The 49523-nt window shown below is 71.7% G+C and carries 47 protein-coding genes and 1 tRNA gene; 21 read left to right on the forward strand and 27 right to left on the reverse strand.

The genetic code is table 11. The annotated features are described in order from the left end of the window. Positions 1-87 (forward strand): DUF397 domain-containing protein (locus tag ACYF6T_RS37545; RefSeq protein WP_461702336.1); only part of this gene is annotated, 87 nt, incomplete at its 5' end. On the opposite strand, the gene ACYF6T_RS37550 is transcribed toward ACYF6T_RS37545, so the two are convergent. Beyond that, positions 71-1240 carry a steroid 3-ketoacyl-CoA thiolase gene (locus tag ACYF6T_RS37550; protein ID WP_461702268.1) on the reverse strand — a complete coding sequence of 390 codons (1170 nt, stop codon included), beginning with the start codon at positions 1238-1240 and terminating at the stop codon, positions 71-73. The two genes, ACYF6T_RS37545 and ACYF6T_RS37550, sit on opposite strands and share 17 nt — an antisense overlap. Before the next feature lie 239 nt (positions 1241-1479). Here ACYF6T_RS37550 and ACYF6T_RS37555 point away from each other — a divergent pair, with 239 nt between their 5' ends. Further along, positions 1480-2715: a cytochrome P450 gene (locus ACYF6T_RS37555; protein WP_461702269.1), complete on the forward strand. Its 1236-nt coding sequence runs from the start codon at positions 1480-1482 to the stop codon at positions 2713-2715. A gap of 67 nt (positions 2716-2782) precedes the next feature. Here ACYF6T_RS37555 and ACYF6T_RS37560 read toward each other — a convergent pair whose 3' ends face one another. After that, positions 2783-4843, reverse strand: a complete 2061-nt coding sequence (locus ACYF6T_RS37560) for a bifunctional glycosyltransferase 87/phosphatase PAP2 family protein (RefSeq protein WP_461702270.1) — start codon at positions 4841-4843, stop codon at positions 2783-2785. Between the two features lie 198 nt (positions 4844-5041). Between ACYF6T_RS37560 and ACYF6T_RS37565 the strand changes: the two genes are divergently transcribed. Next, positions 5042-6190 carry a DUF2330 domain-containing protein gene (locus ACYF6T_RS37565; RefSeq protein WP_461702272.1) on the forward strand — a complete coding sequence of 383 codons (1149 nt, stop codon included), beginning with the start codon at positions 5042-5044 and terminating at the stop codon, positions 6188-6190. A gap of 78 nt (positions 6191-6268) precedes the next feature. Continuing rightward, positions 6269-6940, forward strand: a complete 672-nt coding sequence (locus ACYF6T_RS37570) for an O-methyltransferase (protein ID WP_461702274.1) — start codon at positions 6269-6271, stop codon at positions 6938-6940. A 13-nt stretch (positions 6941-6953) separates the two neighbouring features. Here the strand turns inward: ACYF6T_RS37570 and ACYF6T_RS37575 are convergent, their stop codons facing one another. Continuing rightward, a complete protein-coding gene (locus ACYF6T_RS37575; RefSeq protein WP_461702276.1) occupies positions 6954-7346 on the reverse strand; it encodes a hypothetical protein in 393 nt (130 codons plus the stop codon). A gap of 81 nt (positions 7347-7427) precedes the next feature. Here ACYF6T_RS37575 and ACYF6T_RS37580 point away from each other — a divergent pair, with 81 nt between their 5' ends. After that, positions 7428-7838 (forward strand): DnaJ family domain-containing protein, encoded by a 411-nt coding sequence (locus ACYF6T_RS37580; RefSeq protein ID WP_461702277.1) that lies wholly within the window; start codon positions 7428-7430, stop codon positions 7836-7838. Here ACYF6T_RS37580 and ACYF6T_RS37585 read toward each other — a convergent pair. The 6 genes from ACYF6T_RS37585 to ACYF6T_RS37610 form a co-directional block, all read right to left on the reverse strand. Continuing rightward, positions 7798-10149, reverse strand: coding sequence for a tetratricopeptide repeat protein (locus ACYF6T_RS37585; RefSeq protein WP_461702279.1), 2352 nt, complete (start codon positions 10147-10149; stop codon positions 7798-7800). The two genes, ACYF6T_RS37580 and ACYF6T_RS37585, sit on opposite strands and share 41 nt — an antisense overlap. 5 nt (positions 10150-10154) lie before the next feature. Beyond that, the gene (locus tag ACYF6T_RS37590; protein ID WP_461702281.1) at positions 10155-10787 is read right to left on the reverse strand and encodes a hypothetical protein; all 633 of its coding nucleotides are present in this window, start codon (positions 10785-10787) and stop codon (positions 10155-10157) included. Continuing rightward, positions 10784-11113: a hypothetical protein gene (locus ACYF6T_RS37595; protein WP_461702282.1), complete on the reverse strand. Its 330-nt coding sequence runs from the start codon at positions 11111-11113 to the stop codon at positions 10784-10786. Before ACYF6T_RS37595 ends, ACYF6T_RS37590 begins: the two co-directional genes overlap by 4 nt. A gap of 15 nt (positions 11114-11128) precedes the next feature. Further along, complete coding sequence (locus ACYF6T_RS37600; protein ID WP_461702284.1) at positions 11129-12247, reverse strand: CHAT domain-containing protein; 1119 nt, start codon at positions 12245-12247, stop codon at positions 11129-11131. 295 nt (positions 12248-12542) lie between these two features. Then, positions 12543-13034, reverse strand: coding sequence for a hypothetical protein (locus tag ACYF6T_RS37605; RefSeq protein WP_461702285.1), 492 nt, complete (start codon positions 13032-13034; stop codon positions 12543-12545). Between the two features lie 5 nt (positions 13035-13039). Next, positions 13040-13732 carry a hypothetical protein gene (locus tag ACYF6T_RS37610; protein ID WP_461702286.1) on the reverse strand — a complete coding sequence of 231 codons (693 nt, stop codon included), beginning with the start codon at positions 13730-13732 and terminating at the stop codon, positions 13040-13042. A gap of 156 nt (positions 13733-13888) precedes the next feature. On the opposite strand from ACYF6T_RS37610, the gene ACYF6T_RS37615 reads away from it, so the two are divergent. After that, complete coding sequence (locus tag ACYF6T_RS37615) at positions 13889-14521, forward strand: dihydrofolate reductase family protein (protein ID WP_461702287.1); 633 nt, start codon at positions 13889-13891, stop codon at positions 14519-14521. 5 nt (positions 14522-14526) lie between these two features. Continuing rightward, positions 14527-15057, forward strand: a complete 531-nt coding sequence (locus ACYF6T_RS37620) for a GNAT family N-acetyltransferase (RefSeq protein ID WP_461702289.1) — start codon at positions 14527-14529, stop codon at positions 15055-15057. A 25-nt stretch (positions 15058-15082) separates the two neighbouring features. Here ACYF6T_RS37620 and ACYF6T_RS37625 read toward each other — a convergent pair whose 3' ends face one another. Further along, positions 15083-17143 carry a DHA2 family efflux MFS transporter permease subunit gene (locus tag ACYF6T_RS37625; RefSeq protein WP_461702290.1) on the reverse strand — a complete coding sequence of 687 codons (2061 nt, stop codon included), beginning with the start codon at positions 17141-17143 and terminating at the stop codon, positions 15083-15085. A 183-nt stretch (positions 17144-17326) separates the two neighbouring features. On the opposite strand from ACYF6T_RS37625, the gene ACYF6T_RS37630 reads away from it, so the two are divergent. Next, entirely contained in the window at positions 17327-18352 is a 1026-nt protein-coding gene (locus ACYF6T_RS37630; protein WP_461702292.1) for a peptidoglycan-binding domain-containing protein, read from the forward strand. A 215-nt stretch (positions 18353-18567) separates the two neighbouring features. Here the strand turns inward: ACYF6T_RS37630 and ACYF6T_RS37635 are convergent, their stop codons facing one another. Together ACYF6T_RS37635 and ACYF6T_RS37640 are read right to left on the reverse strand one after the other, a co-directional pair. Next, positions 18568-19233, reverse strand: a complete 666-nt coding sequence (locus ACYF6T_RS37635; RefSeq protein ID WP_461702294.1) for an HAD family hydrolase — start codon at positions 19231-19233, stop codon at positions 18568-18570. Between the two features lie 181 nt (positions 19234-19414). Continuing rightward, on the reverse strand, positions 19415-19996 hold the full coding sequence (locus ACYF6T_RS37640; RefSeq protein WP_461702295.1) for a TMEM165/GDT1 family protein: 582 nt from the start codon (positions 19994-19996) through the stop codon (positions 19415-19417). 398 nt (positions 19997-20394) lie between these two features. Between ACYF6T_RS37640 and ACYF6T_RS37645 the strand changes: the two genes are divergently transcribed. From ACYF6T_RS37645 to ACYF6T_RS37655, 3 genes are all read left to right on the forward strand, one after another. Further along, complete coding sequence (locus tag ACYF6T_RS37645) at positions 20395-21039, forward strand: HNH endonuclease family protein (protein WP_461702296.1); 645 nt, start codon at positions 20395-20397, stop codon at positions 21037-21039. 103 nt (positions 21040-21142) lie between these two features. Next, positions 21143-22780, forward strand: coding sequence for an alkaline phosphatase D family protein (locus ACYF6T_RS37650; protein WP_461702297.1), 1638 nt, complete (start codon positions 21143-21145; stop codon positions 22778-22780). 221 nt (positions 22781-23001) lie between these two features. After that, positions 23002-23619 (forward strand): DedA family protein, encoded by a 618-nt coding sequence (locus ACYF6T_RS37655; protein ID WP_461702298.1) that lies wholly within the window; start codon positions 23002-23004, stop codon positions 23617-23619. 27 nt (positions 23620-23646) lie between these two features. Here ACYF6T_RS37655 and ACYF6T_RS37660 read toward each other — a convergent pair whose 3' ends face one another. Then, the gene (locus ACYF6T_RS37660; protein WP_461702300.1) at positions 23647-23871 is read right to left on the reverse strand and encodes a DUF2277 domain-containing protein; all 225 of its coding nucleotides are present in this window, start codon (positions 23869-23871) and stop codon (positions 23647-23649) included. A 94-nt stretch (positions 23872-23965) separates the two neighbouring features. Between ACYF6T_RS37660 and ACYF6T_RS37665 the strand changes: the two genes are divergently transcribed. Further along, entirely contained in the window at positions 23966-24880 is a 915-nt protein-coding gene (locus ACYF6T_RS37665) for a ketopantoate reductase family protein (RefSeq protein WP_461702337.1), read from the forward strand. Here ACYF6T_RS37665 and ACYF6T_RS37670 read toward each other — a convergent pair. Further along, positions 24870-25496, reverse strand: a complete 627-nt coding sequence (locus tag ACYF6T_RS37670) for a GNAT family N-acetyltransferase (protein ID WP_461702301.1) — start codon at positions 25494-25496, stop codon at positions 24870-24872. The two genes, ACYF6T_RS37665 and ACYF6T_RS37670, sit on opposite strands and share 11 nt — an antisense overlap. A gap of 192 nt (positions 25497-25688) precedes the next feature. Here ACYF6T_RS37670 and ACYF6T_RS37675 point away from each other — a divergent pair, with 192 nt between their 5' ends. From ACYF6T_RS37675 to ACYF6T_RS37685, 3 genes are read left to right on the forward strand one after another with little or no spacing between them, the layout of a single operon-like run. Beyond that, on the forward strand, positions 25689-26321 hold the full coding sequence (locus ACYF6T_RS37675) for a TetR/AcrR family transcriptional regulator (RefSeq protein WP_461702303.1): 633 nt from the start codon (positions 25689-25691) through the stop codon (positions 26319-26321). Then, on the forward strand, positions 26318-27322 hold the full coding sequence (locus ACYF6T_RS37680) for a DMT family transporter (RefSeq protein WP_461702305.1): 1005 nt from the start codon (positions 26318-26320) through the stop codon (positions 27320-27322). Before ACYF6T_RS37675 ends, ACYF6T_RS37680 begins: the two co-directional genes overlap by 4 nt. Continuing rightward, on the forward strand, positions 27306-27632 hold the full coding sequence (locus tag ACYF6T_RS37685; protein ID WP_461702307.1) for a hypothetical protein: 327 nt from the start codon (positions 27306-27308) through the stop codon (positions 27630-27632). The genes ACYF6T_RS37680 and ACYF6T_RS37685 overlap by 17 nt, the downstream gene beginning before the upstream one ends. A gap of 58 nt (positions 27633-27690) precedes the next feature. Here the strand turns inward: ACYF6T_RS37685 and ACYF6T_RS37690 are convergent. Further along, positions 27691-27762 (reverse strand) — tRNA-Val (locus ACYF6T_RS37690). Positions 27763-28157: 395 nt separating this feature from the next. Here ACYF6T_RS37690 and ACYF6T_RS37695 point away from each other — a divergent pair. Next, positions 28158-28928 (forward strand): DUF4097 family beta strand repeat-containing protein, encoded by a 771-nt coding sequence (locus tag ACYF6T_RS37695; protein WP_461702308.1) that lies wholly within the window; start codon positions 28158-28160, stop codon positions 28926-28928. 82 nt (positions 28929-29010) lie between these two features. After that, complete coding sequence (locus tag ACYF6T_RS37700) at positions 29011-30387, forward strand: hypothetical protein (protein WP_461702310.1); 1377 nt, start codon at positions 29011-29013, stop codon at positions 30385-30387. 6 nt (positions 30388-30393) lie between these two features. Here the strand turns inward: ACYF6T_RS37700 and ACYF6T_RS37705 are convergent, their stop codons facing one another. Genes ACYF6T_RS37705 through ACYF6T_RS37715 form a run of 3 tightly spaced genes read right to left on the reverse strand, consistent with a single transcriptional unit; the run spans position 30394 to position 34929 of the window. After that, a complete protein-coding gene (locus ACYF6T_RS37705) occupies positions 30394-31521 on the reverse strand; it encodes an amidase domain-containing protein (protein ID WP_461702312.1) in 1128 nt (375 codons plus the stop codon). Positions 31522-31550: 29 nt separating this feature from the next. After that, positions 31551-32843, reverse strand: a complete 1293-nt coding sequence (locus tag ACYF6T_RS37710) for a polysaccharide deacetylase family protein (RefSeq protein ID WP_461702314.1) — start codon at positions 32841-32843, stop codon at positions 31551-31553. Positions 32844-32892: 49 nt separating this feature from the next. Beyond that, a complete protein-coding gene (locus ACYF6T_RS37715) occupies positions 32893-34929 on the reverse strand; it encodes a transglycosylase domain-containing protein (RefSeq protein WP_461702315.1) in 2037 nt (678 codons plus the stop codon). A gap of 141 nt (positions 34930-35070) precedes the next feature. Here ACYF6T_RS37715 and ACYF6T_RS37720 point away from each other — a divergent pair, with 141 nt between their 5' ends. Then, positions 35071-35289, forward strand: a complete 219-nt coding sequence (locus ACYF6T_RS37720) for an FmdB family zinc ribbon protein (RefSeq protein WP_461702317.1) — start codon at positions 35071-35073, stop codon at positions 35287-35289. Positions 35290-35367: 78 nt separating this feature from the next. On the opposite strand, the gene ACYF6T_RS37725 is transcribed toward ACYF6T_RS37720, so the two are convergent. The 3 genes from ACYF6T_RS37725 to ACYF6T_RS37735 are packed head-to-tail and all read right to left on the reverse strand — an operon-like array spanning position 35368 to position 39970. After that, positions 35368-36174 carry an HAD family hydrolase gene (locus ACYF6T_RS37725; protein WP_461702319.1) on the reverse strand — a complete coding sequence of 269 codons (807 nt, stop codon included), beginning with the start codon at positions 36172-36174 and terminating at the stop codon, positions 35368-35370. Next, on the reverse strand, positions 36174-38780 hold the full coding sequence (locus ACYF6T_RS37730) for a phosphoribosyltransferase (protein WP_461702321.1): 2607 nt from the start codon (positions 38778-38780) through the stop codon (positions 36174-36176). The genes ACYF6T_RS37725 and ACYF6T_RS37730 overlap by 1 nt, the downstream gene beginning before the upstream one ends. A gap of 23 nt (positions 38781-38803) precedes the next feature. Beyond that, positions 38804-39970 carry an HpcH/HpaI aldolase/citrate lyase family protein gene (locus tag ACYF6T_RS37735; protein ID WP_461702323.1) on the reverse strand — a complete coding sequence of 389 codons (1167 nt, stop codon included), beginning with the start codon at positions 39968-39970 and terminating at the stop codon, positions 38804-38806. 187 nt (positions 39971-40157) lie between these two features. On the opposite strand from ACYF6T_RS37735, the gene ACYF6T_RS37740 reads away from it, so the two are divergent. Then, positions 40158-40937 carry a TerD family protein gene (locus ACYF6T_RS37740; protein WP_461702325.1) on the forward strand — a complete coding sequence of 260 codons (780 nt, stop codon included), beginning with the start codon at positions 40158-40160 and terminating at the stop codon, positions 40935-40937. A 93-nt stretch (positions 40938-41030) separates the two neighbouring features. On the opposite strand, the gene ACYF6T_RS37745 is transcribed toward ACYF6T_RS37740, so the two are convergent. The 6 genes from ACYF6T_RS37745 to ACYF6T_RS37770 all read right to left on the reverse strand — a co-directional run bounded on the left by ACYF6T_RS37745 (position 41031) and on the right by ACYF6T_RS37770 (position 45542). Beyond that, the gene (locus ACYF6T_RS37745) at positions 41031-41768 is read right to left on the reverse strand and encodes a TerD family protein (RefSeq protein ID WP_461702327.1); all 738 of its coding nucleotides are present in this window, start codon (positions 41766-41768) and stop codon (positions 41031-41033) included. Between the two features lie 107 nt (positions 41769-41875). Next, positions 41876-43024 (reverse strand): DUF475 domain-containing protein, encoded by a 1149-nt coding sequence (locus ACYF6T_RS37750; RefSeq protein ID WP_461702328.1) that lies wholly within the window; start codon positions 43022-43024, stop codon positions 41876-41878. A 135-nt stretch (positions 43025-43159) separates the two neighbouring features. After that, positions 43160-43735, reverse strand: coding sequence for a TerD family protein (locus ACYF6T_RS37755; RefSeq protein ID WP_461702329.1), 576 nt, complete (start codon positions 43733-43735; stop codon positions 43160-43162). Positions 43736-43847: 112 nt separating this feature from the next. Further along, a complete protein-coding gene (locus ACYF6T_RS37760) occupies positions 43848-44423 on the reverse strand; it encodes a calcium homeostasis/redox stress adaptation protein (protein WP_461702330.1) in 576 nt (191 codons plus the stop codon). Positions 44424-44537: 114 nt separating this feature from the next. Further along, positions 44538-44996: a peroxiredoxin gene (locus ACYF6T_RS37765; protein ID WP_461702332.1), complete on the reverse strand. Its 459-nt coding sequence runs from the start codon at positions 44994-44996 to the stop codon at positions 44538-44540. 108 nt (positions 44997-45104) lie between these two features. Continuing rightward, entirely contained in the window at positions 45105-45542 is a 438-nt protein-coding gene (locus tag ACYF6T_RS37770; RefSeq protein WP_461702333.1) for a DUF3052 domain-containing protein, read from the reverse strand. 343 nt (positions 45543-45885) lie between these two features. On the opposite strand from ACYF6T_RS37770, the gene aceE reads away from it, so the two are divergent. Together aceE and ACYF6T_RS37780 are read left to right on the forward strand one after the other, a co-directional pair. Then, on the forward strand, positions 45886-48633 hold the full coding sequence (gene aceE, locus ACYF6T_RS37775; RefSeq protein WP_461702334.1) for a pyruvate dehydrogenase (acetyl-transferring), homodimeric type: 2748 nt from the start codon (positions 45886-45888) through the stop codon (positions 48631-48633). Between the two features lie 107 nt (positions 48634-48740). After that, positions 48741-49478 (forward strand): potassium channel family protein, encoded by a 738-nt coding sequence (locus tag ACYF6T_RS37780; RefSeq protein WP_461702335.1) that lies wholly within the window; start codon positions 48741-48743, stop codon positions 49476-49478. Positions 49479-49523: the final 45 nt, after the last annotated feature.

The raw sequence follows: 49523 nt of genomic DNA on the forward strand, positions 1-49523 counted from the left end.
TCCAAGAACCCGGCGGGACCGGTCCTCACCCTCGATCCCGCCGCGTTCACCGCGTTCCTGGACTGGACGTCTACAGGCGCTGAATGATCGTCCCGGTGGCCAGTCCGCCCCCGGCGCACATGGTCACCAGCGCGAACTCCTTGTCGGTGCGCTCCAGTTCGTGCAGGGCCGTCGTGATGAGACGTGCCCCCGTCGCGCCGACGGGGTGGCCGAGGGCGATCGCGCCGCCGTTGACGTTCACCTTCTCCAGGTCCTGCTCGAAGACCTGCGCCCAGCTCAACACCACCGATGCGAACGCCTCGTTGATCTCGACGAGGTCGATGTCCTTGAGGGACATCCCGGCTTTGCCCAGCACCGCGCGGGTCGCGTCGATGGGCCCGTCGAGGTGGAAGTGCGGGTCGGCGCCGACGAGGGCCTGGGCGACGATGCGCGCCCGGGGCCGTAGCCTCAGCGCCCGCGCCATCCGCTTGGACGCCCACATGACGGCCGCCGCGCCGTCGCTGATCTGCGAGGAGTTGCCAGCGGTGTGCACGGCCGTCGGCATGATCGGCTTGAGGGAGGCGAGCGCCTCCATGGACGTGTCGCGCAGCCCCTCGTCCTTGTCGACGAGCCGCCACATGCCCTGGCCGGCCCGCTGCTCCTCCTCCGTGGTCGGCACCTGGACCGCGAACGTCTCCCGTTTGAAGCGCTCCTCGGACCACGCGACGGCGGCCCGCTCCTGCGAGATCAGGCCGAGGGAGTCGACGTTCTCGCGCGTCAGCCCCCGGTGGCGCGCGATGCGTTCGGCCGCCTCGAACTGGTTGGGCAGGTCGACGTTCCACTCCTCCGGGAACGGCTTGCCGGGCCCGTGCTTCGACCCCGACCCCAGCGGCACCCGCGACATGGCCTCCACACCGCAGCTGATCCCCACGTCGATCACGCCCGCCGCGACCATGTTGGCGACCATGTGCGAGGCCTGCTGCGAGGAGCCGCACTGGCAGTCGACCGTGGTCGCCGCCGTCTCGTAGGGCAGGCCCATGGTCAGCCAGGCCGTGCGCGCGGGGTTCATGGACTGCTCGCCGGCGTGGGTGACGGTGCCGCCGACGATCTGTTCGACCGCGTCGGCGGGGATGCCGGTGCGGCCGAGGAGTTCACGGTAGGTCTCGCCCAGGAGATAGGCGGGGTGCAGGTTGGCGAGCGCGCCGCCGCGCTTGCCGATGGGGGTGCGTACGGCTTCGACGATCACGGGTTCCGCGGCCATGGGGGTGGATCCTCTCCTCCGGTACCCGCGCGGCGCGGGCGTCCCGGCCCACCCGCCACGCAGAACTAGTACGTGTTCTAGTTCTGCCAGCAGTCTGCTGACAGGCGCCGCACAACCGCAAGGGCCGTGCACGCAATTCGACCCGCCGCACCCCTTGCCTCTTGTAGAACCCGTTACTACCTTCACGGAAAACCTGATGGTCCGTCAGAATCAAGGCAGAACTCAAGCTGGAGTCCTCCATGCCCTGTCCAGCTCTTCCCGACGGGTTCGACTTCACCGACCCCGACCTGCTGCACCACCGCGTGCCCCTGCCGGAGTTCGCCGAGCTGCGCCGGGTCGAACCGGTGCGCTGGATCCCGCAGTCGGGCAATGTCGCGGGCTTCGCGGACGAGGGCTACTGGGCCGTCACCCGGCACGCCGACGTCAAGTACGTCTCCACGCACCCGGAGCTCTTCTCCTCCACCGTCAACACCGCGATCATCCGTTTCAACGAGCACATCGAGCGCGACGCGATCGACGCGCAGCGGCTGATCCTGCTGAACATGGACCCGCCCGAGCACACCCGGGTGCGCCAGATCGTGCAGCGCGTCTTCACGCCCCGCGCCATCCGGGCGCTGGAGGACCGGCTGCGCGAGCGCGCGACGGCCATCGCCCGCACGGCCGCCGCCCAGTCCGGCCCCTTCGACTTCGTCACCGAGGTCGCCTGCGAACTGCCCCTCCAGGCCATCGCGGAGCTCATCGGCATCCCGCAGGACGACCGGGCCAAGATCTTCGACTGGTCCAACAAGATGATCGCGTACGACGACCCGGAGTACGCGATCACCGAGGAGGTCGGCGCCGAGTCGGCCACCGAACTCATCGCCTACGCCATGAACATGGCCGCCGACCGCAAGCAGTGCCCGGCGAAGGACATCGTGACCACGCTGGTCGCGGCGGAGGACGAGGGCAACCTGAACTCCGACGAGTTCGGCTTCTTCGTGCTGATGCTGGCCGTCGCCGGCAACGAGACCACCCGCAACGCCATCACCCACGGCATGCACGCGTTCCTCACCCACCCCGACCAGTGGGAGCTGTACAAGCGGGAGCGCCCGGCGACGGCGGCCGAGGAGATCGTCCGCTGGGCGACGCCCGTCAACGCCTTCCAGCGCACCGCCACCCAGGACCTCGAACTCGGCGGCAAGCACATCGGGAAGGGCGACCGGGTCGGCATCTTCTACGCCTCAGCCAACCACGACCCGGAGGTCTTCACCGACCCCGACACCTTCGACATCCTGCGCGACCCCAACCCCCACCTCGGCTTCGGCGGGGGCGGCCCGCACTACTGCCTCGGCAAGTCCCTGGCGGTCCTGGAGATCGACCTGATCTTCAACGCCATCGCCGACGCCCTGCCGAACCTCACCCTGGCCGGCGACCCCAGCCGCCTGCGCTCCGCCTGGATCAACGGCGTCAAACACCTCCAGGTCCGGCCGGCCTGACGCACTCGGACCGGCGGCAATCCCGGCGCCGCCGGTCCGTTCGTCGAGGGAGGCAGGAGCATCCCCCCTACGCCCCGCTTCTGCCTCCCCCGAGGGCCAGTTCCTCCTCGGCCGGGCGCTCGCCGGCCGCGACCGTCTTCGTGAGCCTCGCCCGCGGGCCCTGGAGCAGGTACGACAGGCCGAAGCCCGCGCCCACCACGGCCGCGCCGCCGACCGCGTCCAGCACCCAGTGGTTGCCGGTCGCCACGATCGCCGAGACGGTGAAGAAGGGGTGCAGCAGGCCCAGCGCCTTCATCCACCACTTCGGCGCGATGACCGCGATCACCACACCGCACCACAGCGACCAGCCGAAGTGCAGCGACGGCATCGCCGCGTACTGGTTGGTCAGGGCCGTCAGGGTGCCGTAGTCCGGCTTGGAGAAGTCCTGCACGCCGTGCACGGTGTCGATGATCCCGAGGCCGGGCAGCAGCCGCGGCGGGGCCAGCGGGTAGAGCCAGAAGCCGACCAGGGCGAGCAGGGTGGCGAAGCCGAGGGAGGTGCGGGCCCAGCGGTAGTCCACGGGCCGGCGCCAGTACAGGACGGCGAGGACGGTCAGCGGGACGACGAAGTGGAACGACTCGTAGTAGAAGTCGTAGAAGTTCCGCAGCCAGTCGACCTTCACCACCGCGTGGTTGGCCCAGTGCTCGATGTCGATGTGCAGGAAGCGCTCGATGTCGAGGACCTGCCGGCCGTGGTGCTCGGCCCGCACCCGGCCGCCCGCGTTGGTGCCGCCGGTCGCCGCGAGCCGCACGCGCGCGTAGGCGGCGTAGGTGACGCGGATGAGCAGGAGCTCCAGCAGCAGGTTCGGGCGGGTGAGGACCCGGCGCAGGAAGGGCACCAGCGGCACGTGCCGCAGGCGCGCCGGGACGGGGGCGGCGTACTCGGTCGGGATCGGCGACCGGTAGTACGGCGAGGTGCGGGACAAGAACGGCACGGCGGTCGCCGCGGCGAGGGCGGCGAGCAGGACGACGTTGTCGCGCAGGGGCTCCATCGCCGCCATGTTCGGCAGCAGCATCTTCGCGGGCAGCGTCATCACCAGCACGACGGCGACCGGCCACACGTACCGGTCGGAGGCCCGCTTGCCCACCCGCCCGACGACCGCGAGCAGCACCCACAGCAGCTGGTGCTGCCAGGTCGTCGGGGAGACGAGGACGGCCGCGCAGCCGGTGATCGCGACGGCGAGCAGGAGCTGTCCGTCGCGCGCGTAGCGCACGGCCCGGCGCACGCCGACGACGGCCACCGCCGCGCCCAGCGCGAAGAACACGGCGATCTCCAGCGGGCCGGTCAGGCCCAGCCGGAGCAGCGCGCCGTGCAGGGACTGGTTGGCGAGGTCGTCGGCCTTGCCGCCCAGACCGGTGCCCGCCATGTGGTGCACCCAGTAGGTGTACGAGTCGTGCGGCATCGCCGCCCAGGCCAGCGCCGTCGTCGCGGCGAAGGTGACCGCCGTGGCGGCGGCGGCGCGTCTGCGGCCGGTGAACCACAGCAGGGGCGTGAAGAGCAGCACGGTCGGCTGGAGCGCGGCGGCGAGGCCGATCAGCAGGCCGCCGGCGCGCTCTCCGCGCACGGCGAAGCAGCCGACCAGCACGAGCAGCACCGGGATGATGCTGGTCTGGCCGAGCCAGAGCGTGTTGCGCACCGGCAGCGACAGCATCAGCAGGCTGATCGCGACGGGCGCGGCCAGCAGGGAGCTGCGGCGGCTGACCGGCTGCGGCAGGGCGCGGGCGGCGACCAGGCCGAGGGCGACGACCAGCAGCAGGGTGCCGAAGGTCCAGCCCCAGCCGAGGGCCTGTTCGGCCGCCCGGGTGAGCGGTTTGAGGACCAGGCCGCCGAACGGCGTGCCGGTGAAGCGCGTGGAGTCGTACAGAGAACCCTTCACATGCAGGACGCCGTCCGGGCCGACCCAGGTCTCCAGATCCGTCAGCCGCTCGCCTCTGGGCGTACTGAGGACGACGGCCACCTGTCGTACGGCCAGGACGGCCGCGACCAGCCACAGTCCCAGCCGGGCCACGCGCAGACGCCCCCTGACCCCGCCGACAGCCGTCGCCCCGAAGGCTTTCGCCGGTCGCCCGCTGTGCTCCACGTTCGCCACGCCTCGTCGGCCTCCCGCCCCGTCCGTCCTATGAGCCCCCTGAGAGAGACGCAGGCTACCCCGGCTTCACCTGACGTCCCTCCTCCTTTTGTCCGGATGACGATAGTGCGCCAAAGGTTCACTCGCCCCGGCGAGAGCGACAAGGATCACGTACCGTCTGAAGCCCTGTCGACGCCACGGCGGAGGGGGCCACCGGAAATGGTCCGTTTCCTGCGCAAACGCGCTCGGGAACGCACGGGGACCGACGCCCGCGCACGCCTGCTGACGGTCGTCCTGGCCCTGCTGGCCGTCCAGCTGGGCCGGCTGGCCGCTCCCGCGTACGCCTGCGGCTGCGGGGCCCTGGTCCCGGGGGCGCACCAGCAGGTGGCGGTCGGCCGTGAGGAGTCCGTGGTGCGCTGGGACGGGCGCCAGGAGCAGATCGTGATGAGCCTGACGGTCACCGGCGACGCCGACCGGGCCGCCTGGATCATGCCGGTGCCGCACCGGGCGACGGTCCGCCTCGGCGACTCCCGGCTCTTCACGCAGCTCACCGCCGCCACCGCGCCCGTGTACCGCGCCCGCCACCACTTCTGGCCGCAGAACGGCGACTGGCCCCTGGTCACCGGCGGCCGCGACCGCGTCGGCCCGCCGCCCGGCGCCGCCGCGCCCCCGCCCCGGGTCGGCGTGGTCGACCGCCGGCGGCTCGGCCCCTTCGACGTGGCCCGCCTGACGGCCACCGACCCGGCGGCCCTGGACGGCTGGCTCGGCGCCCACGGCTTCGCCCTCCCCTCCCGGCTGCGCGGCGCCCTCCAGCCGTACGTGGACCGCCGCTGGGAGTACGTCGCCGTACGCCTGGCCCCCGCCACCGCCGGCGCCCCGCTCGACGGCACCCTCGACCCGCTGCACCTCACCTTCGCCGCCGGCCGGCCCGTCTACCCGATGCGCCTGTCCCGCCTCGCGACGACACCGCAGTCCCTCGCCCTGTACGTCCTCGCCGCGCACCGCATGGAGACGGGCACGGCGATCGGCGGGGAGCGCCCCCGGGTGACGTTCGCGGGCCGGGTGACGGCGAGGTCCGGCCCGCTGGCGGACCTCGCCAGGGGAACCCCGTACCTGACGGCGATCGGGCAGGAGTTCCCGGACCCGTCCCGCATCTCCGGCGACCACGTCCTGCGCCCGGCGCCCTCCGACACCCCCGTCCGGCAGGTGATCTACGAGGACCGCCTCACCCGCGTGGCGGGCCTCCCGGCCTGGCTCCTGACGATCGCGGGCGCCCTGGCACTGGCGACGACGACGGCCCTGGTGATCGCCCTGCGCGGCACCCGCCGCCCATCCCACCCACCCCACCCTCCGCGCCCGGCTGCCTGAAAGACTGCCGTAAGACCCACCGAACTCCCCGAATCCCCCGCACCCCCCACCCCCGGACCCGGCTGGAGGCACACAGGCATGAGCGATCCGCAGCTCTGGGACGACGTGGACGCCTACTTCACCACCCACCTCGCGCCGGAGGACGACGCCCTCACCGCGGCCGTACGCGACAGCGAGGCGGCCGGGCTGCCGAACGCCGCGGTCACCGCGCCCCAGGGCAAGTTCCTGCGCCTCCTGGCCGAGATCCAGGGCGCGCGCACCGTCCTGGAGATCGGCACCCTGGGCGGCTACAGCACGATCTGGCTGGCCCGCGCCCTGCCCGCCGACGGCCGCCTGATCTCCCTGGAGTACAGCGCCCGGCACGCCGAGGTCGCCACCCGCAACCTCGCCCGCGCCGGCCTCGACCGGATCGCCGAGGTGCGGGTGGGTCCGGCCCTGGAGTCGCTGCCCAGACTGGCCGACGAGAACCCGCCGCCCTTCGACCTCGTCTTCATCGACGCCGACAAGGCCAACAACCCGCGCTACATCGAGTGGGCGCTGCGCCTGACCCGCGCGGGCAGCCTGATCGTCGTGGACAACGTCGTACGGCGCGGCCGGGTCGCCGACGCGGACAGCACCGCGCCGGACGTGCTCGGCAGCCGCGCCGCGATCGAGCTGATCGGCAGCCACCCGAGGCTGACGGGTACGGCGCTCCAGACGGTGGGCACGAAGGGCCACGACGGCTTCGCGCTGGCGCGCGTGCTGCCGTAGGCCGGGAAGGCGCCTAGACCTCCTGGTAGAAGCCGACGTTGACGCTGCGCGGGGCGGTGCGGTCCTGGATGATGATCTCGCCGCTGCTGCCCCGGGGCAGGGCGAAGGAGCCGCCGTAGGGGAGCGTCTGCGCGTACTCGCCGACGACGAGCCGGACTTCGGAGGAGGGGTCCGGCTGGGAACCGCGCAGCCACGTCACCTGCCAGGCGCCCTCGGGCCCGCACAGGAACTCCAGGTGCACCCGGGAGACGAACAGCCAGTCGTCGGGCGTCACCAGCCGGCACACCGACGCGTCCCGGCCCACCCGCAGCACGGCGCCGGGCTCGCTCGGCGCGTCGGCCATCAGCATGCCTGCCGTGGCCCCCTCTTCCGCCCCGGAGACGGTGGCCATGGTCAGTTCGAGCACGTGGCGCTCCTCTTGAAGTGTGCGTACACAGCCGCCGCATGATAAATCGCCCGGCGAAGCCGCGTCCGGCACAATGGGCTCATGACCGAGCGAAAGCCACCGGGCGTGCCGTGGGAATCCTGGGTCGACAAACAGATCCGCGACGCGGAGGGCCGCGGCGAGTTCGCCGAACTCCCCGGCGCCGGCAAGCCGTTGCCGCCCGGCACCGACACCACGTACGACGAACTGTGGTGGATCAGGCAGAAGATGGCCCGCGAGGGCCTCTCGGTCCTGCCCCCCACCCTCGCCCTGCGCAAGGAGGCCGAGGACGCCCTCACCGCCGCCTACGCGGCCCCCTCGGAACGCATCGCCCGCAAGATCGTCACGGACGTCAACGTCAAGATCCGCGACATGATGTACAAGCCACCGCCCGGCCCCCCGCTCGGAATGAAGCCGTACGACGTCGAGGAGGTCATCCGCGGGTGGCGGGAGCGCCGGGAAGCCCAGGCGTGACCGCCTCGGACCACACGACCCCCAGGGCCGCAGAGGTCCGTTCGATCTCCGCGGCCAGCTCCGGCCGGGAGTCGGCCAGCAGCGCGAGCTCACCGGCGCTGCGCAGCTGATGGTTCCACTGCACGCAACGGCCCGCCTCCAGCAGTTCCAGCGCCCGGTCCGGATCGTCGGCCTCGAGTGCGGCGGCCACGGCCTCCGAGGTGACCGGGGCCCGGCTGGTGAGTCGCGCCTCCTGGTCCGCGCGCTCCAGGTGCAGGCCGGCCACGGACGTGAGCAGGTCGACGGCGAGACCGTAGGCGGCCACGGCGTCGTCCCACCGGCCCAGTTCCGCGCTCTCGCGTGCCCATTCGGTCGCCGCGGTGAGGCGGACGTCGGGTGCGGCGGCTTCGTTCCACGCGGCCGTGCTCCAGTCGCGCAGGGCGCGTTCCACGTCCTCGGGCCGACCGGAGTGGTGCAGAGCCGTGCCCAGGTTGACCCGTAGCCTGGCATCCAGCGGCTGGCCCTGCGCCGTGAACGTCAGTGCCTCGGTGAGCAGTTCCACGGTGCGGCGCAGCCTAGCCGCGTCGAGGCCGTCCTCGACGGAAACGAGCAGCGCCATCGCGGTGTTGGACAGGATTCCCAGACGGCTGGGGTGATCGGCGGGGGTTTCGGCCAGCGCCAGCTCCCCGACCCGGAGCATGGCCTCCAGGTCGTCCTCGTGGCCCGTGCGCCGGTAGCGCTGCAGATGGGCCGAGATGAGGTTCGTGCGGTACATCCCCTTCTTCGGATGCCCGTCGGGGAGCAGCTCCACCGCCTCACGGCAGAGCTCGATCTGCAGGTCGTCGTCCTCGGCGGCCTCGGTCAGCTCGTGGCGGACCGCGATCAGGGCGGACTTGTTGAGGAGCTGCAGGGCCCGGTCCTCGTCGGACTCGTCCGGGAGGGCGAGTGCCCGGTCGATGACCTCCAGTCCTTCGACCAGATCCGGTGTGCTCCCGGTCGTCTGCGCCCGCATGGTCAGCGCGGAGGCGAGTATCGCCAGTCGGCGCCCCAGGCTGCGATGGCCGGGCGGGGTCAGGTCGACCGACCGGCGGGCCGCCGTGACCGCGTCGTCACGGTCGGCGGCGCCGCCGAAGTACTCGAAGCGCTGCTTGAGCGCCCAGGCCAGCCCGATGAGCGCAGTAGCGTTGCCGGGGTCGGCCGCTTCCGCCCGCGTGTAGTGGCCGATGGACGCGTCCAGCAGCTCGGCCCGGCCGGAGCGCCGGAAGAGCCGTTCCTCCACCCCGGCCAGAGCGATCAGGTCCTGCGCCGTCCCGCCCTCGGCGGCCAGGAGGGACCGCAGGCGCCGCGCGTGCCGCAGGTCGTCGGAATCGTCGGTGAGTCCGGCCCGCTTCTCCCAGCAGGAGGCGAGGGTGTCGGCGGCCGTACGAAACGCGTGCCCCAGCGGTTCCCGGTCGGGTACGACCCGGCGCAGCGTCTCGATCGCCCGGTCGAGATCGCCGCGCCGCCCGCTCATGTCGTGGCGCTGCTTCCAGGCGAGCCCGAGCTCCGCGAGGATCTGCCGGACAAGTTCCTCAGGGGCCGTGTCGATGCCGGCCGCGCGGGTGTACAGCTCGATCGCCCGGTCCACGTCCTCGATGCCGGAGCCCTTCGCGTGGCGGATCATCAGCAGGCGGCCGAGTTGCTGCAACTGTGCGGCGAGGTCGGCGTCGGTCGTCGGCAGCCGGTCGACCGCCCGCAGTCCCCGGTCCGCGGCCGGGACGAGGTGCTCCGACTCTCCGGCGAGCCGCCACTCGACGAGCACGGCGGCGCAGAGGTTCAGCGCGACGACGGCCCACAGCGGATCGTCCTCGGGCATCAGCCCGAGCGCCCGCGTCATGTACCGCAGTCCGTGGCCCAGGGCGGCCGTGCAGCCGTAGCGGTCGGCCATGGTCACCAGATCGCCGGCGGCGTCCTGGAACAGCACGGGGTCGGGCGGGTCGGCCACGAGCGCCTCGTGGATGCGCCGGACCAGTCCGTCGAGGGGCGCCGGCGCCCCCTGGCCGTAGGGCAGCAGGAAACTCGCCGCCAGCGCACGGTCGAGCTCCCCGGAGGCGCCCTCGCGGCGCGGGTCGTCGTGCCAGCGGTTCAGGTGCACCCAGGCCATGAGCCTGGCCACGCGCAGGGACAGCGGGCCGCCCCGCTCCTCCTCGGCCTCGCCGAGCCACTCCGTGAGCTCCACCAGCCGCCGCGTCGTCTCCGGCGCGAGCAGCAGGGAGATGTCGTCGTTCTGGACGAACTCCCGGAAAGTCTTGTGGAGTTCGGCGTACGTCCGGGCCGGGTCGCACACAGTCATCTCCGTCACTCCTTGGGGCAGTCGCTCACCGGCGCCATCGACAGCACGGTGGCGAGCGGTACGACGACCTCGCCGTCGCCCGTCCTGACCACGGCCTCGCCCCCGGAGACCCGCCGCACGGTGCCGCACACCTTGGCGCCGGGGGTGTCGAAGCGCATCAGGCCGTTCTCCTTCGCGGGGCCGTACCAGGTGGCGCCGACCGCGGCCACGAGCAGGCCCGTGCACACCAGCGTCAGGGCGATGCCCCGGCGCAGCTGCCGTGCGGCGTCGGCGGCCTCCCGCTGCTCCAGGAGGGCACGGGGCAGGGCGGACGGCAGGTCGAGGGCTCGGGGCCTGCCGTGCGCCGCGAGGAGGAGCTGCATGGCGCCGAGGGCACCGCAGCCGAGTGCGGCGAGCAGCAGCAGGCCCACGGCGGCGGCCCAGCGGTCGGCGAGCTGACCGATGTCCGAGCGTCCTTTGATCAGGCCGAAGCCCACCAGGGCCACGAGCAGGGCGGCGAGTCCGTTGCGCCAGGCGAGGGCGGCCTCGCGCACGCGCGGCACGGCCTCCTGGACCAGTTGCCGGTGCTCCCGCAGACGCCGCAGGTCCGAGGCGCCGGCCGACCGGGTGGCGGGCAGGGGACGGCGCGGGCCGGTCATGCCAGTTCCGCCGGCACCCCGAGCAGCCAGAAGGCTCCGCAGCCCTCGGTCACTCCGTCGGGACGGGGGTCGTGGTCCTCGTCGCAGTTGCACGCCATCGGCACCTCGAACGGGTCCGTGCGGACCGGAGCCCGCCACGACATCAGGCGGACCGTGGTGAGGACGACGGGGATCTCCAGGGGAGCGGCGCAGCGCGGGCACGGGCCGCAGGCCAGCAGCAGGCCCTTGCCGTACGGGCGCAGCTCGAAGTGGTCGGCGACGTGCTGGACGTAGCGGGGCTCGGACTCCTCGGCGTAGGGGAGCATGGCGGGCGGGGGTACGGACATGGGCGGCTTCCTGGCTCAGGGACCTGTGTGGGTGAAGGACATCCAGTGGCTCGGCTCGTGCGGCGCGGCGTCCCGCAGCCGGCGGACGGCTGCGTGCAGCGCGGCGGCGGCGCGGTCGGGGCGGAACACGCCGTCCCGCCACAGGTCGCGGTACACGTCCTCGGCCACCTCGGCGGCGACGGCGTCCCGGACGGACCACAGCGTCCCGATCACATGCCGGTAGCCCGTGTAGTGCAGTGCGGCGGACAACGTCATCGACTCGTCCGGCAGCAGCAGCCCGCCCAGGGCCGTCTTGCACGCCGAGAGGAAGGCGAGATCGCGGTGCCGGTGCTCGGCGGCGATCTCGCCCGTCGTCAGCAGGCCGTCGCTGAGCAGGGCCCCTCCGGAGGCGGGACGCACGGGGTCGGAGGTGGCGTGGCAGCTGAAGTGCACGCTGCGGTGGACGGCCAGCTCGCGCCGCACCGACGTCCGGTCCGCGGCGGGCCCCTTCAGGGTGGTGCAGTCCCCTCCGAAGAGCTCCGCCAGCAACTTCTCCTCGCGCTCGACGTGGGGCAGATCCCGCTGGCCCGGGGTTTCGGGCAGCGCCACGTGCAGCATGCCGCCCGCCACGGTCGGCCGCTCCCACGAGCGGGACTCGATCAGCACGCGCAGGGAGGGCGTGTACGACATCACCGCCCGGTCCAGCGCGTTCTGCCCCTCCTCGCCGTGCCGGCCCGCGGCATGCAGCGGGAGCAGGGTCAGAAGGCCGGTGGGGCACCACCACAGCCGGGGCCAGGGCCGGCCCGTTCCGGGCGGCTCCCGGAAGCCGCAGGTGTCGAGCACGGGCCGGCCGATCGCCTCCCACAACCACTCCAGGGTCGAGGTCAGCGCGCTTTCCATCGTCGCCTCGGCCTCGACGAGGGCAACCGCGGCCCGCTGATACGCCGCGCAGGTCCTGGCGTCGAAGGTCTCCCGCGCCGCGGCGTCCGCTTCTTCAAGGGCCGAGAGCCGGCTCTGGTGCCGCTCGATCGCCTCCACGTAGGTGTAGGCCGCCTCATGGACGTCCCCGGCCGTGAAGTCCAGTGGAACGGGCGAGACCCCGTCGGGCCGTACGATCAGCGCGTCCGCCCGACGCCGCGTCACATTGACGGCCACAACAGGCCCTTGGGCAGCGGCAAGCCGCAAGTCCCGTGCCACGAGCGGGCGTTGGAAGCCACCGAATCCTGGCACCTGCCGGACTTCCTCCAGCAGTCCGGCCAGCCGGCGTGCCAGCACCATCCTGCCGTCGGCCGGCACCGGCCCCCCGCGATCGTTCACCGAGCCCCCCGTCGCCCGTCGCTCCTCCCGAGGGTAGCGGAGCGCTGGTCACGGGGCCGCTGGACACATGCCGAAGCGGCCCCGGACGAGGCGGGTCGACACCCGCCTCACCGAGGCCGCCGAAGCAGACGGGTCAGCCGTGCAGTAGCCGTTCGGCCAGTTCGCGGTAGTCGCGCAACGCCAACCGCAGTTGCTCGGTGTCGGTGCTCGTGGCGGACTTCTCGGCGCCACCGTCCCGGTCCTGCCAGGACATGCGCAGGGTGCGGCGGCGCTGGGTGATGGCCTCGGTGAAGCGGCCGGCGAGTTCCTCCAGGACGTGGTCGGCCTCCTGGACCGACTCGCGGGGCGCGTCGACGAAGCCGGAGACGGCGTGCTGCAGACGCAGCGTGAACTTGTCGCACTCCTCGGAGGGCAGCAGCCGCCCGTCACCGTGCGCCCCGGCGCTCGCCGCCCCGGCCTGCTCGGACCGGGAGGGGGCGACGGTACGCGGCCCGGAGGTGGTGTCGGTGCCCGTACCGGTGCCGTGGGCGCTGCCCGCGCCGGTCCGGCTGCCGACCGCGCCACCGACGTCCGTGGCGCTGGTGCCGAGAGAGCTGTCGTCGTGCCGTGTCACGTCGTCGGACATGTGCCTCAACCCTCCTTGGGGTGACGCCGGTTGAGCGCCCAGGGCAGATGGCCACGGTTCGATGCCCGGCCGTGGCCGTCCGCCGGAACACGCTCCCGGCCGGTGTCCTGCTCATGGACCCGATTCCGGTCCTGGCGGTCGCTTCCCACCAGTTCCTCGAACAGGGCGCGCGCCTCGACCATGGCCGAGCGCATCTCCTCGGTGCCGGCCCGCTCGCCGTCCTGGCCCGCGTTGGCGGGGACGCGCGCGACGCGGTGCACCTGCCGGTAGCCGTGCACATGACCCGCGTGGTGGACGGAGAGGGCGGCGAGCTGCTCCTCGTACTGGCCGCCGTCGGGGAAGCCGCGGACGGCGGCCACCTCGGACAGCAGCCGGTCGGCCTCGGCGACGGCCTCGCGGGGCGAGTCGACGAAGCGCTCCTGGGCGGCGGCCCAGCGGGCCTCGAACTCCTGGCGCTGCGCCGGCTCCAGCGGCCGCTCCCGCAGCGATCCGTGCCGCTCCACGCGCTCGGTGAGCTCGCGCTCGGCGGCCTTGGCGTCCCCGTCGTGCCGGGCCACGGCACGGTCGTACTCGGGTCCGAAGCGGCGCTTCAGATCCCGGCCGCCGTGCGGGCCCCGGGAACGTCGCATCAGGACGGCCGCAACCACGACCACGGCCGCCACGACAACGATCAACGCAATGATCACACCTGTGGACATGGGTGCCTTCCGGTGTTTCGGTCCAAAGGGCCGGTTCTTTGTTCGGGTTGCCCGGAAGTCCCCCCTCAAACGACGACGCCAGGCGTGTCGATCGGCGCCGCCCCCGATCGACGCAAGAGTGAGGACACTCCACGACCGACTCCCCCGGAGATCACCATGAGCGAGGTCATCGCACGGCTGGCCATGTCACTGGACGGCTACGTCGCGGGCCCCCAGTCGGGCCGCGAGCACCCTCTCGGCATCGGCGGCGAACGGCTGCACACCTGGGTGTACGGCCTGCGCACGTTCCGCCGGATGCAGGGCATGACGGGCGGGACGGGCGGCCCGGACGACGACCTGATCGCCGAGCACGTCGCGCGTCCCGGCGCCGTCGTCATGGGTCACGGCATGTACATCACCGGCGAGGTCCCGTGGGGCGACAGCCCGCCCTTCCACGCGCCGGTGTTCATCGTCACCCACTGCCCCCGCGAGCCGGTCGTCAAGCAGGGCGGCACGACGTACCACTTCGTCACCGAGGGCCCGGCCAAGGCCCTCGAACTGGCCCGCGAGGCGGCGGCCGGGAAGGACGTCTCCCTGGCCGGCGGGGCGGACCTGGTCCAGCAGTTCATCCGCGACGGCTGGCTGGACGAACTCCTCCTGCACGTCGTCCCGGTCATGATCGGCGGCGGCCGACGCCTCTTCGACAACCTCGGCGACCAGCACATCGAGTGGTCCAAGACCCTCGTCCTGGACTCCCCCGAGGTCACCCATATCCGCTTGCGCGCCCCGCACACCACGTCCCCACAATGACCGGCATGTCCTGGACCATCACCCCGGAACGCCCCGACTCACCCACGGCCACCGCCCTCTGGCGGGCGTACTACACGGAGGTCAGCGACCGCTGGTACCTCCTCCACGAGGGCCACCCCACCGACCCGGCCGAACTGGAACGCGGCATAGCGGCCACCCCGGGCACCGAACTGACCCCACCCACAGGCCAGTTGCTGGTCGCCCACCACAACGGCACCCCGGCCGGCACGGCAGGCGTCCGCCTCCTCAGCCCCACCACGGGGGAACTGACCCGGGTCTTCGTCCACAAGGAGTTCCGCGGCAAAGGAGGGGCACCCCGCCTCGTCGAGGCCGCCGAGAAGGCGGCAGCGGCCCTGGGCGCCACGCAACTCGTCCTCGACACCCGAGCCGACCTCACAGAGGCCCGGGCCCTCTACACCCGCCTCGGCTACACCGAGACGCCCCCTCACAACGCCAACAAGTATGCCGACCACTGGTTCCACAAAGCCCTACGTCAAGAGCCCACCCGAAATCAGGCACAACTCAGCCAACCTTGAGAACTCTCACCTCACCCGTCCCATCTCACCCGCTCTCCCCCACCCACCCCCTCTCCCCCACCCGCCCACACAACTCCCCGCTCAACTCCCGCACCAACGCCTCCAGATCCCGGGGCCGCCCCGCCCCCCACCAGTCCCCCAGCAACTCCCCCAGCGACTCCTCCCGCGCCCGGGCCAGCCGCTCGGCGACGACCCGTCCCTCCGCGCTCAGCGTCAGCTCCAGCCCTTCCCGTACGGCCAGCCCCCGCTCCTCCACCTGCCGGGAGGCGGCGAGTACCGCCTCCAGCGGCACGGACGTGCGCTCGGCGAGCGTTCCCGGTTCCAGCGAGCCGTGCCTGCGCATCCGCAGCAGCATCCAGCTCGCCCCGGGCAGCAGGTCGTAGCCGGCCCGCGCGGTGATCTCCCGGTACACCTCGCGCCGCCCCTCGCGCGTGCCCAGCACGGACAGCGCACGGCACACCTCGTCGTACGACGACCGTTCGACGGGATTGCTGGCGAGGGTCTCGGTGACGTCGGGGGCGGTGACGGAGCCGCGCAGCCGGTCCTCCTTGAGGAACCAGGCCAGGACGAACCCGAGCAGGGCGACGGGGGCGGCGTACAGGAAGACGTCGGTGATGGACGAGGCGTACGCGTGCAGCGCGACCGTCCGCAGGGCGTCCGGCAGCGCCCCGATCCCCCGCGGATCGGACGTCAGCCCCTCCACGCTCACCCCGTCCGGCAGCCGTACCCCGCGCGCCGCCAGCGCCCGGAACGCGTCCGTGAGCTTGTCGCCGAGCCGGCCGGCGAAGACGGTGCCGAAGACGGCGACGCCGAACGAGGCTCCGATGGACCGGAAGAAGGTGGCGCCCGAGGTGGCGACGCCGAGGTCCTCGTAGGCGACGGCGTTCTGCACGATGAGCACCAGCACCTGCATGACGAGCCCGAGCCCCAGCCCGAACACGAGGAAGCAGGAACTCATCTCGGCGGTCGAACTGTTCTCGTCCAACTGGTGGAGCAGGAGCAGCCCGAACGCGGTGACGCCCGTCCCGGCGACGGGGAACACCTTCCACCGGCCGGTGCGGCTGACGATCTGGCCGGAGAGGGTGGACGACAGCAGCAGCCCGAAGACCATGGGCAGCATGTGCACGCCGGACATGGTCGGGGTGACGCCGTGGACGACCTGGAGGAAGGTCGGCAGGTAGGTCATCGCGCCGAACATGGCGAAGCCGATGATGAAGCTGATGACGGCGGACAGGGTGAAGGTGCGGATGCGGAACAGCCGCATGGGCAGGACGGGTTCGGCCGCCCGCCGCTCCACGGCCACGAACACGACCGCCAGTACGACGCCCGCCACGGCCAGCGTGACGATCTGCGGTGAGCCCCAGCCCCAGGTGGTGCCGCCGAGGGAGGCGACGAGCACGAGGCAGGTGGCGACGGCGGCGATGAGGACGGTGCCGAGGTAGTCGATGACGTGGCGCGCGGTCCGGCGCGGGATGCGCAGGACGGCCGCGATCACGGCGAGGGCGACGACACCGACGGGGAGGTTGACGTAGAACACCCACCGCCAGCTCAGATGCTGGGTGAACAACCCGCCCAGCAGCGGCCCGAGCACGCTGGTCGCGCCGAAGACGGCGCCGAACAGGCCCTGGTAGCGCCCGCGTTCGCGGGGCGGGACCAGGTCCCCGACGATCGCCATGGACAGCACCATCAGCCCGCCGCCGCCCAGCCCCTGCAGCGCCCGGAAGGCGATGAGCTGGCCCATGCTCTGCGCCATGCCGCAGAGCGCGGAGCCGACGAGGAAGATCACGATGGCCGTCTGGAACAGCCGTTTGCGCCCGTACTGGTCACCGAGTTTGCCCCACAGCGGGGTGGCGGCGGTGGAGGCCAGCAGGTAGGCGGTCACGACCCACGACAGATGCTCCAGGCCGCCGAGGTCGCTGACGATCGTCGGCAGGGCGGTCGACACGATCGTCTGGTCGAGCGCGGCGAGCAGCATGCCCAGCAGCAGCGCGCCGATCGAGACGAGGACGTTGCCGGAGACGTGCGTGTCCGGTGTGCCCGGCGTGTCCCGCACGTCCCCCGGGCCGGCGTGCGTGCTCGCGGCCATGGAGACCTCCTGAAGGTGGCACCTGAGGGTGTGGTGACACTCCCATCGTGGCCGGTGTGCCCGGTTATGGCCTGTCGAGTCCGTTTGGAAGCCGTTGTTCCGGGGGCTTCCGGGAGAGGGCGTGGAGGAGATCTGCATAATCTCTGGAGTTCGCGAGGGGACGCGAAGGGAGGGGACGATCACGTGACGGAGCCGAACGGCCGCCTGTGCCCGGAGTGCGGTGCGCCGAGAGCCGCCGACAACACACCGTCGTGCGCGTGCGCGCAGCGGGCGTCCGACGCCCTGCGCGATGCCCGTACGGCGGAGGCGGCAGCGGCGGAGGACTTCGATCCGCTGCGGATACGTCCGTATGTGGAACTGGAGTCGGAGACAACGGGACCGACGCCCACCTCAGCGCCCACGCCCCCGCCCCCGCCGGCACCCGAGCCCATGCCCGCGCCCGACGCGACGATGCCTCTGCGCGCCGTCCCCAGCCTGCCGACCCCCCTGGCCCCTCCGACCAGGAACCCGGCCGCGCAGGACCTGAGCCTGTTCGACGCCGGCCCCGACACCGACGGCGACCCCGACGCCGCAGCCCCCCGCCACGACGTCACCCCTCCCCGCCCGTCGCGCACCCGCCGCCCCCGCGCCGTCCTGCTCGCCGCGGGTGGAGCCGTCGTCGCGGTCGTCTCGGCGGCGGGACTGGCCAGCGGACTGTTCTCCTACGACACCCCGACCCGTAACACGGCGCTTCCGGACGACGTACGGGCGAGCGTCCCGGACGCGACGACCAGCGCGGCGTCCCGGCGTACCGCCGACAAGACGGCGTCCGCCGCGCCGACGACCGTGCCGGCGCCCGCGACGTCGAGCGCCTCCCCGTCGGCGACGCCCTCGACGCCGAGCGCGTCGGCGACGCCGAGTGACTCGAAGTCCCCGGCCGTCACCCCGTCGACGGTCACGGCGACCGGCACGATCCGTGAGACCGACGCCGGCACCCAGTCGGCCGCGCCGGTGCTGCGCCGCGGGGACAGCGGCCCCGAGGTCGTCGAGCTCGAACTGCGGCTCACCCAGCTCGGCCTCTACACGAAGAAGGCGCAGGGCCACTACAACGAGGGCGTCGAGGACGCGGTGACCCGCTACCAGCAGGCCCGGGGCATCACCCAGGACGAGCCGGGCGTGTACGGCGCGACCACGCGGGCCCGCCTGGAGTCGGAGACACGGGAACCCTGAGCCTCCAGGGCGCCCGAACAAGGCGCGCAGCCAAGGCTCCGCCGCCGGTCACCCCACGTACAAACCGTCACCCGGCGTACGAGCCGTCACCCAAACGCAAGCCGTCACCCGGCGTACGAGCCGTCACCCAAACGCAAGCCGTCACCCCACGCCCAAGCCGTCACCCAAACGCAAGCCGTCACCCCACGCCCAAGCCGTCACCCAAACGCAAGCCGTCACCCCACGTACAACCGGACCCCGCCCCCGACCTTCTCCACCCGCACCTGGCGCAGATCCCGCACCACCACGTCCGGCTCGTGGAAGTCGGCCCGCGGCCCCACTCCCACGACCCGCATCCCGGCGGCACGCCCGGCCTGGATGCCGGCCGCGGAGTCCTCGAAGACGATGCAGTCCTCCGGCTCGACGCCCAGTTCCGCCGCGCCCTTGAGGAAGCCCTCGGGATCGGGCTTGCTGGCGCCGACGCACTCGGCGGTGACGCGCACGTCGGGCAGGTCGAGCCCGGCCGCGGCCATCCGCGCCGTGGACAGGGCGACGTCCGCCGAGGTCACCAGGGCGTGCGGCACCCCGCGCAGGGAGGCGAGGAACTCGGGGGCGCCGGGGATGGCGACGACGCCGTCGGTGTCGGCGGTCTCCTCGGCGAGCATGCGGGCGTTGTCCGCATGGTTCTGCTCCATGGGGCGGTCGGGCAGCAGGAGCGCCATGGAGGCGTAGCCCTGCCGGCCGTGCACCACCTTCATGACCTCGTCCCCGTCCAGCCCGTGCCGGTCGGCCCAGCGGCGCCAGACGCGTTCGACGACGGCGTCCGAGTTGACGAGGGTGCCGTCCATGTCGAGCAGGAGGGCGCGGGCGGTGAGGACGGTGGGCACGGTGGTGACCGTCATCGGCAGCTCCAGGGCGCGAAGGGCAGACGGGGCGACGGGGGCGCGGGCAGCTCCCGGCGGGGACAAGGCGGCCCCGCCCGCCGGTCAGGGAAAACGGGCGGGAGCCACTTTGTTTCTCTACGGTACAAAAGACGGGCCGTATCCGCCACCGGTCCCGGCGACAGTTCACTCACCGTTCAGCTCAGCCGCTCACGGCCTCCCACAGGCTCCACACCCCGAGCCCCAGCATCAGCAGCGCCGCGACCTTGGTGATGAGGGCCAGCGGAACCCGCTTCATCAGCGCCTTTCCGCCGACGATGCCGAGCCCGGCCACCGCCCACAGCGCCAGCACGGCACCGAGGCCCACGGAGAGCGGGTCGTCGTAGCGGGCCGCGAGGTTCGCGGTCATGATCTGCGTGAGGTCGCCGAACTCGGCGACGAGGATGAGCATGAACCCGGCGCCCGCGACCTTCCAGAAGGACTGGTTCTCCGGCTTGCGGATCTCCTCCTCGTCCTCGTCCCGCTTCAACAGCAGCACCGCCGCGCCGGCCAGGAACAGCACGCCGGTGAGGGCGTGCACGATGCGCTGCGGGAGCAGGGTCAGGACGCTGCCGGCCGCCACGGCGAGCGCGACATGCAGCGCGAAGGCGGCGGCGACGCCCGCGAAGACGTACGAGGCGCGGTAGCGCGTGCCGAGGACGAGGCCGGCGAGGGCGGTCTTGTCCGGGAGCTCGGCGAGGAAGACGACGCCGAAGACGAGCGCCGTGACGGTGATGCTGATCAAGGGTCCTCAATCGGTCGGGCTGCCCCACCGAGAGCTCGCTGCTTGCGATGACGACACCTCGGCACGGCAGCACACTGGGCGCCCGCGCCGGTGGGCACGGGCGTGCACTGCTTGCCGAAGGTCTCGCTGGCGGGGTCCACGAGGGACCCGCCTCCGGGCGCCGGCTCAGACGAGCTGAGCAGTATGTCGACGGTCCGGCGAAGAGCTACTCCCCTTCTGCGCCGTCCATGGTACGTGACGCCCACACCGGTCCGGCACGGACGAAAGTCCCGCCCCCGGTCTGGACTTGACATGGTCACGTCACTAACTTCTTACCGTCCGCACACCTCCCCGCAACGAGGCGTCGCGAGCATTCCCTCGCTCACCCTCCAACGCCCCCACACCCCAAGGGAGTTCGCATGCCGAAGTTCTACGCGCGTCGACGGCTCAGCATACTCGCGGCGCTCACCGGACTCATAGGTTCGGTCGCGCTCTTCAACGGCCCCACCGCCTCCGCCGCCCTCCCCACCCCGGTCAGCGCCGCCACCGCCCGCACCTACCTCGCCTCCCTCACGGTCGCGACCGAGGACCGCACCGGCTACGACCGCGACCTGTTCCCGACCTGGATCACGATCTCCGGCACCTGCAACACCCGCGAGTACGTCATCAAGCGCGACGGCACGAGCGTCACCGTGAACTCCGCCTGCACCGCCACCAGCGGCAGCTGGTACTCGCAGTACGACGGCGTCACCACGACCGACCCCAGCACCTTCGACATCGACCACGTCGTGCCGCTCGCCGAGGCGTGGGACTCCGGCGCCGACGCGTGGACCACCGCCCAGCGCCAGGCCTTCGCCAACGACGTCACCCGGCCCCAGCTGATCGCCGTCTCCGCCAGCTCCAACCGCTCCAAGGGCGACGACGACCCGGCCGAGTGGGTGCCCACGCGGTCGGCCTACGTCTGCACCTACGTGCGCGCCTGGGTGCAGGTGAAGTACTACTACGACCTCTCGGTCGACTCGGCGGAGAAGTCGGCACTGCAGAGCTACCTCGCGAACTGCTGACCGGCTCACTGCCGACCTGCCGACTGCTGATCGTTACGTCAGGGACCTCCCCGCTCACCTCCGTCGTTCCGTACCGTACGGGGCGACGGAGGAGGCGATCACCGTGGCCGAGCTGCGCCTGGGACCCCTGTTGAGGTATGCCGACGGTTCGTCCGCGACCGTGTGGGTCGAGTCGAGCCGCCCCTCCGTCGCCGAGGTGCGGTGCGCGGACGGCGCGCACGGCGCGGCGCGCACCTTCCAAGTCGCCGGTCACCACTACGCGTTGGTGCCGGTCGACGGCCTCACGCCGGGGACGGCGACCCCGTACGAGGTCCTGCTGGACGGCGTCCGCGTGTGGCCGCTGCCCGACTCCCGTTTCCCGCCCTCCGTCATCCGCGTCCCGGCGCCCGGCGACGCGGTCCGCGTCACCTTCGGCTCCTGCCGCTGGGCCGCGCCGCCCACCGACGAGCAGGACCCGGTCGGCCCCGACGCCCTGGACACCCTGGCGGCCCGCGTCGCCACCGCCCCGGACGGCGAACGCCCGGACGTCCTGCTGCTGTTGGGCGACCAGGTGTACGCCGACGAGACCTCCGACGCCACCCGCCGCTGGCTGGCCGCGCGGCGCGACCTGCGGGACCCGCCGGGCAGCCAGGTCGCGGACTACGAGGAGTACACGCGCCTGTACTACGAGTCCTGGCTCGACCCGGAGGTGCGCTGGCTGCTGTCCACCGTGCCCAGCTGCATGATCTTCGACGATCACGACGTCATCGACGACTGGAACACCTCCGCCGCCTGGCTGGAGGACGTGCGGGCCACGCCGTGGTGGCGGGAGCGGCTGCTGAGCGGACTGATGTCGTACTGGGTCCACCAGCACCTCGGCAACCTCTCACCGGCCGAGCTGGCCGCCGACCCGCTGTACGCGGCGGTCCGCCGGCTCCCCGACGGCACCGACGAGCTGCGCGCCTTCGCCGTCAAGGCCGACACCGATCCGGCCTCGGTGCGCTGGAGTTACCGCCGCGACTTCGGCCGCGTGCGGCTGCTGATGGTGGACACGCGGGCGGCGCGGGTGCTGGACGAGGAGAACCGGGCGATGCTCGATGCCGGCGAGAGCGAGTGGCTGCGCGAACAGGCCCTGCGGGAGCGGGAGTCGTACGACCATCTCCTCGTCGGCACCTCCCTGCCCTGGCTGCTGCCGCACCTGGTGCACGACGCCGAGACCTGGAACGCGGCCCTGTGCCGGGGTGAACGCGGGGCGCGCTGGGCGCGGTTCGGTGAGGATCTGCGGCGGCGCGCCGACCTGGAGCACTGGGCCGCGTTCCCGGCCTCCTTCGCGGGGCTGGCCCGGCTGATCGCCGAGGTGGGCACGGGGCCTTCGGCGCCGGCGAGCGTCCTGGTGCTGTCGGGGGACGTGCACCACGCGTACGTGGCCGAGCCGAGCTGGACCGAGGGGGAGCCGGACGCGCGGGTGCTGCAACTGACCTGCTCGCCGGTCCACAACTCCATCCCCCTGTCGATCCGCCTCGGCTTCCGCTTCGGCTGGAGCGCCGTCGCCCGCGCCCTGGGCCGCCGGTTCGCGTGGCACACGCGCAGCCCGCGCCCGCCGGTCAAGTGGCGCAAGACGGGGGGACCTTGGTTCGGCAACCAGCTCATGACGCTCACCCTGAAGGGCCGTTCGGCCCGGCTCCGGCTGGAACAGGCCCGGGCGGACGGGACGCTGAGGACCGTGCAGGAGTCGGCGCTGACGCCGGCGGACGCCGTCTGACCTCGGACGCCGGGGCCGGGGCCGGGACCGGGGCCGGGGCGGGGTGCCGGGTCGGGGGTGCCGGGTCAACCGGGTGAAGTTGCCGTGCGGGCCGCATGCGCCCCCCGTGAATCTCCTGTCACACCTCGGGCGTACGCTGTATGGCTGTTCATGGCCGCCCTGCCGCTCCCCCGCGCGTCGCGGCACGGTCCGGCCCACGGGGGAGTTTCGGGGAGTACGCGGTGCTGGAGAGTGTGGGGGCGCTGACAGGCAGCCCCTGGATCTACGCCATGGTGGCGCTGTCGGTCCTGCTGGACGTGTTCCTGCCGGTCCTGCCCAGCGGCGTGCTGGTGATCACGGCCGCCACGGCCGCGGCCGCGGGCTCGGCGACCGGCGAGGTGCCGCACGCCGTCCCCGACATCCTGGAGCTGACGCTGTGCGCGGCCACCGCCTCCGTCCTCGGTGACCTGGTGGCCTACCGGCTGGCCTGGCGGGGCGGCGAGCGCCTGGAGAGCGCGATCGCCCGCTCCCGCCGGCTGACCAGCGCGCAGGAACGTCTCGGCGCGGCGCTGGCCCGCGGCGGCGGCGCCCTGGTCATCCTCGCCCGCTTCGCCCCGGCCGGCCGCTCGGTCGTCTCCCTCGGCGCGGGCGCCGCGCACCGCCGCGCCCGCGACTTCCTGCCCTGGTCCGCCCTGGCGGGCCTGACCTGGGCCGCGTACAGCGTCGCCCTCGGCTACTTCGGCGGCCAGTGGCTGGGCACGACCTGGCTGGCGACCGCGGTGTCGCTGCTGGCGCTGTTCGGGGCGGGCGCGGGGGCGGCGTACGTGATGCGGCGGCCGGGCAAGGCACCGGCGTCCTGAGCGCCGGCCCGGCGTCGTCCCCCGCCCTCAGGCGCTCGTCTTCTGTCCCCTGATCTCCAGACCGTCGAGCAGTTCCGCCGTGGCCTCGGCGATGGCGGCGACGGCCCGGTCGAACACCTCCCGGTTGTGGGCGGCGGGTGCCCGGAAGCCGGACACCTTCCGCACGTACTGCAGGGCGGCGGCCCTGATCTCGTCCTCGGTCGCCTCTTCGGGCAACGCGGGCGGGCGCAGTGTCTTGATGCTCCGGCACATGAGACCAGTCTCACGCATCTCCCCGGCGCCTGGCATGATCCGGTTGCAGGCGGCCACCAGTGCGGGGCCGACCGACGAAGGGATGCCGTACATCATGGCGAACGACGAACTCACCGTGGCCGTCCTGGGTCCGGGCGGCATAGGCGGACTGCTCGCCGGGCTGCTCTCCCGGTCCGGCCACCGCGTGATCTGCCTGGCCGGCGAGGACACGGCCGCAACCCTGCGCAAGGACGGGGTACGCGTGCGCAGCGGTCTCTACGGCGACTTCACCGCCCGCGTCGAGGCCGACACCGTCCTGCGCGAGCGGGTCGACGCCTGCCTGGTCGCCGTCAAGCACACGACGCTCGACGCGGCACTCGACCGCGTGCCGCCGCGGGCGCTGGGCGACGCCCTCCTCGTGCCGTTCCTCAACGGCGTCGAACACCCCGCCCTCCTGCGCGCCCGCTACCGTCCCGACCTCGTCGCCCCGGCCGTCATCCGCGTCGAGTCCACCCGCGTCGCGCCGGGCGTGATCGAGCACGGCAGCCCCTTCGCCGAGGTCGACCTGGCCGGCGACCCCGTGGACCGCGCCCGCCTGGACGCCCTGGCGGGTGCCCTGGACGCCGCCGGTCCGACGACCCGCGTCCTGGCCGACGAGACGGCGGCGCTGTGGGCCAAGATGGCGTTCCTGGCGCCGTTCGCCCTGCTCACCACGCGGTACGGGCTGCCGCTGGGCGACGTGCGCACCCGGCACCGCGCGGAGCTGACGGCCCTGGTGGCGGAGACGGCCGCGGTCAGCCGCGCGTGCGGCGCACCGGCGGACCCGGCCCAGGCGCTGGCACGCTACGACGCCTTCCCGCCGCAGACCAAGTCGTCCATGCAGCGCGACGCGGAGGCCGGCCGGCCGCTCGAACTGGACACGATCGGGGGCGCGTTGCTGCGCGCGGCCGAGCGGCACGGGGTGGCGGTGCCGGTGACGGCCCAGGTGGTCGGGCAGGTGAGGACGGCCTCGGGGGGCTCTACGCCGTGAGCTCGTCCGCCGGCGCCTCCAGATCCACCCTCCAGTCGTTCGACGTGATCCAGTGGCCCTTGGGGTACTCGAAGTCGGCCGTGCCGAGGAGGGTGAACCCGGCCCGGCGGCAGACCGCGCTGGACGCCGCGTGGTCGACGCTCGGGAAGGCGTGCAGGTACCGGTGACCGCCGTAGGCCCGCGCCGCCCGTATGACCGCGCGGGCCGCCTCCGCCGCCAGCCCGCGCCCCTGGTACTCGGGCAGCACCCCCCAGCCGGTCTCCCAGACCGTCTCCCCCCGCCACTCCCGCTCCCAGAACCCGATGGAGCCGACGGTCTCCCCGCTCACCCCGGTCTCCGCAACCACCCCGCTGTCCCCGCTCGCCCCGGCGTCCGCGCCCTCCCCGCCTCCCGCGAGCGCGACCCGGTACATGCACCCCGGCTCCAGCGCCAGGTAGCGCCGGTGCCGGGACGCGAGCTTCTCCTCGCTCTCGGGTCCGCCCAGATGCGCGGTCATCTCAGGGCTGTTGGTCCTCCGCAGCAGCCACGAGTCCCCCTCCGCCCAGGGCACCAGCAGCACCCGCTCGCCCTTCGCCGCGCCTGTCCCGGCGCTCTTCTCCCCGTCCGTGCTCCTCATGCTCCTCAGAGTAGGGGGAGGGTCTGACAACGCCCCCGGCGCTCGCGGCGAGCGGGGCGAGGACGTAGCCGAGGGACAGGCGACGGGGCCTCATAAGACGCGTCCGCGACTCCACCGCCGCTTCGTTTGCGACCCGTCCGCGGCTCGTTCGGCTAATCTAGGTAGACCGACCTACCTAATCTGGATGCCCGAATGAGCGACACCGCCGAGAACGCGACCGAGACGACCGAGACGGCCGAGACGACGCCCAAGGGGCGGCGGCGCCCCGCCCGCGAGCGCCTGCTCGCCGCCGCGGCCCGCCGTTTCTACGCCGACGGCGTCGCCGCGACCGGCATCGACACGATCACCGCCGACGCCGGCGTGGCGAAGATGAGCCTCTACAACAACTTCTCCTCCAAGGCCGACCTGGTCCGCGCCTACCTGTACGCCCGGCACGAGGAGTGGCTCGGTCTGTACCGTGCACGGCTGGAGCGGGCCACGGGTCCGCGCGAGGGCGTTCTGGCGGTCTTCGACGCGTACGCCGACCACGCGGCCTTCGCCTACGAGCACGGGTTCCGCGGCTGCGGCCTGCTCAACGCCGCCGCCGAACTGCCGGCCGGCGACGAGGGCCGGGCCGTCGTCCGCGCACACAAGGAAGAGGTCGAGCGCCTGCTCGCCGGACAACTGGAGCGGTTGCTGCCCACCCGCCCCGCCGAAGTCCCCGCGCTCGCCGAGCACTTGTCCTTCCTGCTGGAGGGCGCGATGGCCCGAGCCGGCCTGGAAGGCGACGGCGAACGCCTCCTCCACGCCCGTTCCCTCGCGGCGGCCCTGCTGGACCGCCTGTGACGGGCGCGGGGCGGGGCCGGCGGGCCGGGACGGGGGCGCTGTGCGTGCTGGCGGCCTCGGTGCTGTGGGGGACGACGGGCACGGCCGCCACCTTCGCGCCGGCGGTGGGCCCGCTCGCCATCGGCGCCGTGGCCATGGGCGTCGGCGGACTCCTCCAAGCCCTCGCCGCGACCCGGCAGATCACCCGCAACACCGCCCGGCTGCGCGACCGGCGCGGCACGGTGCTCCTCGGCGCCGCCTCCGTGGCGGTCTACCCCCTGGCGTTCTACACGTCCATGCACCTGGCCGGCGTCGCCACGGGCACCGTCGTCTCGCTCGGCACCGCTCCCCTGGCCTCGACGCTCATCGAACGCGTCCTGGACGGCCACCGGCTCACCCGCCGCTGGATGCTCGCCGCCTCCCTCGGCCTGCTCGGCACGGTCCTGCTGTGCCTGGCCCAGGCCGCGCACGCCTCGGACGACACGGAGCGGGCGTCGACCGCCACCACACTCCTGGGCGTCGGCCTGGGCCTGGTCGCCGCCACGACCTACGCCCTCTACTCCTGGGCCGCGCACCGGCTCATCACCCGCGGCATCCCCTCGCGCGCGGCGATGGGCGCGGTGTTCGGGCTCGGCGGGCTGCTGCTCGTCCCGGTCCTGCTGACGACCGGCGCCCCGCTGGCCGGCTCCTGGTCGAACGCGGCCGTCGGCGCGTACATGGCGCTGGTCCCCATGTTCGCCGGGTACGTCCTGTTCGGCTGGGGTCTCGCCCACGTGCCCGCCAGCACCGCCACCACGCTCTCGCTGCTGGAACCGGCGGTGGCGGCCGTCCTCGCCGTCGCGGTGGTCGGCGAGCGCCTGTCCGCCGTCGGCTGGACCGGCGTCGCACTCATCCTGGTCTGCCTCACCGTCCTCACGGCTCCCGCGTCCGGGCGGCGCCGACCCGTTCGCGTGAACCCCTCGAAGACACTCGCATCCCAAAATCGAACAGGCGTATCATTGCGTCGTGGCAACGACCTATGACTTTCCGAGTGACCTCCTCGCCGGTCAGGAGGAGCTGCATCAGGTCCGGGCCGAGCTGTCGGCCCTGCTCAAACGGCTTCCCTGGTCGGTCGAGCCGCTGGACGGGTTCAGCGACGAGGGCGGTTGGCGCAAGGTGGAACGCCCCGCCTCACCCGGCTGGACACCCGACGAACAGGCCGAGGTCGAGAAGCTCCGCCGACGCGAACACGAACTCGCCGTCTTCGTCACCACCCACCGCTTCTGGACGGACGTCACAGGCGCCGACCGCGTGGACGCCCGCATGAAGCTCAAGCACGCACACGAGGACTGACAACGACGAGGACCCCGGCCACCAATGGCCGGGGTCCTCGTCTCAGGTTCTCTTCCGGTGGGCGCGGACGGTTTCGAACCGCCGACATCCTGCTTGTAAGGCAGGCGCTCTACCACTGAGCTACGCACCCGGGACAGGTCGACAGACTACATTGCCCGGGGCGCTCTCCTGCAAACCCGTATCAGGGGCCGGGCAGGAGGCAGCCGCATTCCTGTGGACCGAGCGGAGGTGCGTCCCGTCTGCAGGATGCATGCTCGGCCGCGTGCCCCGAGTGGTCTTGGGCACGCTGGTCGCCCGCTTTCGCTCCGCTTCCGGCGCACACGGATCGCGTCCGTGGTCCGGGCAAGCGGGGGCGGGGTCCCTCACGCCCGTGAGCGTCCGGTCCGGCCTGGTCGGTCCGATGCCCCTCAGGCGAACTCGGGGGTTATCCCCACCCTTGATCCGGGAGTCCCCCGGATGCCCCTGGAGCGTCGGTGTTCCTACCGTCGACTGTGGGTTCGTGGTCCGGTTCAGGGGGAGATCTTCATGGTCAGTCGCAGTAACGTCGCCCGGGTGGTGCTCGGGGTCGTCGCCGTCGCGCTCGTCGGCGGTACCAGTGCCTGTGGGGCGTCCGCGGGGGACGACAAGGATCCCGATCACCGGGCGTTCGCGTTGCAGGGGCGGACGCTCACCGTCGACTCCGACGACTCCGCGCTGGAGATCGTCGCCGCTGACGGGAACCAGGCCGGGCGGGTGGAGGTGACCCGGTGGTTCCAGGGGACCGTCGCCATCGGGGCCGATCCGAAGGTGAGCTGGTCGATGAAGAACGACCGGCTGAAGCTGCGGATGCGCTGCTCCGGTGTGGTCGCCGACTGCGCGGCCAGGCACCGCATCGAGGTGCCGCGCGGGATCACCGTGAAGGTCGAGGACGGCGACGGGAGTGTGCGGGCGCGGGGGTTCGAGGACGCGCTGAGCATTCGTACGGCCGACGGGTCCGTGCGCGTCACCGACTCCTCCGGCCCGCTGGACGTCCGTACCGGCGACGGAAGCGTGCGTGCCGAGGTGTCCTCGCGGCGGGTGCGCGCCGAGACCGCGGACGGGTCGGTACGGCTGGAACTCGGCGCCGTACCGGATCTCGTGGACTCCCGCAGCCGCGACGGCTCCGTCACCCTCACCCTGCCCCGGGCCGCCTACCGGGTGAGCACCCGCACCGGCGACGGATCGGTCTCCGTGTCCGTGCCCGCGGACCGCGCCAGCGCGCACGTGGTCTCCGCCCGCACCGCCGACGGCGGGATCACTCTGCGCACGGCGAACTGACCGGCCCGTGTGTTCGTCCTCTACGGGTGGGAGAATGAAATCCGGTACCCGCCTGGACGGATGAACAGCACGGGAGAGGGATGTGACGGCGACACGATCGCAGCCGTACTCGCCGTCGGTGCCGCGCGCACCCCGCCAGGCGTTCGCGGACGCTCTCACTCTGGTCGCGCTGCCCGTGCTGGCCGCGCTGGCGCTGCCCGCCGCGTTCGCGGGCGGCGGCACCCGGCGCTGGTTCGGCGGGCGGGCCGAGAGCCAGCGGGCCCAGGCGCAGGCCGCGAAGGACGATGCGGCGGCCGCGTTCTACGAGCTGGACACCGCCCAGCGGGATCTGCGGATCTCGATCGAGACGATCATGGCGGTGGACGACTCGCCCGCCGCCCGGCGTGTCGCCGCCGACTTCGAGGCGCTGGGCCGGCGCGTGGACGAGGCCAGCCGCGCCTACATCGAGGCCGTCGACGCCCATGACCTCGACCGCGACGACCTGGAGGCGTCGGTCGCGGCCCACGCGCGCACGGAGCTGACCCGGGCCAAGGACGAGCTGGCGAACGTCAAGCGGGAACTGGACCGTTTCGGCGAGGGTCTCGGGCCGCTGCTGGGCAAGGCGGAGACGCAGCTGGCGCGGGTGGCGCCGGCCGTGGAGCGGGCCCGGCAGGGGCTGCTGGCCGCGTCGAACGCCCTGGACGCGGTGCGGGGTTCGGGGCTGAAGGCGGACGATCTCGCGGCGCGTCTCGCCGCCCTCTCCCCCGACCTGACCAGGTTGAACCAGGGCGCCGGGCAGCACGGGGTGCCGGAGACGCTGGAGCGGGCCGAGCGGGTGGCGCGGGAGGCCGCGGCGATCAGGGCGGAGGCCGAGCGGCTGCCGGAGCGGGCCGCGGAGATCGACCACCGGCTGGTGTCACTGCGGACGCGCGCGCAGGCGCTGACGACCCGGGCCGGGCAGGTCGAGCCGGTGCTGAGCGAGCTGCGCCGGCGTTTCACGGCCGCCTGCTGGCAGGACCTGCAACAGGTGCCGGAGCACGCCGTCGAGAACGTACGGCAGGCCGAGCTGAAGCTGAAGGAGGCGCAGGCGGCCCGCGACGCGCAGCGCTGGCCGGACGCGACGGCGCTGCTGTCGACGGTGCGGGCGCTGCTGAACACGACCGACGAGTCGGTGTCGGCGGCCCGGGACCGGCTGGAGCGGCTGAACGCCGTGCAGAAGGACCCGCAGCAGGAGATCGACCGGACGCGGTTCGCGATCCGGGACGCGCAGCGTCTGGCGATGGCGGGCCGGACGACGCCCGATCCGCGTCATGCGCGTCCGCTGGACGACTCGGTGGCACGACTGGACCGGGCGATCGCCGGCCTGGAGGGCCGCCACCCCGACTACTGGCACTTCCTCACGGAGACGGAGGCGGTGCGGCAGACGGTGGCGCGAGTGGTCGCGCAGATCCGGGAGGAGCGGGGCGCGACCACGCCCTGAGGGCCGCTAGCTGCGGTAGGCGTAGTACGCCGCGTTCGGGTACGACGCGATCAGGCTGGACAGCGACCGCCGGTAGGTGTCGGTGTCGTGGTACGTCAGATAGGGCACCCCGCTGGAACTGCGGTAGGTGGTCATCATGGAGTGGTCCTTCGAGCCGTCCTTGTCGAAGTCCATCTGCAGCACGTCGCCGATGTCCATCTGGTAGGCGTTGGCCAGCGCGGTCGTCCGCTTGGCCGTCTGGGTGAACCAGGACCACTCGTTGACGCCGATCCAGGTGTCGGAGTCGGAGGACGAACCGGACCACCACGTCCCGTAGTCCTCGCCGGAGGTGGTGACCTGCTTCCAGCCGCCGGCGTAGAGGGACTGGCTGAGGAAGTTGGTGCAGTCGCCGCCGGCGCTGTTGTAGCGGCGGTAGGCGGTGTTGTAGGTCTTCCAGTACTTCTCGGCGTAGGCGGCCATGGCCGTGTAGTCGTACGTCGTCCCGCTGCCGAGGTTCTTGGGGGCGGCCGGGGCGGGGTAGGTGGTGGCCGACTTCGGGGCGTCGATGACGGCGCCGGGCCGTACGGCGGTGGCGGGCGCCGGTTCGTTGACGGGGCGCGGGCCCTTGTCGGTGAGGCGTTCGCGGGTGAGCTGCCAGGTGCCGTCCGGGCCGGCGGTGAAGGTGAGTTCGTGGTGGGCGGTGAAGCCCGTGGTGGGGGGTTCGTCGCCGCGTATCCTCGCGTACGTCAGCGTGGTGTGCTCGGTGACGCGGACGGTGGCCGTGCGGCCGCGCAGCCGGGTGCTGTCGACGGTGACCTGGGTGTCGGCGTCGGTGTAGGCCTCGCCGAGCGCGGCGAGCCGGTCGCGGGTGCCGTGCAGGGCGCTCACGGTGGAGGTCTCGTACTTGGCCTGGGCGGCGGCCAGTTGGATGCCGCCGGTGGCCTTGAGCGCCGTACGGGCGACCGCGGATCCGTCGACGAGGGCGGCCGTGCGGTCGGTGAGCACGGCGTCGGCGATCCGCCCGAAGGCGGCGGTCGGGGCGGGCGCGGTGGCCGCGTGGGCAGCGGGCAGCGGGAGCAGGGCGGCGGCGGACAGGGACAGCGCGGCGACGGCCGTGCAACGGGCTCTGCGCGTGCCGGTGTTGCTGGGTCTCACGGGGTGTTCTCCTTGCGGTGGGGGGTGGTTCACTTCACGACCGTCGACCAGTCGGCAGGCGACTGCGCGGGGTCCAGGCTGCGCAGCCGCTCCAGGGTCTCCGGCTTCTGCACGTCCAGCCAGTCGGCCAGTTCCTTGAAGGACACGCACTTGACGTCCTTCTTGGTGCAGACGTTCTCGATGACCTGGTCGACGGCCTTCATGTAGATGCCGCCGTTCCAGTCCTCGAAGTGGTTGCCGATGAACAGCGGGGCGCGGCTGCCGTAGTAGACCCGGTTGAAGCCGTTCATGTAGGAGGCCACGGTCTGCTGTTCCCATTGCGGGTAGTCGGCGGGGTTGCCGTCGGTCTCGCCGTCGGACTGGTTGTAGAGGAAGTTGAAGTCCATCGACAGGCCCTGGTAGTCGGCGTCGGCGTACGGCAGCAGTTGCAGGGGGAAGTCCCAGACGCCGTTCTTCTTGGCGGGCCAGATCTGGAAGCCGCCGGGCGAGGAGGCGTCGTAGCGCCAGCCGTAGTCCTTGGCGACCTTGAGCAGGTTCTTCTGGCCTTCCAGGCAGGGGGCGCGGCCGCCGACGACCTCCTTCTTGAAGTCGAAGGGCAGGGCGGGGATGTCGGTGAAGCCGGTGTTGGTCTTCCAGTTCTCCACGAGGGAGTAGAACTGGTCGATCTCCTGCTTCCAGTCGTCGGCGCTCCAGTACTTGCCGCTGGTCTTGGTGTCGCAGAAGTGGCCGTTGAAGTGGGTGCCGATCTCGTCGCCGTCTTCGTAGGCCAGTCGCAGCTGCTCCAGGGTGGTGCGGATGTGCTCGTCGGTGGGGTAGTCGATGGCGGCGGAGCCGGGCGGGTTCCGCGGCGGGTGGTAGAGGGTCTTCTTGCTCTTGGGCAGGAGGTAGATGCCGGTGAGGAAGAAGGTCATGTGGGCGTCGTACTTCTTCGCCAGCTCGCGGTAGTGGGAGAAGAGGTGGTCGCTGCCCTCCAGTGCGCCGTCCCAGGAGAAGACGACGAACTGGGGTGGCTTCTCGCCGGGTTTGAGCGGCTCGGCCTTCAACTGCTCGGGCTGGGGGCCGGTGTAGGAGGTGGAGCCGTCGCCGAGGACCTTGGTCCTGCCGTCCCAGGCGGGTTCCCTGCTCGCCTTGGGGGTGGCGCCGGAGCGGCCGGTGGCGGAGGCGGCGGGCGCGGTGTGGTCGGGGCGGGTCAGGACGAGGAAGCCCGCGACGACGGAGGCCACCACCAGTAAGGCGGTCAGGGTCCGGACCTCCGGGCGGGCGGGGCGGCGGTCGGCGCCTGTCTTGCGGCGCCGGCCGGTGGGCGACTTCGTTCGGAGCATGCGGGTGCTCATTCTGCGAGGGGGGTGGGGGGTGTGCGGGGCCCCGGGGTCAGTCGAGGCCCGTGGCGTGCGCCCAGACGGCGTACGGGACGTCGTCGGCGGAGGTGCCGGCGATGCCCTTGAGCGGTAACGGCTCCAGGGACTTGGCCAGGTCCATGCGGTAGACGACGACGGCCGTCGACACGGACGCGGCGGTGCCGACGTACCAGGCGGCGGTGTCGTCGGCCGTGGTGCCGGACTTGCCGGCCGCGGACGGGGCGGAGAGGCCGGGGTGGGCGGTGTCGAGGGCGTCGGTGAGTGCCTGGGAGACCTCCTCGGCGACCCGGGCGCCGACCGCCCGGTGCGCGCTGGGGGTGGCCAGCGCGACCTTGCTGCCGTTGCGGGTGATCCGGCGCACCGAGTACGGCTCGGTGTGTCTGCCGCCGGCGGCGAAGGTGGCGTAGCCGCCGGCCATGCGGATGGCGCTGGGGGTGGAGCTGCCCAGGGAGAGGGCGGGCACCTGGGCGCCCATGCTGGAGGCGAGCAGTCCGCATGCCTCGGCCGTCTCGCGCACCTTGTCCAGGCCGGTGTCCATGCCGAGTTGCATGAACGGCGTGTTCACGGACAGGGCGAGGGCTCTGCCGAGGCTGATGGGGCCGTAGGACCTCCCGCCCTCGTTGTGGGTGACGATCTGCTTGCCGCTGCGGTCGAAGTACAGGCCCTCGGGGGTGGTGACGGCGAGGCCGTCGTCGCCGTCGTAGACGGTCTGGGGGGTGACCTGGGTGGTGGGTCCGCCGCGGGTCTTGGTGACGCCGTGTTCCAGGGCGGCCGCGTAGACGAACGGCAGGAAGGCCGAACCGGCCTGCACGGTGGCCGCGTTGGACTCGTTGTAGCCCTGCGTACGGTGGTCGGGGCCGCCGTAGACGGCGAGGATCCGTCCGTCGGTGGCGACGGAGGCGGCGCCGTAGTGCACGGTGCGCGCGGCCTTCGCGTCGTCCTTCTTCGCCTGCTTGCGGGCTTTCGTGACGGCGTCGGTGAGCGCGGTCTCCTTCTCGCGGTCGAAGGTCGTGTAGACCTGGTAGCCGCCGAGGTCGAACTGCTTGTCGGAGATGTGCGCGGCCTTCTTGGCGTACTGCTGGGCGAGTTCGACCAGGTAGTCGCTCTGCTTGCCGGTGTCGTAGACCCGGGCGGTCTTGAGCGGTTCGGGGAACTTCGTGTACGTGGCGCGCTCGGCCGGCGACAACTTGCCGATCTTGACCATGCGGTCGAGGATCCAGGACCAGCGTTCCACCGCGCGCTGGTGGTTGGCCTTGGAGAGGGTGGGGTCGTACAGTCCGGCGCCCTTCAGCAGGGAGGCGAGGAAGGCGGCCTGACTGACGTTCAGGTGGGTGACGTCCTTGCCGTAGTAGGCCTGGGCGGCGCGCTGGATGCCGTAGGTGCCGCGGCCGAACCAGCTGGTGTTGAGGTATCCCTCGAGGATCTTGTCCTTGCTCATCCGGTTGTCGAGCTTGAGGGCGATCATCGCCTCGGTGAACTTGCGGCTGACGGTCTGGTTCTGCGTCAGGTAGACGTTCTTGACGTACTGCTGGGTGATGGTCGAGCCGCCCTCGGTGTCCCCTTCGCCGACCGTGCGCCACAGCGCGCGGGTCAGGCCCTTGAAGGAGATGCCGGGGTCGGAGTAGAAGCTCTCGTTCTCGGCCGCGAGCACGGCCCACCGCACGTCCTGGGGTATGTCCTTCAGCGGCATCTCCTGCCGCTGCACCCAGCCGGTGCGGGCCATGGGGGTGCCGTCGGACCAGTAGAAGACGTTGTCCTGCTGGGTGGCGTACGCGTTGAGGTTGCGCGGTATGTCGGTGGCGGCGTAGGCGACGACCAGGAAGAGGGCGGACAGGCCGACGGCGCCCAGGAGACCGCCGAGCCACTGGCGCCAGGAGGGCAGCCAGCGGCGCCAGCCGGTGCGGCCGGGGCGGGGGTAGGCGGGACGTAAGCGACGCAGCACCGTACGGGCGTGCGGGAACCACTTCCCCCAGGGAGACCGCTTCGGCGCCGCCCGTCGGCGGCGTGGCCGGCGGTGGTCAGTCGCACGGCCGGTTCGCTTGCCGGTCACCGTCGAAAGTTATCAATGATCTTCGCATCATCTCCACACAGGAACCCCACAAGGACGATCACATTCCGCTCAGTTCAGAACATGGCGGGCGTGGGATTTCGGTCACACTTGACGCGAGCGGGCGGCGGTTAACCTGGTGTCATGCCTCGCTACGAGTACCGCTGCCGGACGTGCGGTGACACGTTCGAACTGAGCCGGCCGATGGTCCAGTCCTCCGATCCCGCGACGTGCCCCGCCGGACACGACGACACGGTGAAGCTGCTGTCGACGGTGGCGGTGGGCACTTCCGCGTCGGCGCCCGCACCCGCGCCCAGGGCGGGCGGCGGGGGCGGGTGCTGCGGCGGAGGATGCTGCGGTTAGCGCCTGCTGCGAAAGCACCGTCGTCCGCCCGAAGGGCGTGCCGGGCGTCGCGGGGCAGGCGGGACGTTCGCAGCACACCTAGCCGCGCGTCGCCTTCAGGAACTCGCGCAGGATCCGCTCGCCCGCCAGCACGCCGCGTTCCGGCAGCGCGGTGATCTCCGGGGCCGTCCAGCCCGCGTCCGCCAGCTCGCCGTGGCCCGGGCGCCAGCCCCGGTCCGCCGCGAGCAGGAGGTCGGCGTCGAGCAGGGAGTCGCCCGCGGCCAGCGTCAGTTCGGCGCCCGTGCGCCGGGCGACCTCCCGCATCGCCGCGCTCTTGGTGAGGGGCTTCGGGACGGCGTAGATCTTGCGGCCCTGGAGGGAGACCGTCCAGCCGCGGTTCTCCGCCCACACCGCGAGGTCCTTGACCCACTCCTCCGGCAGCAGCTCGCGTTCCACGACCAGGTAGGCGAACAGGTCCTCGGCGACCCGGTGCTTGCGCACCCACGCCGGGTCGGCCGTGGCCAGCAGGTGCTCGCGGACCTCGTCCAGCGGGGCGCACTCGTCCGCCAGCCGGGCCGTGACCCGCGCGTGCCAGTCCAGGTCGGAGACGCCGTCCACCATGAGGTGGCCGCCGTTGGCGCAGATCGCGTACGTCGGGACCGGGCCCGGCAGGTTGATGCGCAGGTACTGCTTGCGCGTGCGGGTCGTCGTCGGCACGAACACCGCCGCGTCGCCGAGTTCGCCCAGCAGCCCGGCCGCGGTCTCCGTCATGAACGACAGCGGCCTGCCCTCGTGCACCTCCACGCACAGCAGCCGGGGGGCCCGCGCGTCCGGCATGGTCAGCGCGAGGGCCGCCGGGGAGTAGATCAGCGTACGGTCGAGGTCGCTCGCCACCAGCACCGGCATCAGGCGTTCACCGCCCGGCCGTCGGCGCCGGTCGCCCCGCGCGTGTACTTCGGATGGATCAACCCGACGCAGGTGTACGGCAGTTCGGCGACCTCCTCGACCGGAACCCCTCTCTGCTCGGCCAGCAGCCGTACGTGGTCCAGGTCGGCGCCCGCCCCGGCCCGGGCCAGGATCTTCCAGGGCACCCGGCGCAGCAGCACGCGCGTGGTCTCGCCGACGCCCGGCTTGACGAGGTTGACGTCGTGGATGCCGTACTCCTCGCTGATCCGCTCGACGGCGGCCCAGCCCTCCCAGGTCGGCGTGCGGTCCTCGGACAGCAGCTCCTTGGCCCGGGCGTCCACCGCGTCCGCGACCTCCGGGAAGCGGGCGGCGACGGCGTCGAGGAAGTCCAGTGAGACGTCCGCGCCCGCGAGTTCGCGGTAGAACTTGGCGCCGTGGAAGTCGTGGGGCCCGACGAGGTCCGCGCGCAGGACCGTACGGGAGATCAGGCCGGAGACGGTGGAGTTGAGGCAGGCGGAGGGGATGAGGAAGTCCTCACGGGTGCCGTAGGTGCGCACGCAGGAGCCCGGGTCGGCGAGGACCGCGATCTCCGGGTCGAAGCCGGTGATCCCGTCGGACGCCTCGAACTCGGCCAGGGCGTCGGCCAGTTCGCGGGTGATGGCGCCCTTGCCGGTCCAGCCGTCGACGAACACGACGTCGGCGGGGTCGTGGTGGGCGGCCAGCCAGCGCAGGGCGTTGGCGTCGATGCCGCGGCCGCGGACGATGGAGACGGCGTAGTGCGGCAGGTCGAGGCCGTGCCGGAAGCGGGCCCAGCGGCGCATCAGGACGCCGACCGGGGTGCCGGCGCGGGCGAGGGAGACGAGGACGGGCCGGGGCGACCGCTCGGCGAGCACGACCTCGGTGACCGCGCCGACGGCCTGGGCGAGGCGGGCGGCGGTCGTCTCCAGGGCCGCGTGGAACAGCTCCTGGTACTGCTCGCTCGGCTGGTACTCCACCGGCAGCGACTCCGCGTAGTGCGCGCCGCCGCTCTGGATGGCCTCCTCGCGCTCCTCGGTCGGCGCCTCCAGCGTGACGTCCGAGAGGTCCTGAAGCAGCCAGCCGACCTCGTCGGGCGGGTACGAGGAGAAGGCGGGGCCGCGGAGGGGCTCGGGGAGCATGGGGGGCCTTTCGGGAACGTACGACGGCACGACCGCGAGCAGGACGTGCCGGGTGTGGGCGGCGAGCTGGGCCAACAGGCCGTCGGGGGCGTGCAGTTCGGGGGTGTCGGCGGCGGAGTCGACGACGGCGACGACGGCGTCGAAGCCGGCGCCGGCGATGTTGTAGGCGTAGCGCTCGCCGGGGCCGTCGGCGGGGTCGTCGTGCGCGGGGAAGGTGATGCGGCTGCGTATCGCGTAACCGGGGTCGTCCACGGCGAGGACGGGTGAGCGGGTGGTGGTCGAGTAGCGGACCTCGGCCTCGGTGATCTGCTCCAGCTCGCGGGCGAGGCGGAGGGGGGCGTACATCAGCTCCTCGAAGCCGAGGACGTGCACGCGGCGGGCGCCGGCCGGGAGTGCCTCGGCGAGGCGGGCGGCCATGGCGGGCAGGGCGGTTTCCAGGCGGGTGCGGTGGCCCGGCGTGAAGCCGTGGCGACCACCGTCGGGGAGGCCGGGGGGCCAGTGCAGGTCGACGCGGCTGCACGTCTGCCGGGTGCGGTCGTCTGCCGGGTGCAGGTCGGTGGGGGTTGATCGCGCCCACGCGGCGGTCGCCGCAGAGTCGATACAGCCCCGCGCCCCCAGGGGGGCACGGCTGACGTCGGCCTCAGGGGCAACGCCCTGAAGGGGCGCGGGGAACCGCGCGACAGGCCCCCGCGAGCCCGCAGACGACGATGTATCCCCCGCGGCACCCTCCGCCTCGTACCGCGCCACCAGTTCCCGCCCCTTCTCCAGCACCCCCTCCGGCAGCCGTACCGTCCCCGAGGCAGCCGCCACCAGGTCGACCCTGGCGCCTATCTCCCTCGCGAAGTCCTCCAGGCGGCCCGCGTCCCGCGGCGAGCGCATGTCGACCAGGGCCACCACCACGTACCGGCGCCGCGGGTACCTCGCGTGCAGGTCGCGCACGGTGTTGAGCACCGTGTTGCCCGTGGAGAACTCGTCGTCCACCAGGACCAGGGGGCCGTCCCCCGCCAGGAGCCCCGGGTCCGCCGGCAGCAGCAGATGGGACGTCGCGTGGGAGTGGGACTCCTCGAAGCCGCCCGCCGGGGCGACGCCGGGGACCGGGCGGCGGGTGGAGTGCAGGTAGGGGGCGCAGCCGATGCCGTCCGCGACGGAGTGGCCCAGCCCGGTCGCCGTCTCCGCGTACCCGAGGACCACCGCCCTGCCCGCCTCCTCGGCGCCCAGCAGCTCCCGCACCCGGCGGCCGAGGGCGACCCCGTGGCCGTAGACCACGGACGGCGACTGCGGTACGTGCTTGCCGAGCACGTTGGACACGAGCAGGTGGGCCCGCTTGGGGTTGCGCCGCAGGGCCAGCCCCAGCAGCTCGGTCAGGCTGTCGTCGCCCACGAGTTCGACGCCGAGCCGCTCGGCGACCCAGCTGCCGGACCAGACCCGGTTGTTCACTGCGTTGTTCATGCGTCCCTAGTGGTGAAGTGGGCTCAGCCCGGTATTCCGGCGGCGAGCAGGTCCACGAAGCTGACGTCCTCGTTCGCGACGCCGAAGACCTCGGCCCGCAGCATGGTGCGCTCGGCCCAGGCGCGGTGCGGCTTCACCTCGTTCATCTTGTTCGTGTACGCCGACCTCAGCACACCCCCGCCGCCCCGCTCGGGCCGCAGGATGTCCGCGGCGTCGCTGAACTCCTCGTGGCTGACCACGGACAGCGCGTGCACGGGCAGGACGTGGGTGGGATGGATGCAGGTCTTGCCCAGCAGACCGTTGGCGTGGTCCAGGGTGATCTCCCGCAGCAGCCCGTCCATGGCGTGCTCGATCAGTCTCTCGCGGAGTTCGACCGCCTGCCCCTCCAGGAAGGGGCTGGTGCGCAGCAGCGGCTTGAACATGCGCTCCGGCACCCGGAAGTACTCCCACACCGGCCCGGTGACGGTGAACCCGGTGCCGTCCGCGCGGCCGAGCATGTTGACCACGTCGGCGATCACGGAGGCGACGATCTGGACGTCGTACGCCGTCATGTCGGGGGCCCGGCGCAGCCCGTAGGAGGAGCAGAAGTCGGTCACGCCCAGGCGCAGCGCGAGCACCCGCTCGCGGTACTTGTCGACGGCGCGGAAGATGCCCTCCAGGGTCTCCACGCGCGACTCCCGGTAGAGCAGCTCGGGCGACTCCAGGACCGGCATGGCGAACAGCCGCCGGCCGGCGGTGGCCTCGGCGCAGGCCAGGGCCTCCAGGAAGGGGATGCCGCGCTCCTCGGTGAACTTCGGGAAGACGAACCCGCTCAGCAGCCGGACCGTGGCGCCGAGGCGGCCGACCAGGTCGGGGATCTGCTCGGGCGTGCGGACCCGGATGAACAGCAGGGGCAGGCCCTCGCTCTCCCGGGCCGCCAGCTCGGCGAACTGGCGGACCAGGTTCTCCTCGCCCGCCACCACGTCCGCGTCGTTGATCGAGTCCTCCAGGCACAGCACCATCGAGACCACGCCGGCCCGCGCCTGTTTGACGACGTCGTCGGCGAGCCGCGGCCGGGTGGCCGGGCTGTAGAGCGTGGCGCCCAGGGCCGCGGACAGCAGCCGGGCCGGGGAGTCCGCGCCGAACTCGCACGGCTCCTGGTGGAAGAGGCGCTGCCGCACCTCAGGGGCGATGTGCCCGAAATGACGCATGGAACTCCCCCGTGGCGCAAGGTAAGCCTGTGGAATACGAGAAACAGGTGGCCGGTAATAGTACGTACCGGCTCATGTCAGGGGTTCCCGCCGGGCATGAATTTCCGGTAACGCCCGCCGGCACAACCGTGTTGAGCTGTGGCCCCCCGCGTTGTCGTGACCAGGACCGAGAGGGCAGGATGACCGCATGACGCACGCCATGCTGAAGGGGTCGAACGTCCCGCTCGAAGCCTCCACGGTACGCGCCGTGCTGCGCTGGACGCCCGGGCAGGGGGTGCCGGACGTCGACGCCTCCGCGCTGCTCCTCGGCCCCGACGGCCGCGTGCGCTCCGACGAGGACTTCGTCTTCTACAACCAGCCCCGGCATCCGTCCGGGAAGATCTGGTGGCTCGGCAAGAAGCGTGTCGCCGAGGGCCCCACCGACACGATCCAGACAGATCTGGCCGGAGTCGAGAGTGACGTCAGCCGGATTCTGCTGGTCGCATCGGCGGAGGACGTTCCCTTCGACCGCGTACCCGGACTGCGCATCCTGCTGTACGACGCCCGGGTCGCCGACGGCGAGGCGCTGGTGTCGTTCGACATCAAGCCGGAGACGGGCGAGGAGACGGCGCTGATCTGCGGCGAGCTCTACCGCCGCGGCGAGGGCTGGAAGTTCCGCGCGCTGGGCGAGGGCTACACCAACGGGCTCAAGGGCCTGGCCACCGACTTCGGCATCTCGGTCGACGAGTCGGAGGAGCCGCCCCCGGCCCCGCAGGCCCAGCCGCTGCCCCCGGAGCAGCCCACGGCGGTCCCGCCGCAGCCGTCGTACGGCTACCCCCAGCAGCCGGCGACCACCCAGCCGGCGTACGGCTACCCGCACACCTCCCAGCAGGGGGGCTACGGCTACCCGTCCCCGATCCCGGCGACGGCGGCCCCGGACCCGGACTTCCGCCTGCCGCCGCAGGGCCCGCAGTTCATCGGACGGTAAGGGGAACGCCCCGAGGGGCCCGGGGAACCGCGCGACCGGCCACGACGGGCCCGCAGCCGCCCTCCGGGCCCGCGCCTCCGAGCTCCTGGGCGCCTACCGCTCCACCTTCGTCTTGTAACCCCGCCCCCACTGCAGTCCCCACCCGTACAGCCGGTCCAGCTCCGCCTGGAACCCGTACACGAACTTCACCTCGCGCCGTACGACGATCTCCCCCTTCACGTTCTCGATCATCACCACGGCGCACGAGCGGGCCTGCGGGTGCCGCTCGTCCAGACCTATCTCGATCCGCGGCCCGTTGCTGGGGTACAGCGTCACGATCGCGTGCGTACGGTCGAACGCCGGTGTCTGGTCGTAGATGTACACGAAGACCAGCAGCCGCTTGATGTCGTCCCGGTGGTCGAGGTTGACGTACATCGTCTCGCCGGACGCCGACCCGAACCGGTCGTCGCCGCTGAGCTTGACGTACGGCGCCGCGTTGACGTCGCCGAAGTAGCCGCCGAGCGGCTGGACGACCCCCTTCGTGCCGTCCTTCAGCTCGTACAGGCACCCGAGGTCGAGGTCGACGTTGACCATGCTCTGGCTGTGGCCCATGACCTCCGGTGGCCGCAGCGCCTTGAAGGGGTGCCGCAGCAGGGACTCGCGCTGTGAGCCCCCGATGTCGGACGTCCGCATCCGCCAGTTGAGGTTGACGCGCAGGTGCCCGGTGGCCGCGCCCTGCTTGGTGAGCGATACCTGGTGGTGCCGTTTGGTCAGCTCGATGGAGTTCGTGGCCGCGCTGCCCGAGTCGAAGTCGGCCGCGCGCCCGCCCAGGAGTCCGTCCAGGAAGCCCATTCCCGCCCCTACGTTCACTTGTGGAAAACCCGGCCACTTGTGGAAAACCGGCGGGGCGGCCGGAGGCCCGGCCGCCCCGCTCAGAGCGTTCCTCACCCGGAGGGCCGTCACACCCCGGACGAGACCTCAGTCTTCTCGTCCGAGCCCGCCGCTTTTCCCTCCGCGGCGGCGAGCCGCTGGTTGCGGCGCACGGAGGACCAGAAGGACCAGGCGATCAGGACGACGCCGACGAGACCGGTGATGACCTCGTTGATCTCGTACTGGATGGTGACCATGAGGATCACGGCCAGGGCGCCGATGGCGTAGTGGGCGCCGTGTTCGAGGTAGACGTAGTCGTCCAGCGTGCCCTGGCGCACCAGGTAGACGGTCAGCGACCGGACGTACATGGCGCCGATGCCCAGGCCGAGCGCCATGAGCACGATGTCGTTGGTGATGGCGAAGGCGCCGATCACGCCGTCGAAGGAGAAGGAGGCGTCCAGCACTTCCAGGTAGAGGAACATGAAGAAGGCGGCCTGGCCGGCCAGGACGACGGCCGGTTTCTTCTTGCCGGTGCGCTCGGCCTCTTCCTCCTCCTCGTGCTCGCGCTCCTCCTCGGCTTCGAGGCGGTCCTCGAAGAAGCCGGACAGGCCGCCGACGACCATGTACGTGATCAGACCGGCGATGCCGGAGATCAGGACGGTCTGCGCCTTGTCGACGTGGGCGCCGCCGTGCTGGTGGGCGTGGGTGGCGAAGGTGAAGGAGGTGATCAGCAGGACGATCAGGGAGATGCAGACCGACAGCATGTCGACCTTGCCGAGCTTGGCCAGCGGGCGCTCGATCCAGCGCAGCCACTGGATGTCCCGGTCCTCGAAGATGAAGTCGAGGAAGATCATCAGCAGGAACATGCCACCGAACGCGGCGATCGCCGGGTGGGCGTCGGTGACCAGCTGCTGGTAGCGGTCCTTGTTGTTGAGGGCGAGGTCCACGGCCTCGATGGGGCCCATCTTGGCGCTGATCGCGACGATCACGACCGGGAAGACCAGTCGCATGCCGAACACGGCGATGAGCACGCCGACCGTGAGGAAGATCTTCTGCCAGAAGGCACTCATCTTCTTCAGGATTCCGGCGTTGACGACCGCGTTGTCGAACGACAGGGAGATCTCCAGGACGGAGAGGATCGCCACGATGCCGAAGGCCTCCCACCCCCCGTAGAAGACCGCCGCGACCAGCCCGACCGCGGTAATCGCGAACGACCAGCCGAACGTTTTCAGAAGCACTGGCTACCCAATCCTGTGTGTACGGGTCTCCCCCGCGCCGCACCTGGCTTTACTCATGTTTGACCCACGAAGTCTACGGGGAGCCGGCGCCTCCCTGCACGACCGGTCCACACCGACCGAAGAAGCGCAGGTCACTCAGGAGACGTTGACCCCGAAGTCCAGGGCGATGCCCCGCAGACCCGACGCGTACCCCTGTCCGACCGCGCGGAACTTCCACTCGCCCTGGTAGCGGTAGACCTCGCCGAAGATCATGGCGGTCTCGGTGGAGGCGTCCTCGCTCAGGTCGTAGCGGGCGAGTTCCTGGCCGTCGGCCTGGTTGACGACGCGGATGAAGGCGTTGGAGACCTGGCCGAAGGTCTGGCCGCGCTCGTCGGCCATGTGGATCGAGACCGGAAAGACGATCTTGTCGCACTGGGGCGGCACCTTGGCGAGGTCGACCAGGATCGACTCGTCGTCGCCCTCGCCCTCACCGGTGAGGTTGTCGCCGGTGTGCTCCACCGAGCCGTCCGGGCTCTTGAGCTGGTTGTAGAAGACGAACCACTCGTCCCCCAGCACCCGCCCGCCGTTGCACAGCAGCGCGCTGGCATCGAGGTCGAACGGGGCTCCGGTGGTGGAGCGCGCGTCCCAGCCGAGCCCGATCATCACCTGGGTGAGATTCGGCGCGGCCTTGGACAGGGAGACGTTGCCCCCCTTGGCGAGCGTGACGCCCATGATGCTGGTCCCTCCCCGAGAAGTGCTTCCTTCGTTGTCCTGCGCGTCCGGCGCCGCACCCAAACGGACACGACGCCGGACAAGTGAGACCCAGGGCCTGTCTCGCCGTGTCTCAGACGTTCACGCCGAAGTCCTGGGCGATGCCGCGCAGGCCCGAGGCGTAGCCCTGGCCGATGGCGCGGAACTTCCACTCCGCGCCGTGGCGGTAGAGCTCGCCGAAGACCATGGCGGTCTCGGTGGAGGCGTCCTCGCTCAGGTCGTAGCGCGCGATCTCCGCCTGGTTGGCCTGGTTCACCACGCGGATGAAGGCGTTGCGCACCTGGCCGAAGGACTGCTGGCGGTTCTCGGCGTCGTAGATCGAGACCGGGAAGACGATCTTCTCGATGTCGGCCGGGACGCCGGCGAGGTTGACCTTGATCTGCTCGTCGTCGCCCTCGCCCTCACCGGTGAGGTTGTCACCGGTGTGCTCGACGGAGCCGTCCGGGCTCTTGAGGTTGTTGAAGAAGACGAAGTGCTGGTCGCTGGCGACCTTGCCGGAGTTGTTCAGCAGCAGCGCGCTGGCATCGAGGTCGAAGTCGGTGCCGGTCGTGGTGCGCACGTCCCACCCCAGACCGACGATGACCGCGGTCAGGCCCGGGGCCTCCTTGGTCAGCGATACGTTGCCGCCCTTGCTGAGGCTGACTCCCACGAGTCCTCCATTGGTGTCCAGGGGCGGGGAGCCCCGCCATGCGTTCTGACATCGGATCAACGACTCGATCCTAGTGACGGGTTCCCGCCCCCCGCAGGCCCTGGGACCCGACAATCACAGGGTGTCGAGGGCCTTCACGTACTCGTTCAGGTCACGGGCGTCGGGCAGCGCGTTGACGACGGTCCAGCGCACCACGCCCTCCTTGTCGATGACGAAGGTGCCGCGCACCGCGCAGCCCTTGTCCTCGGCGAAGACGCCGTAGGCGCGGGAGACCTCGCCGTGCGGCCAGAAGTCGCTGAGCAGCGGGTACTCCAGGCCCTCCTGCTCGGCGAAGACGCGCAGGGTGTGGATGGAGTCGTTGGAGACGGCGAGCACCTGGGTGTCGCGGTCGGAGAACTTCGGCAGGTTGTCGCGCAGCTCGCACAGTTCGCCGGTGCACACGCCGGTGAAGGCGAAGGGGTAGAAGAGCAGGACCACGTTCTTGTCGCCGCGGAAGTCGGAGAGCTTCACGGCGCGGCCGTGGTTGTCCTTGAGCTCGAAGTCGGGGGCCTTGTCGCCGACCTGGATCGCCATCGGGATTCCGTCCCTTTCGGTGGGCTGTTCGGGTGGCCTCCACCCTACGCAGCGATCACCGCGGGCCGGCGGACGGGCCGAGTACGACGCTCGGCCCGCCCGGCGTGGCTACTTCTTGGTCTTGGCCGCCTTCGGCGTCACCAGCCGGCTGCCGCTCCAGTCCTTGCCCACGCTGACGCTCTTGGAGGCGGACAGCCCCGCCGTCGTCGCGGCTTCGGAGATGTCGCTGGGCTCCACGTAGCCGTCACGGCCGGTCTTCGGCGTCAGCAGCAGGATGGAACCGCCCTCTTCGATGTACGTGGTGGCGTCCACCAGCGCATCCGTGAGGTCGCCGTCCTCGTCGCGGAACCACAGCACAACGGCGTCGGCGACGTCGTCGTATTCCTCGTCCACGAGGTCGCTGCCGATGACTTCCTCAATGGCCTCGCGGAGTTCCTGGTCTACGTCGTCGTCGTAGCCGATCTCCTGGACCACCTGCTCGGGCTGGAACCCCAGCCTGACGGCAGGGTTCGTCCGCTCCTCCGCGTGGTCCGCGGTCGCGCTCACGGGTTGCCTCCTGATCATGAAATGGAAAGTGTTCAAGCCACGCGCGTGCGCGAAGCATTGGCCGTAGTCCACACGGGCGGGGCGGATCGCGCAAGTACCCGGCCGTCCAGACCGCCGAAACGGTGACGATCCTGGCCGTGTCACCGCAACTTAAGGCACGCCGTGCACGTCGCAAGTGACCTACACCACACCTTTCTGCCCCTTATGCACGGTTGAGAACCCTGAGAGGCTCGTGTGGAGCCCGATTACCAATCAGTAGAGATGACGTTTGCCTCCCCGAGGTAGACCATGGGGAGCGGTGCAGGCGTACCGAAAAAGCCCCCTCCGACAGGTAAGGACCAGCGTGGCTTCCGGATCCGATCGCAACCCGATCATCATTGGCGGCCTTCCGAGTCAGGTTCCTGACTTCGACCCCGAGGAAACGCAGGAGTGGCTCGACTCCCTCGACGCCGCCGTGGACGAGCGCGGCCGGGAGCGGGCCCGGTACCTGATGCTCCGGCTGATCGAGCGGGCCCGCGAGAAGCGCGTGGCCGTGCCCGAGATGCGCAGCACGGACTACGTGAACACCATCGCGACCAAGGACGAGCCGTTCTTCCCGGGCAACGAGGAGATCGAGCGCAAGGTCCTCAACGCCACCCGCTGGAACGCGGCGGTGATGGTCTCCCGTGCCCAGCGCCCCGGCATCGGCGTCGGCGGTCACATCGCCACGTTCGCCTCCTCCGCCTCCCTCTACGACGTGGGCTTCAACCACTTCTTCCGGGGCAAGGACGAGGGCGACGGCGGCGACCAGGTCTTCTTCCAGGGGCACGCCTCACCCGGTATCTACGCGCGCGCGTTCCTGCTCGACCGGCTCAGCGCCGAGCAGCTCGACGGCTTCCGCCAGGAGAAGTCGAAGTACCCCAACGGCCTGTCGAGCTACCCGCACCCGCGCTCGATGCCGGACTTCTGGGAGTTCCCGACGGTCTCCATGGGCCTCGGCCCGATCGGCGCGATCTACCAGGCGCGGATGAACCGCTACATGCACGCGCGCGGGATCGCCGACACGTCGAAGTCGCACGTGTGGGCGTTCCTCGGCGACGGCGAGATGGACGAGCCGGAGTCGCTCGGCCAGCTGTCCATCGCCGCCCGCGAGGGCCTGGACAACCTGACCTTCGTCGTCAACTGCAACCTGCAGCGCCTGGACGGACCCGTCCGCGGCAACGGCAAGATCATCCAGGAGCTGGAGTCGGTCTTCCGCGGCGCCGGCTGGAACGTGATCAAGCTGATCTGGGACCGCTCCTGGGACCCGCTGCTCGCCCAGGACCGCGACGGCGTCCTCGTCAACAAGATGAACACGACGCCGGACGGCCAGTTCCAGACGTACGCCACCGAGTCCGGTGCCTACATCCGCGAGCACTTCTTCGGTGACGACCAGCGGCTGCGCGCGATGGTCGAGGGCATGACCGACGACCAGATCCTGCACCTGGGCCGCGGCGGTCACGACCACCGGAAGATCTTCGCGGCGTTCTCGGCGGCCAAGGCGCACAAGGGCCAGCCGACGGTGATCCTGGCCAAGACGATCAAGGGCTGGACGCTCGGCCCGAACTTCGAGGGCCGCAACGCCACGCACCAGATGAAGAAGCTGACGGTCGACGACCTCAAGCGTTTCCGGGACCGCCTGCACCTGCCGATCTCCGACAAGGAGCTGGAGAGCGGCGCGCCGCCGTACTACCACCCGGGCCGCGGCTCGGAGGAGATCCAGTACATGCACGACATGCGCAAGCAGTGCGGCGGGTACGTCCCGACGCGCGTCGTGCGCTCCAAGCCGCTCGCGCTGCCGGACGACAAGGCGTACGCGACCGTGAAGAAGGGCTCGGGTCAGCAGTCCATCGCGACGACCATGGCCTTCGTCCGGCTGCTGAAGGACCTCATGCGGGACAAGGAGTTCGGCAAGCGGTTCGTGCTGATCGCGCCGGACGAGTACCGCACGTTCGGCATGGACTCGTTCTTCCCGAGCGCGAAGATCTACAACCCGCTCGGCCAGCAGTACGAGGCGGTCGACCGCGACCTGCTCCTGGCGTACAAGGAGTCGCCGACCGGGCAGATGCTGCACGACGGCATCTCGGAGGCGGGCTGTACGGCGTCGCTGATCGCGGCGGGTTCGGCGTACGCCACGCACGGCGAGCCGCTGATCCCGGTGTACGTCTTCTACTCGATGTTCGGTTTCCAGCGCACCGGTGACCAGTTCTGGCAGATGGCCGACCAGCTCGCGCGCGGTTTCGTGCTGGGCGCGACCGCGGGGCGTACGACGCTGACCGGTGAGGGCCTGCAGCACGCCGACGGCCACTCGCAGCTGCTCGCCTCGACCAACCCGGCGTGCGTCGCCTACGACCCGGCGTACTCGTACGAGATCGCGCACATCGTGCAGGACGGTCTGCGGCGGATGTACGGCGGGGACGCCGAGCATCCGCACGGCGAGGACGTCTTCTACTACCTCACCGTCTACAACGAGCCCATCCAGCACCCGGCCGAGCCGGCGAACGTGGACGTCGAGGGCATCCTCAAGGGCATCCACCGGCTCTCCGAGGGCACCTCGGGGTCGATTCCGGCGCAGATCATGGCGTCCGGGGTGGCCGTGCCGTGGGCGGTGGAGGCGCAGCGCATCCTCGCGGAGGACTGGAACGTACGGGCCGACGTGTGGTCGGCGACCTCCTGGAACGAGCTGCGGCGGGAGGCCGTGGCGTGCGAGGAGCACAACCTGCTGCACCCGGAGGAGGAGCAGCGGGTGCCGTACGTGACGCGGAAGCTGAGCGGGGCGGAGGGGCCGTTCGTGGCGGTGTCCGACTGGATGCGGTCGGTGCCGGACCAGATCGCCCGGTGGGTGCCGGGGACGTACCAGTCGCTGGGCGCGGACGGCTTCGGGTTCGCCGACACCCGGGGGGCGGCGCGCCGCTTCTTCCACATCGACGCGCAGTCGATCGTGGTGGCGGTGCTGACGGAGCTGGCGAAGGAGGGGAAGGTCGACCGGTCGGTGCTGAAGCAGGCGATCGACCGGTACCAGGTGCTGGACGTCTCGGCGGCGGATCCGGGGGCGGCGGGCGGCGACGCGTAGCCGCTGCGCCGGGCTTCGGCCGACGAGGTTCGTGGTCGCGGGCCGGTGGGGCTTGTCACGCAGTTTGTGCGCCCCACCGGCCTTCACCTTTTCTTTACGATGCGGGCATGGAGGAACGAACCGCGCAGGGGCGTTGGGAGCAGGCGACTCAGCGGCCTCTGCTGGCGCTGGCGGTGGTGTTCGCCGTCGCTTATGCCGTGCCGATCGTGGACAACTCGGCGGGGCACGCGCTCACCGAGATGTGCACGGTGGTCGAGTGGGTGGTGTGGGGGGCGTTCGCGGCGGACTACGTGGCGCGGCTGGGGCTCGCCTCCGAGCGGCGGGAGTTCGTGCGGCGGCACTGGCTGGACCTGATCGCGGTGGTGCTGCCGATCCTCCAGCCACTGCGGCTGCTGCGCATGGTCTCGACGTTGCTGCTGGTGGGGCGGCGGGCGCGGATGGCCAACCAGATCCGGCTGACGACGTATGTCGTGGGGGCCGTGGTCGGGTTGCTGATGTTCGGGTCGCTGGCCGTGCTGTCGGTCGAACGGGACTCGCCGGACGGGAACATCCGCACGCTGGGTGACGCGCTGTGGTGGTCGTTCACGACGATGACGACCGTGGGATACGGGGACCACGCGCCGACGACCGGCCTGGGCCGGGTGATCGCGGTCGGCCTGATGCTCTCCGGAATCGCCCTGCTGGGTGTCGTCACCGCGAACATCGCGGCCTGGTTCATCGCCCGCTTCGAGAAGGACGACGTGGAGGAACGCCGCCAGACAGAAGCGATCGAGGCCCTGACGGAGGAGGTAAGGGCCCTCAGAGCAGAGGTCGCGGCCCTACGGGAACTGTCGGGAAGGCCATGACCGGCACCGCGGCCGCACCAGGGCGACCGGGGCCGGGACCGGGCG

The sequence above is a fragment of the Streptomyces sp. 7R007 genome, assembly GCF_054850255.1.

Coding starts and splice junctions, on each gene's coding strand:
- ACYF6T_RS37550 (WP_461702268.1), bottom strand. CDS start 1,240: ATGGCCGCGGAACCCGTGATCGTCGAAGCCGTACGCACCCCCATCGGC.
- ACYF6T_RS37555 (WP_461702269.1), top strand. CDS start 1,480: ATGCCCTGTCCAGCTCTTCCCGACGGGTTCGACTTCACCGACCCCGAC.
- ACYF6T_RS37565 (WP_461702272.1), top strand. CDS start 5,042: ATGGTCCGTTTCCTGCGCAAACGCGCTCGGGAACGCACGGGGACCGAC.
- ACYF6T_RS37570 (WP_461702274.1), top strand. CDS start 6,269: ATGAGCGATCCGCAGCTCTGGGACGACGTGGACGCCTACTTCACCACC.
- ACYF6T_RS37580 (WP_461702277.1), top strand. CDS start 7,428: ATGACCGAGCGAAAGCCACCGGGCGTGCCGTGGGAATCCTGGGTCGAC.
- ACYF6T_RS37585 (WP_461702279.1), bottom strand. CDS start 10,149: ATGACTGTGTGCGACCCGGCCCGGACGTACGCCGAACTCCACAAGACT.
- ACYF6T_RS37590 (WP_461702281.1), bottom strand. CDS start 10,787: ATGACCGGCCCGCGCCGTCCCCTGCCCGCCACCCGGTCGGCCGGCGCC.
- ACYF6T_RS37595 (WP_461702282.1), bottom strand. CDS start 11,113: ATGTCCGTACCCCCGCCCGCCATGCTCCCCTACGCCGAGGAGTCCGAG.
- ACYF6T_RS37605 (WP_461702285.1), bottom strand. CDS start 13,034: ATGTCCGACGACGTGACACGGCACGACGACAGCTCTCTCGGCACCAGC.
- ACYF6T_RS37610 (WP_461702286.1), bottom strand. CDS start 13,732: ATGTCCACAGGTGTGATCATTGCGTTGATCGTTGTCGTGGCGGCCGTG.
- ACYF6T_RS37615 (WP_461702287.1), top strand. CDS start 13,889: ATGAGCGAGGTCATCGCACGGCTGGCCATGTCACTGGACGGCTACGTC.
- ACYF6T_RS37620 (WP_461702289.1), top strand. CDS start 14,527: ATGTCCTGGACCATCACCCCGGAACGCCCCGACTCACCCACGGCCACC.
- ACYF6T_RS37625 (WP_461702290.1), bottom strand. CDS start 17,143: ATGGCCGCGAGCACGCACGCCGGCCCGGGGGACGTGCGGGACACGCCG.
- ACYF6T_RS37635 (WP_461702294.1), bottom strand. CDS start 19,233: ATGACGGTCACCACCGTGCCCACCGTCCTCACCGCCCGCGCCCTCCTG.
- ACYF6T_RS37645 (WP_461702296.1), top strand. CDS start 20,395: ATGCCGAAGTTCTACGCGCGTCGACGGCTCAGCATACTCGCGGCGCTC.
- ACYF6T_RS37660 (WP_461702300.1), bottom strand. CDS start 23,871: ATGTGCCGGAGCATCAAGACACTGCGCCCGCCCGCGTTGCCCGAAGAG.
- ACYF6T_RS37665 (WP_461702337.1), top strand. CDS start 23,966: ATGGCGAACGACGAACTCACCGTGGCCGTCCTGGGTCCGGGCGGCATA.
- ACYF6T_RS37670 (WP_461702301.1), bottom strand. CDS start 25,496: ATGAGGAGCACGGACGGGGAGAAGAGCGCCGGGACAGGCGCGGCGAAG.
- ACYF6T_RS37675 (WP_461702303.1), top strand. CDS start 25,689: ATGAGCGACACCGCCGAGAACGCGACCGAGACGACCGAGACGGCCGAG.
- ACYF6T_RS37695 (WP_461702308.1), top strand. CDS start 28,158: ATGGTCAGTCGCAGTAACGTCGCCCGGGTGGTGCTCGGGGTCGTCGCC.
- ACYF6T_RS37710 (WP_461702314.1), bottom strand. CDS start 32,843: ATGCTCCGAACGAAGTCGCCCACCGGCCGGCGCCGCAAGACAGGCGCC.
- ACYF6T_RS37720 (WP_461702317.1), top strand. CDS start 35,071: ATGCCTCGCTACGAGTACCGCTGCCGGACGTGCGGTGACACGTTCGAA.
- ACYF6T_RS37725 (WP_461702319.1), bottom strand. CDS start 36,174: ATGCCGGTGCTGGTGGCGAGCGACCTCGACCGTACGCTGATCTACTCC.
- ACYF6T_RS37730 (WP_461702321.1), bottom strand. CDS start 38,780: ATGAACAACGCAGTGAACAACCGGGTCTGGTCCGGCAGCTGGGTCGCC.
- ACYF6T_RS37735 (WP_461702323.1), bottom strand. CDS start 39,970: ATGCGTCATTTCGGGCACATCGCCCCTGAGGTGCGGCAGCGCCTCTTC.
- ACYF6T_RS37740 (WP_461702325.1), top strand. CDS start 40,158: ATGACGCACGCCATGCTGAAGGGGTCGAACGTCCCGCTCGAAGCCTCC.
- ACYF6T_RS37745 (WP_461702327.1), bottom strand. CDS start 41,768: ATGGGCTTCCTGGACGGACTCCTGGGCGGGCGCGCGGCCGACTTCGAC.
- ACYF6T_RS37755 (WP_461702329.1), bottom strand. CDS start 43,735: ATGGGCGTCACGCTCGCCAAGGGGGGCAACGTCTCCCTGTCCAAGGCC.
- ACYF6T_RS37765 (WP_461702332.1), bottom strand. CDS start 44,996: ATGGCGATCCAGGTCGGCGACAAGGCCCCCGACTTCGAGCTCAAGGAC.
- ACYF6T_RS37780 (WP_461702335.1), top strand. CDS start 48,741: ATGGAGGAACGAACCGCGCAGGGGCGTTGGGAGCAGGCGACTCAGCGG.